The organism is Paenarthrobacter aromaticivorans (assembly GCF_019038615.1).
Classification (GTDB): domain Bacteria; phylum Actinomycetota; class Actinomycetes; order Actinomycetales; family Micrococcaceae; genus Arthrobacter; species Arthrobacter aromaticivorans.
Genome location: NZ_JAHOPC010000008.1, coordinates 1 through 56,708, shown reverse-complemented (window position 1 = coordinate 56,708; position 56,708 = coordinate 1). Strand labels below are relative to the sequence as shown.

General features: G+C 61.1%; 54 protein-coding genes, 5 tRNA genes and 1 other RNA gene (1 of these 60 running past the window's edge). 24 read left to right on the top strand and 36 right to left on the bottom strand.

The genetic code is table 11. The annotated features are described in order from the left end of the window. Window positions 1–54, bottom strand: partial view of a bifunctional folylpolyglutamate synthase/dihydrofolate synthase gene (locus KSW38_RS13735; protein ID WP_216925483.1) — the start only. 1,308 nt of this gene lie to the left of the window's left edge; the window shows 54 of its 1,362 coding nt (coding positions 1–54); the start codon lies at window positions 52–54; the stop codon falls past the left edge of the window. A gap of 3 nt (window positions 55–57) precedes the next feature. Beyond that, a complete protein-coding gene (ileS, locus tag KSW38_RS13730) occupies window positions 58–3,366 on the bottom strand; it encodes an isoleucine--tRNA ligase (protein ID WP_216925482.1) in 3,309 nt (1,102 codons plus the stop codon). 354 nt (window positions 3,367–3,720) lie between these two features. On the opposite strand from ileS, the gene KSW38_RS13725 reads away from it, so the two are divergent. Further along, complete coding sequence (locus tag KSW38_RS13725; RefSeq protein WP_216925481.1) at window positions 3,721–4,779, top strand: endonuclease/exonuclease/phosphatase family protein; 1,059 nt, start codon at window positions 3,721–3,723, stop codon at window positions 4,777–4,779. Window positions 4,780–4,793: 14 nt separating this feature from the next. Here KSW38_RS13725 and KSW38_RS13720 read toward each other — a convergent pair whose 3' ends face one another. Then, the gene (locus tag KSW38_RS13720; RefSeq protein ID WP_216925480.1) at window positions 4,794–5,573 is read right to left on the bottom strand and encodes an SDR family oxidoreductase; all 780 of its coding nucleotides are present in this window, start codon (window positions 5,571–5,573) and stop codon (window positions 4,794–4,796) included. Between the two features lie 73 nt (window positions 5,574–5,646). Between KSW38_RS13720 and valS the strand changes: the two genes are divergently transcribed. Both valS and KSW38_RS13710 read left to right on the top strand, forming a co-directional pair. Next, window positions 5,647–8,268, top strand: a complete 2,622-nt coding sequence (gene valS, locus KSW38_RS13715; protein WP_216925479.1) for a valine--tRNA ligase — start codon at window positions 5,647–5,649, stop codon at window positions 8,266–8,268. 367 nt (window positions 8,269–8,635) lie between these two features. Continuing rightward, on the top strand, window positions 8,636–9,511 hold the full coding sequence (locus KSW38_RS13710; protein ID WP_216925478.1) for an Fpg/Nei family DNA glycosylase: 876 nt from the start codon (window positions 8,636–8,638) through the stop codon (window positions 9,509–9,511). Between the two features lie 37 nt (window positions 9,512–9,548). On the opposite strand, the gene KSW38_RS13705 is transcribed toward KSW38_RS13710, so the two are convergent. The 6 genes from KSW38_RS13705 to KSW38_RS13680 form a co-directional block, all read right to left on the bottom strand. Next, a complete protein-coding gene (locus KSW38_RS13705) occupies window positions 9,549–10,178 on the bottom strand; it encodes a mycothiol-dependent nitroreductase Rv2466c family protein (protein WP_428982387.1) in 630 nt (209 codons plus the stop codon). A gap of 81 nt (window positions 10,179–10,259) precedes the next feature. Continuing rightward, window positions 10,260–11,549 carry an ATP-dependent Clp protease ATP-binding subunit ClpX gene (gene clpX, locus KSW38_RS13700; RefSeq protein ID WP_216925477.1) on the bottom strand — a complete coding sequence of 430 codons (1,290 nt, stop codon included), beginning with the start codon at window positions 11,547–11,549 and terminating at the stop codon, window positions 10,260–10,262. A gap of 183 nt (window positions 11,550–11,732) precedes the next feature. Continuing rightward, the gene (locus KSW38_RS13695) at window positions 11,733–12,392 is read right to left on the bottom strand and encodes an ATP-dependent Clp protease proteolytic subunit (protein WP_216925476.1); all 660 of its coding nucleotides are present in this window, start codon (window positions 12,390–12,392) and stop codon (window positions 11,733–11,735) included. Between the two features lie 38 nt (window positions 12,393–12,430). Continuing rightward, a complete protein-coding gene (locus KSW38_RS13690) occupies window positions 12,431–13,054 on the bottom strand; it encodes an ATP-dependent Clp protease proteolytic subunit (protein WP_275964122.1) in 624 nt (207 codons plus the stop codon). 254 nt (window positions 13,055–13,308) lie between these two features. After that, window positions 13,309–14,691, bottom strand: coding sequence for a trigger factor (gene tig / locus KSW38_RS13685; protein WP_216925474.1), 1,383 nt, complete (start codon window positions 14,689–14,691; stop codon window positions 13,309–13,311). 70 nt (window positions 14,692–14,761) lie between these two features. Next, window positions 14,762–14,836, bottom strand: a tRNA-Pro gene (locus tag KSW38_RS13680). Between the two features lie 150 nt (window positions 14,837–14,986). Between KSW38_RS13680 and KSW38_RS13675 the strand changes: the two genes are divergently transcribed. After that, window positions 14,987–15,060: transfer RNA gene (locus tag KSW38_RS13675), tRNA-Gly, on the top strand. Between the two features lie 78 nt (window positions 15,061–15,138). On the opposite strand, the gene KSW38_RS13670 is transcribed toward KSW38_RS13675, so the two are convergent. The 3 genes from KSW38_RS13670 to KSW38_RS13660 form a co-directional block, all read right to left on the bottom strand. Beyond that, window positions 15,139–16,038 (bottom strand): Fpg/Nei family DNA glycosylase, encoded by a 900-nt coding sequence (locus tag KSW38_RS13670; protein WP_216925473.1) that lies wholly within the window; start codon window positions 16,036–16,038, stop codon window positions 15,139–15,141. After that, window positions 16,038–16,520 carry a ribose-5-phosphate isomerase gene (locus KSW38_RS13665; RefSeq protein ID WP_216925472.1) on the bottom strand — a complete coding sequence of 161 codons (483 nt, stop codon included), beginning with the start codon at window positions 16,518–16,520 and terminating at the stop codon, window positions 16,038–16,040. Before KSW38_RS13665 ends, KSW38_RS13670 begins: the two co-directional genes overlap by 1 nt. A 73-nt stretch (window positions 16,521–16,593) precedes the next feature. Continuing rightward, a complete protein-coding gene (locus KSW38_RS13660) occupies window positions 16,594–17,604 on the bottom strand; it encodes a hypothetical protein (RefSeq protein WP_216925471.1) in 1,011 nt (336 codons plus the stop codon). Window positions 17,605–17,739: 135 nt separating this feature from the next. Between KSW38_RS13660 and pepN the strand changes: the two genes are divergently transcribed. Together pepN and KSW38_RS13650 are read left to right on the top strand one after the other, a co-directional pair. Continuing rightward, window positions 17,740–20,307: an aminopeptidase N gene (pepN, locus tag KSW38_RS13655; protein ID WP_216925470.1), complete on the top strand. Its 2,568-nt coding sequence runs from the start codon at window positions 17,740–17,742 to the stop codon at window positions 20,305–20,307. Between the two features lie 54 nt (window positions 20,308–20,361). Then, window positions 20,362–20,841, top strand: coding sequence for an OsmC family protein (locus KSW38_RS13650; RefSeq protein ID WP_216925469.1), 480 nt, complete (start codon window positions 20,362–20,364; stop codon window positions 20,839–20,841). Between the two features lie 16 nt (window positions 20,842–20,857). Here the strand turns inward: KSW38_RS13650 and KSW38_RS13645 are convergent, their stop codons facing one another. Next, window positions 20,858–21,889: an NAD-dependent epimerase/dehydratase family protein gene (locus KSW38_RS13645; RefSeq protein ID WP_216925468.1), complete on the bottom strand. Its 1,032-nt coding sequence runs from the start codon at window positions 21,887–21,889 to the stop codon at window positions 20,858–20,860. 87 nt (window positions 21,890–21,976) lie between these two features. On the opposite strand from KSW38_RS13645, the gene KSW38_RS13640 reads away from it, so the two are divergent. Then, entirely contained in the window at window positions 21,977–22,639 is a 663-nt protein-coding gene (locus KSW38_RS13640; protein ID WP_216925467.1) for a mechanosensitive ion channel family protein, read from the top strand. A gap of 34 nt (window positions 22,640–22,673) precedes the next feature. After that, window positions 22,674–23,087, top strand: coding sequence for a globin (locus KSW38_RS13635; RefSeq protein ID WP_216925645.1), 414 nt, complete (start codon window positions 22,674–22,676; stop codon window positions 23,085–23,087). 30 nt (window positions 23,088–23,117) lie between these two features. On the opposite strand, the gene KSW38_RS13630 is transcribed toward KSW38_RS13635, so the two are convergent. After that, on the bottom strand, window positions 23,118–23,789 hold the full coding sequence (locus KSW38_RS13630; protein WP_216925466.1) for a DUF8185 domain-containing protein: 672 nt from the start codon (window positions 23,787–23,789) through the stop codon (window positions 23,118–23,120). Between the two features lie 63 nt (window positions 23,790–23,852). Between KSW38_RS13630 and KSW38_RS13625 the strand changes: the two genes are divergently transcribed. Beyond that, window positions 23,853–24,758 (top strand): acyl-CoA thioesterase, encoded by a 906-nt coding sequence (locus KSW38_RS13625; protein ID WP_216925465.1) that lies wholly within the window; start codon window positions 23,853–23,855, stop codon window positions 24,756–24,758. Window positions 24,759–24,812: 54 nt separating this feature from the next. On the opposite strand, the gene ettA is transcribed toward KSW38_RS13625, so the two are convergent. Beyond that, window positions 24,813–26,495 carry an energy-dependent translational throttle protein EttA gene (gene ettA / locus KSW38_RS13620; protein WP_216925464.1) on the bottom strand — a complete coding sequence of 561 codons (1,683 nt, stop codon included), beginning with the start codon at window positions 26,493–26,495 and terminating at the stop codon, window positions 24,813–24,815. An 82-nt stretch (window positions 26,496–26,577) separates the two neighbouring features. Further along, complete coding sequence (locus tag KSW38_RS23440; protein ID WP_223946258.1) at window positions 26,578–27,072, bottom strand: DUF6993 domain-containing protein; 495 nt, start codon at window positions 27,070–27,072, stop codon at window positions 26,578–26,580. 97 nt (window positions 27,073–27,169) lie between these two features. Between KSW38_RS23440 and KSW38_RS13610 the strand changes: the two genes are divergently transcribed. Then, window positions 27,170–27,598: an SRPBCC family protein gene (locus KSW38_RS13610; RefSeq protein ID WP_216925463.1), complete on the top strand. Its 429-nt coding sequence runs from the start codon at window positions 27,170–27,172 to the stop codon at window positions 27,596–27,598. A 69-nt stretch (window positions 27,599–27,667) separates the two neighbouring features. Here the strand turns inward: KSW38_RS13610 and KSW38_RS13605 are convergent. After that, window positions 27,668–27,740: transfer RNA gene (locus tag KSW38_RS13605), tRNA-Arg, on the bottom strand. A gap of 220 nt (window positions 27,741–27,960) precedes the next feature. On the opposite strand from KSW38_RS13605, the gene KSW38_RS13600 reads away from it, so the two are divergent. The 3 genes from KSW38_RS13600 (at window position 27,961) to KSW38_RS13590 (ending at window position 29,990) form a co-directional block, all read left to right on the top strand. Beyond that, entirely contained in the window at window positions 27,961–28,518 is a 558-nt protein-coding gene (locus KSW38_RS13600) for a single-stranded DNA-binding protein (protein WP_216925462.1), read from the top strand. A gap of 78 nt (window positions 28,519–28,596) precedes the next feature. Beyond that, window positions 28,597–29,196: a GNAT family N-acetyltransferase gene (locus tag KSW38_RS13595; protein WP_216925461.1), complete on the top strand. Its 600-nt coding sequence runs from the start codon at window positions 28,597–28,599 to the stop codon at window positions 29,194–29,196. Between the two features lie 107 nt (window positions 29,197–29,303). After that, entirely contained in the window at window positions 29,304–29,990 is a 687-nt protein-coding gene (locus tag KSW38_RS13590; protein ID WP_216925460.1) for a DNA alkylation repair protein, read from the top strand. Window positions 29,991–30,028: 38 nt separating this feature from the next. On the opposite strand, the gene mptB is transcribed toward KSW38_RS13590, so the two are convergent. Then, window positions 30,029–31,585 (bottom strand): polyprenol phosphomannose-dependent alpha 1,6 mannosyltransferase MptB, encoded by a 1,557-nt coding sequence (gene mptB / locus KSW38_RS13585; RefSeq protein WP_216925459.1) that lies wholly within the window; start codon window positions 31,583–31,585, stop codon window positions 30,029–30,031. Window positions 31,586–31,733: 148 nt separating this feature from the next. Between mptB and orn the strand changes: the two genes are divergently transcribed. From orn to KSW38_RS13565, 4 genes are all read left to right on the top strand, one after another. Then, window positions 31,734–32,369: an oligoribonuclease gene (gene orn / locus KSW38_RS13580; protein ID WP_216925458.1), complete on the top strand. Its 636-nt coding sequence runs from the start codon at window positions 31,734–31,736 to the stop codon at window positions 32,367–32,369. Between the two features lie 132 nt (window positions 32,370–32,501). Further along, window positions 32,502–32,574 (top strand) — tRNA-His (locus KSW38_RS13575). Between the two features lie 97 nt (window positions 32,575–32,671). Beyond that, complete coding sequence (def, locus tag KSW38_RS13570; RefSeq protein ID WP_216925457.1) at window positions 32,672–33,244, top strand: peptide deformylase; 573 nt, start codon at window positions 32,672–32,674, stop codon at window positions 33,242–33,244. Between the two features lie 5 nt (window positions 33,245–33,249). Next, window positions 33,250–34,104, top strand: a complete 855-nt coding sequence (locus KSW38_RS13565; RefSeq protein WP_216925456.1) for an acyltransferase domain-containing protein — start codon at window positions 33,250–33,252, stop codon at window positions 34,102–34,104. On the opposite strand, the gene KSW38_RS13560 is transcribed toward KSW38_RS13565, so the two are convergent. From KSW38_RS13560 to rnpB, 4 genes are all read right to left on the bottom strand, one after another. Continuing rightward, window positions 34,089–34,889: an HNH endonuclease family protein gene (locus KSW38_RS13560; protein ID WP_216925455.1), complete on the bottom strand. Its 801-nt coding sequence runs from the start codon at window positions 34,887–34,889 to the stop codon at window positions 34,089–34,091. The two genes, KSW38_RS13565 and KSW38_RS13560, sit on opposite strands and share 16 nt — an antisense overlap. A gap of 121 nt (window positions 34,890–35,010) precedes the next feature. After that, window positions 35,011–35,220, bottom strand: coding sequence for a hypothetical protein (locus KSW38_RS13555; RefSeq protein WP_216925454.1), 210 nt, complete (start codon window positions 35,218–35,220; stop codon window positions 35,011–35,013). A 70-nt stretch (window positions 35,221–35,290) separates the two neighbouring features. After that, window positions 35,291–36,778 carry a glyceraldehyde-3-phosphate dehydrogenase gene (locus KSW38_RS13550; RefSeq protein ID WP_216925453.1) on the bottom strand — a complete coding sequence of 496 codons (1,488 nt, stop codon included), beginning with the start codon at window positions 36,776–36,778 and terminating at the stop codon, window positions 35,291–35,293. A 285-nt stretch (window positions 36,779–37,063) separates the two neighbouring features. Then, an RNA gene (rnpB, locus tag KSW38_RS13545) (RNase P RNA component class A) lies at window positions 37,064–37,455 on the bottom strand. A 57-nt stretch (window positions 37,456–37,512) separates the two neighbouring features. Between rnpB and KSW38_RS13540 the strand changes: the two genes are divergently transcribed. Beyond that, entirely contained in the window at window positions 37,513–38,277 is a 765-nt protein-coding gene (locus KSW38_RS13540) for a YaaA family protein (RefSeq protein WP_216925452.1), read from the top strand. Window position 38,278: 1 nt separating this feature from the next. Here the strand turns inward: KSW38_RS13540 and KSW38_RS13535 are convergent, their stop codons facing one another. Continuing rightward, on the bottom strand, window positions 38,279–39,016 hold the full coding sequence (locus KSW38_RS13535) for a zinc ribbon domain-containing protein (protein ID WP_216925451.1): 738 nt from the start codon (window positions 39,014–39,016) through the stop codon (window positions 38,279–38,281). 90 nt (window positions 39,017–39,106) lie between these two features. Further along, on the bottom strand, window positions 39,107–40,018 hold the full coding sequence (locus KSW38_RS13530) for a Nif3-like dinuclear metal center hexameric protein (RefSeq protein WP_216925450.1): 912 nt from the start codon (window positions 40,016–40,018) through the stop codon (window positions 39,107–39,109). Between the two features lie 124 nt (window positions 40,019–40,142). On the opposite strand from KSW38_RS13530, the gene msrA reads away from it, so the two are divergent. The 3 genes from msrA (at window position 40,143) to epsC (ending at window position 42,295) form a co-directional block, all read left to right on the top strand. Beyond that, window positions 40,143–40,667 carry a peptide-methionine (S)-S-oxide reductase MsrA gene (msrA, locus tag KSW38_RS13525; RefSeq protein ID WP_216925449.1) on the top strand — a complete coding sequence of 175 codons (525 nt, stop codon included), beginning with the start codon at window positions 40,143–40,145 and terminating at the stop codon, window positions 40,665–40,667. A gap of 66 nt (window positions 40,668–40,733) precedes the next feature. Then, a complete protein-coding gene (gene cysK / locus KSW38_RS13520) occupies window positions 40,734–41,669 on the top strand; it encodes a cysteine synthase A (protein ID WP_216925448.1) in 936 nt (311 codons plus the stop codon). A 41-nt stretch (window positions 41,670–41,710) separates the two neighbouring features. Continuing rightward, window positions 41,711–42,295, top strand: coding sequence for a serine O-acetyltransferase EpsC (epsC, locus tag KSW38_RS13515; protein WP_216925447.1), 585 nt, complete (start codon window positions 41,711–41,713; stop codon window positions 42,293–42,295). Between the two features lie 5 nt (window positions 42,296–42,300). Here epsC and KSW38_RS13510 read toward each other — a convergent pair whose 3' ends face one another. Together KSW38_RS13510 and gndA are read right to left on the bottom strand one after the other, a co-directional pair. Then, window positions 42,301–43,134, bottom strand: coding sequence for an oxidoreductase (locus tag KSW38_RS13510; RefSeq protein ID WP_216925446.1), 834 nt, complete (start codon window positions 43,132–43,134; stop codon window positions 42,301–42,303). A gap of 113 nt (window positions 43,135–43,247) precedes the next feature. Next, entirely contained in the window at window positions 43,248–44,684 is a 1,437-nt protein-coding gene (gene gndA, locus KSW38_RS13505) for an NADP-dependent phosphogluconate dehydrogenase (RefSeq protein ID WP_216925445.1), read from the bottom strand. A 232-nt stretch (window positions 44,685–44,916) separates the two neighbouring features. On the opposite strand from gndA, the gene KSW38_RS13500 reads away from it, so the two are divergent. Further along, window positions 44,917–45,645 (top strand): FadR/GntR family transcriptional regulator, encoded by a 729-nt coding sequence (locus KSW38_RS13500; RefSeq protein ID WP_216925444.1) that lies wholly within the window; start codon window positions 44,917–44,919, stop codon window positions 45,643–45,645. Here KSW38_RS13500 and KSW38_RS13495 read toward each other — a convergent pair. From KSW38_RS13495 to KSW38_RS13485, 3 genes are read right to left on the bottom strand one after another with little or no spacing between them, the layout of a single operon-like run. Continuing rightward, complete coding sequence (locus KSW38_RS13495; RefSeq protein ID WP_216925443.1) at window positions 45,642–46,691, bottom strand: L-idonate 5-dehydrogenase; 1,050 nt, start codon at window positions 46,689–46,691, stop codon at window positions 45,642–45,644. The genes KSW38_RS13500 and KSW38_RS13495 overlap by 4 nt on opposite strands. After that, on the bottom strand, window positions 46,691–47,461 hold the full coding sequence (locus tag KSW38_RS13490) for an SDR family oxidoreductase (RefSeq protein ID WP_216925442.1): 771 nt from the start codon (window positions 47,459–47,461) through the stop codon (window positions 46,691–46,693). Before KSW38_RS13490 ends, KSW38_RS13495 begins: the two co-directional genes overlap by 1 nt. Before the next feature lie 53 nt (window positions 47,462–47,514). Continuing rightward, a complete protein-coding gene (locus KSW38_RS13485) occupies window positions 47,515–48,414 on the bottom strand; it encodes an NAD(P)-dependent oxidoreductase (RefSeq protein ID WP_216925441.1) in 900 nt (299 codons plus the stop codon). A 70-nt stretch (window positions 48,415–48,484) separates the two neighbouring features. Here KSW38_RS13485 and KSW38_RS13480 point away from each other — a divergent pair, with 70 nt between their 5' ends. After that, window positions 48,485–49,552 carry a D-2-hydroxyacid dehydrogenase gene (locus KSW38_RS13480; RefSeq protein ID WP_216925440.1) on the top strand — a complete coding sequence of 356 codons (1,068 nt, stop codon included), beginning with the start codon at window positions 48,485–48,487 and terminating at the stop codon, window positions 49,550–49,552. 85 nt (window positions 49,553–49,637) lie between these two features. Here the strand turns inward: KSW38_RS13480 and KSW38_RS13475 are convergent, their stop codons facing one another. From KSW38_RS13475 to KSW38_RS13445, 7 genes are all read right to left on the bottom strand, one after another. Beyond that, entirely contained in the window at window positions 49,638–50,996 is a 1,359-nt protein-coding gene (locus KSW38_RS13475; RefSeq protein WP_216925439.1) for an MFS transporter, read from the bottom strand. 158 nt (window positions 50,997–51,154) lie between these two features. Next, window positions 51,155–51,949: an IclR family transcriptional regulator gene (locus KSW38_RS13470; protein WP_216925438.1), complete on the bottom strand. Its 795-nt coding sequence runs from the start codon at window positions 51,947–51,949 to the stop codon at window positions 51,155–51,157. Window positions 51,950–52,198: 249 nt separating this feature from the next. Beyond that, a complete protein-coding gene (locus tag KSW38_RS13465; protein WP_216925437.1) occupies window positions 52,199–52,489 on the bottom strand; it encodes a tudor domain-containing protein in 291 nt (96 codons plus the stop codon). Between the two features lie 106 nt (window positions 52,490–52,595). Continuing rightward, window positions 52,596–52,671 (bottom strand) — tRNA-Val (locus KSW38_RS13460). A 55-nt stretch (window positions 52,672–52,726) separates the two neighbouring features. Beyond that, window positions 52,727–53,656, bottom strand: coding sequence for an NAD-dependent protein deacetylase (locus KSW38_RS13455; protein WP_254186486.1), 930 nt, complete (start codon window positions 53,654–53,656; stop codon window positions 52,727–52,729). Between the two features lie 23 nt (window positions 53,657–53,679). After that, window positions 53,680–54,183, bottom strand: a complete 504-nt coding sequence (locus KSW38_RS13450) for a peroxiredoxin (protein WP_216925435.1) — start codon at window positions 54,181–54,183, stop codon at window positions 53,680–53,682. After that, window positions 54,180–54,599 carry a DUF3052 domain-containing protein gene (locus tag KSW38_RS13445; protein ID WP_216925434.1) on the bottom strand — a complete coding sequence of 140 codons (420 nt, stop codon included), beginning with the start codon at window positions 54,597–54,599 and terminating at the stop codon, window positions 54,180–54,182. Before KSW38_RS13445 ends, KSW38_RS13450 begins: the two co-directional genes overlap by 4 nt. A 381-nt stretch (window positions 54,600–54,980) precedes the next feature. Between KSW38_RS13445 and aceE the strand changes: the two genes are divergently transcribed. Further along, window positions 54,981–56,708: pyruvate dehydrogenase (acetyl-transferring), homodimeric type (gene aceE / locus KSW38_RS13440; RefSeq protein WP_216925643.1), on the top strand; the 1,728-nt coding region annotated here is incomplete at its 3' end.

Genomic DNA, 56,708 nt, shown 5'->3' with positions numbered 1-56,708 from the left:
TGCCCGGCCAAGAAGTTCGGCGTAGACGCTTTCCACGGAGAATTCGTCAGTCATGGTTCAGGCCCCTGCCTTTGCTACGGTGACGCGCGGTTCCTCGGCGCTGGAGAGAAGGACTTCCAGTTCCAAGGACAGCGTCTCGGTCTTGACGAGCTCAGCGTTGGTTTCCAGCGCATCAATGACGTCCTGCTGCGCCTCGACAGATGTGCGGATGCGGTCGCTGACATTCAGTCCGGCATCCTTGCGTGCTTGCTGGATGGCACGAACCAGGTCGCGGGCCAGGCCTTCCGCAGCAAGCTCAGGAGTGACCTCGGTATTCAGGACGACGAATCCACCACCGGGGAGCACTGAGACGGCCTTCTGGGCGGCAGCACCGCCGTCGGACGTCTCTCCCACCACAGTCTCCAGGCTGTATTCATGCGGCTCAAGCTCGAGTCCCCCGGCCACCACCACTCCGGAATCGTTCACGGACCAGTCACCGGACTTGGACCCCTTGATGGCCTGCTGCACGTTTTTGCCAAGGCGCGGTCCAGCAGCCCGGGCGTTGACCACCAGTTTCTGCTCGATGCCGAATTCCTCCGGCGAAGCCGAAGCAGCGTCCAGCAAGCGGACGGAGCGAAGGTTCAGTTCATCAGCGACGACGGCGGCGAAGCCTTCCAGCGCATCTGCGCCAGGTGCCACAACCGTCAGTTCCTGGAGCGGCAGGCGGACCCGCAGATTAGCGGCCTTGCGCAGGCTTGAACCGGTGGAGCAGATCTGCTGAACGCGGTCCATGGCCTCCACGAGGTCGGCGTTGGCCGGGAACAGCGAAGCATCAGGCCAGTCAGCCAGGTGCACAGAGCGGCCACCGGTCAGGCCGCGCCAGATCTCCTCGGTCACCAGCGGCAGCAGGGACGCCGAGACCCGGCATACAGCTTCCAAGGCCGTGTACAGGGCATCGAACGCGTCTTCATTCTCGTCGAAGAAGCGCTGCCGGCTGCGGCGAACATACCAGTTGGTCAGCATGTCCAGGTAGCTGCGGAGTTCATCGCAGGCCCCGGAGATGTCGTAGGAATCCAGGCTTTCGGTCAGGCTGCGGACGAGGTCCCCGGTGTTGGCCATCAAATACTGGTCCAACGTGTCGGAGTAGCCGTCGTAGCGCAGCTTCGCTTCGTAACCTGAACCGGAGTTCGCGGCGTTCGTGTAGAGCGTGAAGAAGCTGTACACGTTCCACAGCGGCAGGATGACCTGGCGGACGCCGTCGCGGATGCCCTGCTCGGTAACCACCAGGTTGCCGCCTCGCAGGATGGGGCTGGACATCAGGAACCACCGCATGGCGTCGGAGCCGTCACGGTCCAGGACCTCGGAAACATCCGGGTAGTTGCGCAGGCTCTTGGACATCTTTTGTCCGTCCGAGCCCAGCACGATGCCGTGGCTGATGACGTTGCGGAAAGCCGGGCGGTCAAACAATGCGGTGCTCAGGATGTGGAGCATGTAGAACCAGCCGCGGGTCTGGCCGATGTACTCCACGATGAAGTCCGCAGGGTTGTGTGTGTCGAACCATTCCTCGTTCTGGAACGGGTAGTGCACCTGGCCATACGGCATCGAGCCCGAGTCGAACCAGACGTCCAGGACGTCCTCGACGCGACGCATGGTGGACTGGCCCTCCGCCGGAGAACGGGGGTCGTCCGGATTGGGTCGGGTCAATTCATCGATGAACGGACGGTGCAGGTCCACCTGGCCTTCGTTGTCGACCGGCAGGCGGCCGAAATCGGCTTCCAGGTCCGCCAGCGAACCGTACACATCCGTGCGCGGGTACTCGGGGTCGTCCGACTGCCATACCGGGATAGGTGAGCCCCAGTACCGGTTGCGGCTGATGGACCAGTCGCGGGCGTTGTCCAGCCATTTGCCGAACTGGCCGTCCTTGACGTTGCCCGGGATCCAGTTGATCTCCTGGTTCAGTTCGGACATGCGGTCCTTGAACTTGGTGACCTCCACGTACCACGAGGACACTGCACGGTAGATCAGCGGGTTCCGGCAACGCCAGCAGTGGGGGTAGCTGTGCTCGTAGCTGGCCTGGCGGACCAGGCGGCCGTCGGCGCGAAGCACCTGGGTGATGGGCTTGTTCGCATCAAAGACCTGCAGGCCCACGATGGCGGCCAGTTCTCCGTGCGCAAACAATGGAAGGAACTTCGCGCCCTCGTCCACGGACAGGACAACGGGGATTCCGGCGTCTTCACAGACCTTCTGGTCATCCTCACCATAGGCCGGAGCCTGGTGCACGATTCCCGTACCGTCTGTGGTGGTGACGTAGTCGGCCACCAGGAAGCGCCAGGCGTTTTGGGTGCCGTACTTCTCAGCATCGGCGAAGTCGTTCCACAGCGGCTCGTACTCAAGGCCCGCCAACTCGGCGCCTGTATGCGTTGACACGACAGCGGCAACTGCGGCAGCTGCGTCGTCGTACCCCAAATCCTTGGCGTAGGTCCCCACAAGGTCAGCGGCCAGAAGGAAGCTACCCGTGACCGGTGCTTCCGCCGACGCAGCCTTGACGCCATTCGGACCGGCGGGCAGGACTGCGTAAGCGATGTCAGGCCCGACGGCGAGCGCCAGGTTGGTGGGCAGCGTCCAGGGCGTCGTGGTCCAGGCAAGGGCCTGGACGCCTGCGAGCGCCTGTGAGAGTTCGGATGTGCCGGCCTTGATGGGGAAGGTCACCGTGACGGTTTGGTCCTGGCGGTTCTTGTAGACGTCGTCGTCCATGCGGAGTTCGTGGTTGGACAGAGGGGTCTCGTCCTTCCAGCAGTACGGCAGGACGCGGTAGCCGTTGTAGGTGAGGCCCTTTTCGTGCAACTGCTTGAAGGCCCACAGCACTGACTCCATGTACTCGACGTTGAGTGTCTTGTAATCGTTGTCGAAATCCACCCAGCGGGCCTGGCGGGTGACGTAGGCCTTCCATTCGTTGGCGTACTTCATCACCGAGGCGCGGCAAGCGTCGTTGAATTTATCGATGCCCATGGCTTCGATCTGGGTCTTGTCCGTCATGCCCAGCTGTTTCATGGCTTCCAGTTCGGCGGGGAGGCCGTGCGTGTCCCAGCCGAAGCGGCGTTCTACGCGCTTTCCGCGCTGCGTTTGGTAGCGCCCTACGAGGTCTTTGGCGTAGCCAGTGAGGAGGTGGCCGTAGTGCGGGAGGCCGTTGGCGAAGGGCGGGCCGTCGTAGAAGACGAATTCGTTGCTGCCGTCTTTGCCTGCATCGCGCTGGTCGATGCTTGCCTGGAAGGTGCCGTCTTCTTCCCAGTACTTGAGGATGCGCTCTTCGATTTCCGGGAACTTCACGGAAGCGGACACGCCTTGCGTGCCTGAAGGAGACGCTGAGGCCTTGGGGTAGTGGGTCATCTCATATCCTGTGATAGCTGGTTGACTGTCAGGATGCGAGGACGGCTTCAGCGTTTGCTGTTGCCGCGGTACCACCTCACTTACCGGAACCATGGCGCCCTGGGTGGGGCAACGGCCGGTTCCGGCCTCTCATTACTGCTGTGACGGGCTTACCCGTCCGGTTCTACTGGGCCCTGACCGCCGCTTGGATTTCGCCACGTGGGCGTTCAGGGATGTTCTTCCGGAAGCTCACCGGTGATGGCCGGGTCAACGCTTGTCTCCCAAGTCTAGCGGCAGGAGAGGCCCGCGCTCCACTCGCAGGATCATCCTTCGGGTGGACCAGCTGGAGGCGGTCGGGTGCATAGACTCGACCCCATGACCAACCCTGCCTCTGTCCTTCCGACCTCAGGCCCGGTCAGACGCTGGCTGGCTCACCAAGCATCCCCTGCGTGGTCGGTCCTGGCTCTACTCTTGGTGTTGCCTGTGGCAGGAATGTCCCTGTTCAGGGCGGTCCCCACGGAGTGGCCGCTGGTGGTGGTTCAACTGTTGTCGTTCACCCCGTGGATGGTCCTGCCCTCGGCGCTGGCGATGGTCCTTGCTTTGGTTGGGCGCCGGCTGTGGGTCTTCATCACGACGGCGGCCCTCTTGGCTCTCCAATTGTTCTGGCTGTTTCCGCTGGACACCGGAAGGCCAGAAGCAGTTCCTGCGGGAACCGCCACTGTTTCCGTGAAGGTGATGAGCCTCAACACTGAATACGGTGAGGCTGACGCAAGTGCCATCGTGAAGTTGGTCCGGGAGAACGGTGTTCAACTCTTGACGCTCCAGGAGCATACGCAAGGGCTGGAAGAACGCCTACGCTCCGAAGGCTTGGAGTCAGTACTGCCGAACCTCCTGAGTGAACCCAACGACGACGCTTCCGGTGGCGCCGTATATTCCGTTTTCCGTCTGCAGCCGGAGGGGCTCCTGCCCGATACGCCATTCCGGATGGACGTCACGCGGGTCTTCATCACGGATCCGGACAACGTTTCCAAGGCCACGTTGAACCTCACCAACGTTCATGCTCTGCCCCCGGTTGATGAGCGGATGCAGCAGTGGCGCAGCGACCTTGTCCAAGTTGCCCGTCAGGCCTCCCGTCCAGGGCATCACCTGCTGATGGGTGACTACAACTCCACCTACGATCACACCGAGTTCCGCGCCTTGCTTGACCCTGCCCTGGGCGGTGGACAGGACGGCAAAAAGCTCGTCGATGTTGGAACAGCCTCAGGCGGACGGATCTCCCCCACCTGGCCAATGGAGGGACCACCTCTTCCGGGAATCGTGATCGACCATATGGTTACTTCGCCCCGAATCAGCAGCAGTGGCTACGCGGTCCACCAGGTTTCCGGTTCTGACCATGCGGCCATTGTGGCAACGCTGGTCATCCCCGCCAGTTAGAGTGCGCCCGTGCTTCAGCTTTCCTTGCGGATGAGCTTGTGGTTGGCTGCCTGGGCCACCGGGCGGACAACGATCTGGTCCAGGTTGATGTGATGTGGCAGGGAGACTGCGTACTTGACGACGTCGGCCACGTCCTCTGCCGTGAGGGGCTTTTCGACTCCGGCGTAGACCTGGGCGGCGGCGTCCTTGTCGCCCAGCCGGTTAAGGGCAAATTCCTCCGTGTGGACCAGGCCCGGCGCTACCTCGATGACACGGATGTTGTGACCCACTTCTTCCAGCCTTAGGGCGTTGGTCATGGCGTGCTGGGCGAACTTTGCGGCGTTGTAACCGGCGCCGCCTTCGTAAGCGGCCAGTCCGGCGGTGGATGTCAGGTTGAGTACGGTTCCTTCCCCGTCCTCCCTCAGCATCGGAAGGAATGCCCGGGTGATCTTCATGGTGCCCAGGACGTTTACCTGGTACATCCACTCCCAATCCTCAGTATCGGCATTCGCGATCATGTCCGCGCCCCGGGCACCTCCGGCAATGTTGATGAGGGTATCGGCTCCCCCGGCTTTGGAAACTGCCTGCAAAAGGGCAGAGACGTCGTCGTCGCTGGTGATATCGGCCGCAAACGGAATGGCGCCGGTTTCGGCGCCCAGCGCACCCAGTCGTTCGGCCCTGCGGGCCACCGCAAAGACCTTCCAGCCTGTGGAGGCCAACGCCCGCACCGTGGCCTCGCCGATGCCCGTGCTGGCACCGGTAACTACTGCCGTTTTGTTCTGAACTGGATAAGCCGTCCGTGCTGCCAAAGTCATGGCACTACACTATCGGTGGTCGCCGGCACCGGCCGAAGCAGCCCGTAACGGCGGGCCATGGAACAATTGACCCATGGCTGAATCAACGCAGGGTACAGACACGCCCGCCACCGCCCCCATCAACGTTCCCGACAAGCCGGCCCTCGAAGGCCTGGAGGCCACGCTGACGCAGCGTTGGCTGGACGAAGGGACCTACAAGTTCAATCCGGACACCACCCGGGAGCAGGTCTACTCGATCGACACTCCCCCGCCAACCGCCTCGGGCTCCCTTCACGTGGGGCACATGTTCTCGTTCACCCAGACAGACGTCCAGGCCCGCTACATGCGCATGACCGGAAAGAACGTCTTCTACCCCATGGGTTGGGACGACAACGGCCTGCCTACCGAGCGTCGCGTCCAGAACTACTACGGTGTGCGTTGCGATCCCGCCATCCCGTACAACGCCGACTACCGTCCGCCTGCGCAGCCAGCCAAGAACCAGCGCGATTTCGACGTCGTTTCCCGCCAGAACTTCATCGAGCTGTGCGAGGAACTCGCTGTGGAGGACGAAAAAGTCTTCGAGAACCTCTTCCAGACCCTCGGTTTGTCCGTGGACTGGGACCTGACCTACCGCACCATCGATGACACCTCCCGTGCGGTATCCCAGCGTGCCTTCCTCGCCAACCTCTCTGCCGGTGACGCCTACATGGCCGAGGCTCCCACCCTCTGGGACGTTACCTTCCGCACCGCCGTGGCGCAGGCTGAGCTGGAGGACCGCGAGGTAGCCGGCGCGTATTACCGCTACCCCTTCTTCACCGAAGACGGCGAAAAGATCTTCATCGAAACCACGCGCCCGGAGCTTCTTGCCGCCTGCGCCGCGCTGGTGGCAAACCCCGACGACGAACGGTACAAGCCGCTCTTTGGCAAAACAGTGAAATCCCCGCTGTTTGATGTAGAGCTCGAAGTAAAGGCCCACCCTCTCGCCAAGGCGGACAAGGGTTCCGGCATCGCCATGGTGTGCACCTTCGGTGACCTGACCGACGTCACGTGGTGGCGTGAACTGCAGCTGCCCACCCGCGCCATCATGGGCCGCGACGGCCGCATCATCGCCGAGACCCCGGAGTGGATCACCACCGACGCCGGCAAGGAAGCCTACGCAGCGATCGCTGGCAAGACTGCTTTCTCCGCCAAGGAAGCCGTAGTGGAGCTTCTCACTGCAGCAGACCTGCTGGACGGCGAACCGAAGAAGATCACGCACCCCGTGAACTTCTTCGAAAAGGGTGACAAGCCCCTTGAGGTAGTGACCTCACGCCAGTGGTACATCCGCAACGGCGGGCGCGATGAAGAACGCCGCGAACGCCTGATCGGCCGTGGCCAGGAAATCAACTTCCACCCTTCCTTCATGCGCTCCCGCTACGAGAACTGGATTGCGGGCCTGAACGGCGACTGGCTGGTATCCCGCCAGCGCTTCTTCGGCGTGCCCATTCCCGTCTGGTATCCGCTGGATGCCCAGGGCAACCCGGACTACGACCACCCCATCCTGCCCTCGGATGACATGCTCCCCGTGGATCCCGCCGCGGATGCAGCCCCAGGCTTCGATGAAGCTCAGCGCGATCAGGCCAACGGCTTCACCGGTGACGCCGACGTCCTGGACACTTGGGCCACGTCCTCCCTTACCCCGCAGATCGTGGGTGGCTGGAGCCGTGACGAGGAACTGTTCTCCAAGGTCTACCCCTTCGACCTCCGCCCCCAGGGTCACGACATCATCCGCACGTGGCTGTTCTCCTCCGCTGTCCGCGCCGACGCCCTGCAGAAGAGCGCGCCTTGGAAGCATGCAGCTATCTCCGGGTGGATCCTTGACCCGGACCGCAAGAAGATGTCCAAGTCCAAGGGCAACGTGGTTGTTCCCACGGATGTCCTGAACGAGTTCGGCTCGGACGCTGTCCGCTACTGGGCAGCCTCGGCCAAGCTCGGCGCAGATACGGCCTACGAGATCGCGCAGATGAAGATCGGCCGCCGGTTGGCCATCAAGCTGCTCAACGCCTCCAAGTTCGTGTTGAACCTTGGGGCCACCGAAAACTCCGTCGTGTCCAGCGATCTCTCCGTACTGACCAATCCGCTGGACCGTGCACTGCTCGCGCAGTTGTCCGATGTGGTTGCCCAGTCCACCAAGGCGTTCGACAACTATGACTACGCGCGTGCCCTGCAGATCACAGAGTCCTTCTTCTGGCAGTTCACTGACGACTACGTCGAGCTCATCAAGGACCGCGCCTACGGTGCGGCCGGGGAGTCGGAACAGGCATCCGTGCTGGCAGCACTGGCCACCACCTTGGACTCCTTGCTGCGCCTTTTCGCGCCCTTCCTGCCCTTCGCGACCGAAGAGGTGTGGAGCTGGTGGCGCTCCGGCTCGGTTCACCGCGCCCAGTGGCCGGCCGCACTGGAAATCGCCGACGGCGACACCACAATGCTTGGCACTGTTGGGGTAGCACTCAGTGGCATCCGCAAGGCCAAGTCCGAGGCCAAGGTGAAGCAGCGCACCGCAGTACTCTCAGCATCCATCACCGCCAATGAGATGCTTGTTGCGCAGCTCAAGGCTGGACTCGGGGACCTGAAGGCAGCCGCGAACGCACAGGAGATTGCACTCCAGTCCGGCGAGGGTGAGCTCACGGTCAGCGATGTTGTCCTGGCACCGGCAGAGGAAACGCCCGCGTCGTAGCCCAGCCCGCGTCCTTGGCCCATTTTTGGGCAAAGGGGAAGCCCCATCAGCGTTTTGCCGTTGGTGGGGCTTCGACTTTTCGGCTGTCCGGTGACGGCTTGACAGTCTGGCGGAATCCTCGGAATTTCAGGTCTTACTACCTCGTCACTGGTAGCTTGCTTCCAACTTTGCCAAAGGCTGCGTTGGTTGCATATCACTGAATCTTTGGTTTCCGTGTCCCTCTTCTTTCGAAGTGGGTAAGAACCATTGTGGTCCCGTCGGAGACCATGCACAAGGCCTCCGGCAGAACTACAATCCTGTAGTTCTGCGGAGGCCTTTTTCGTGCAGCTTTCCTGCAGCCCGGGCAAAGCTATGGCAGAGTATGCTCATGCCGGAACTTCCCGAAGTGCACGGCCTGTGCACGTATCTGGACACCCAACTCCGTGGAGCCGTACTGTCCAACGTCCGCATTAACTCCATCGCAGCCCTGAAGACGGCTGATCCCCCTTACAGCTCACTTGAGGGCCGGACCATCCAGGGCACCCAGCGCTTCGGCAAATTCATCAGCCTCGACGCCGGGGGCCTGTTTTTCGTCTTCCACCTGGCCAAGGCAGGATGGGTTCGCTACACCGAGCATCCCTCGTCAGCAGGGCTCCGCATGGGCAAGAGCAACATCGCCGCCAGGCTATTGCTGCACCGGGCGGCCGATGACGCCCACATCGGTCTTGACCTGACGGAAGCCGGCACCAAGAAAAGCCTGGCCATCTACGTAGTAAGGGATCCCTTGGATGTTCCTGGAATCGCAACCCTTGGCCCGGAACCACTCAGCCCCGACTTCGACGAAAATGCCCTGGCAGCAATCCTTAAGTCAAGTTCCCAACAAATCAAGGGACTTCTCCGCAGCCAAAGTGTCATCGCCGGGATTGGCAATGCCTACAGCGACGAGATACTGCATGCTGCCAAAATCTCTCCCTTCGCCATCGCCAAGTCGCTCGACGGCGAAACAGTACAGCGGCTCTACGATGCCATGCAGGAAGTACTGGTGGGCGCCGTGAACGCGGCAGCCGGAAAGCCTTCCAGCGAGCTGAAGGACACCAAGCGAAGCAATTTCAGGGTGCATGCCAGGACCGGGCTACCCTGCCCTGTCTGTGGTGACACTGTGCGTGAGGTGTCCTTCGCGGACACCTCACTGCAGTACTGTGCCACCTGCCAAACCAACGGAAAGATCCTCGCGGACCGGCGCACGTCACGCTTCCTGAAGTAGCTCCAGGCAGCTCTGGTTCAGGTTGAACCGCGAAGCTCTAGTTAAACTCAGGGCTTTCCGTGCGGCTGCGCTTAATTTCGAAGAAGTGCGGGTACCCGGCAAGGGTTACCGTGGCGTCCCAAAGCTGTCCCGCCTCTTCGCCCCTCGGAATCCGGGTGAGGACCGGGCCGAAGAAGGCCGTACCGTTTACCGCGACCACGGGTGTTCCGACATCCTGGCCCACCAAAGAGATGCCAGCCTCATGACTGGCGCGCAATTGCGTGTCGTAGTCTTCGGAACCAGCGAACCGTGCCAGTTCAGCGGGAAGCCCAACCTCTGCCAGGGCCTTCTCAATCACGGAAGTACGGTCCTTGTTGCCCTCATGGTGGATCTGCTCCCCCATGGCGTCATACAACGGCTTGACGTAGCTGCTGCCGTGCAGTTCCTGGGCCGCGATGATCACACGCACCGGACCCCAGCTGTCGTCCATCATTGCCCGGTAGTCGCCGGGAAGGTCACGGCCCTCGTTGAGCACCGACAGGCTCATGACATGCCAATCCGTCTCAATACCCCGCACCTGCTCCACCTCGCCGATCCAGCGCGATGTGATCCATGCGAAGGGACAAACGGGATCGAACCAGAAATCGGCTTTGTTGACGGACTGCTCAGGCAAATTCTGTTCGGGCACAGGAAACTCCTCGACAAGAGTGGAAACGGGCGTGGAGCGACGCTGAATCAGTGAAACCGCCGCTACTAGGCCAACGGCTGGCTAGGCCGACTTATTCCGGCGCTTCGCTACGACGTCGTGGCCGATCATGGTCGGCTGGGCCTTGTTATCCACGACATCAGCGGTTATGACCACAGTTGCGATGTCATCCCTGCTCGGGAGATCAAACATGACTGGCAGCAACACTTCTTCCATGATGGCCCTCAGGCCACGTGCCCCTGTGCCGCGTTCAAGCGCTTGGTCAGCGATGGCGTCCAGCGCGTCGTCGTCGAATTGCAGCTCCACACCATCCAACTGGAACATCTTCTGGTATTGCTTCACCAAAGCGTTCTTGGGCGTGGAAAGGATCTGGATCAATGCAGGACGGTCGAGGTTCGAGACGGTGGTGATCACCGGCAGGCGACCGATGAACTCCGGAATGAGTCCAAACTTCAGCAGGTCTTCGGGCATGACTTCGCCGTAGGTGTCCACGTTGTCCCGGACCTCGTTGAGCGGCGCTCCGAAGCCGATGCCCTTGCGCCCGGACCGGGAACCGATGATGTCCTCGAGACCGGCAAATGCGCCTGCCACGATGAAGAGCACATTGGTGGTGTCGATCTGGATGAATTCCTGATGCGGATGCTTACGTCCGCCCTGTGGCGGCACGGAGGCAACGGTGCCTTCGAGGATCTTCAGCAGGGCCTGCTGGACTCCTTCGCCCGAGACATCCCGGGTAATCGAGGGGTTCTCGCTCTTGCGGGAGATTTTGTCGATCTCGTCAATGTAGATAATGCCTTGTTCGGCTTTCTTGACGTCGTAATCTGCCGCCTGGATGAGCTTGAGCAGGATGTTCTCCACATCCTCGCCAACGTAGCCTGCCTCCGTGAGCGCCGTGGCATCGGCTACAGCGAACGGCACATTCAGCCTGCGCGCCAGCGTTTGTGCCAAGTAGGTCTTGCCACAACCGGTTGGGCCAATCAGCAGGATGTTGGACTTGGCGATCTCCACATCCTCGTGATGTGGACCCTCACCAAGGCTGCCGGCTTTGGGAGCGTGACCAGCCTGGATGCGCTTGTAGTGGTTGTACACAGCAACCGCCAGCGACCGCTTGGCAGGTTCCTGGCCAATGACGTACTCCTGCAGGAAATCGAAGATCTCCCGGGGCTTGGGGAGTTCAAAACTGCCAAGGTCCGAAACTTCCGCAAGTTCTTCTTCGATGATCTCGTTGCAGAGCTCGATGCACTCATCGCAGATGTACACACCAGGCCCGGCAATCAGCTTCCGTACCTGCTTCTGGCTCTTTCCGCAGAAAGAACACTTCAGCAGGTCCGTGCTCTCGCCAATCCGAGCCATGTGTGAATCCCTTCGTTACATGCGGGTGATGCGGCTCCGCGCCGTACTCAAGTGTGCGGCCTGGCCGGGGTTGGCACCACCGTGACAACATCCACTCTAGGTCACAATGGGCTGCTTGGGCGGAAACAGAACGCCGGTGCGGTCCATATTTCGCGAACCGCACCGGCGTCGTTTTACTGTCTGCTACCTGGCGATTGCCTGGGGCTTGATCTTGCGGGAGTCCAGAACCTGGTCAATCAAGCCGTAACTCATGGCCTCGGCCGCGGTCAGGATCTTGTCGCGCTCGATGTCGTTATTGACCTGCTCGGACGTGCGGCCGGAGTGGTGTGCCAGCGTGTCCTCAAGCCATGTACGCATGCGCATGACTTCAGCAGCCTGGATCTCGAGGTCGGATGCCTGGCCGCCCTGGCCGCCGGACAACGCGGGCTGATGGATCAGCACGCGTGCGTTCGGCAGTGCCAGCCGCTTGCCCGGAGTTCCTGCTGCAAGCAGCACAGCAGCCGCGCTGGCTGCCTGGCCCAGGCATACCGTCTGGATCTCGGGACGAATGTACTGCATGGTGTCATAGATCGCCGTCATGGCGGTGAAGGATCCACCTGGCGAATTGATGTACAACGTGATGTCGCGGTCCGGATCCGTCGATTCAAGGACCAGCAGCTGAGCCATGATGTCATCGGCAGAAGCGTCGTCAACCTGGACGCCGAGGAAGATGATGCGGTCCTCGAACAGCTTGGTGTACGGATCCTGGCGCTTGAAGCCGTAAGGGGTACGCTCTTCAAACTGGGGCAGGACGTAGCGGCTGGTTGGGAGATTACCGGCAGACCATCCGAAGTTGTAGTTCATGTCATTACTCCTGGGTTTCAGTGGTTCTTTGGTGCCGGTTAGTTTTCGGAGCCTGGCTCGGAGTTCGACTGGTTGGCCGTTCCACCGCCACCAGCTACCGAGCCTGCGTGGGCCGAGATCTTGTCGAAGAAGCCGTACTCCAGGGCCTCGGTGGCCGTGAACCACTTGTCGCGGTCGTTGTCCTTGAGGATGGTCTCCACAGTCTGGCCCGTCTGTTCGGCAGTGAGTTCCGCCATGACCTTCTTCATGTGCAGGATCAGCTCGGCCTGGATTTTGATATCCGAAGCAGTGCCACCGATACCACCGGAAGGCTGGTGCATGAGAATACGGGCGTTGGGGGTCGCGTAGCGCTTACCCTTGGTTCCGGAGGAGAGCAGGAACTGACCCATGGAGGCAGCCAGGCCGGTGGCAACAGTGACAACATCGTTGGGGATGAACTGCATGGTGTCGTAGATGGCCATGCCGGCCGTCACGGAGCCACCGGGCGAGTTGATGTAAAGGTAGATGTCCTTCTCGGGGTCTTCAGCCGAGAGGAGGAGCAGCTGCGAGCAGATGGCGTTGGCGTTCTCGTCACGGACTTCAGAGCCAAGCCAGATGATGCGCTCTTTCAGCAGGCGGTTGTAGATGTAGTTGTCCTGGGCTGCGGGATCGACAGTTGCCATCCGGGGAGCCTCTGATTGCTGTGACATAAGTACTTACCTCTCGCTGGTGCCAGTGACCTCACTGAACTTCACTACTTGGACACTAACCGTTTTCAGGGACGATTTGTTCGCCGGAATCGCGCTGTTCGCTGACGGCGCACGATTGGAGCGGGCCCGCAGATCCAGCGCGCTTATTGTATGCGGACTTGTCCGTTCAGGGCTTAAAACAAACCGACCCCGGATCTGCTGATCCGGGGTCGGTTGATGCGTTTTGACTAGAACTTCACGGCTGCGGGGTCATCGCTGGCGACAGCATCCGCTTCCTCGCCGGCTTCGGCGACTGCAGACTCGTCGGCAGCAACCTCGCCTGCGGGGCGGACGAAGTCGCCGAGGTCGACCTTGTTGCCTTCAGAGTCGACAACCTCGGCCTGGCCCAGCACAACGGCCAGTGCCTTGCGGCGGCGTACCTCGGAAACCATCATGGGAACCTGGCCGCTCTGATCGATGATCTGGGCGAACTGGTTGGGGTCCATGCCGTACTGGCTTGCCGTGCTGACGATGTAGTCGATCAGCTCGTTCTGGCTGACCTCAACTTCTTCCTTGTCCGCAATGGCGTCAAGGATGACCTCGTTCTGGAAGGCGCGCTCGGTGTTGGCCTTGACCTCGGCGCGGTGTTCCTCGGTGTCGTGGTCACCTTCGCCGTGGGCGTTCTCCGGGTTGAAGTGAGCTTCAATCTGCTCTTCGACAACCGAAGCCGGAACAGGGACCTCGACGAGCTCTACAAGCTTGTCCAGAACCTTGTCGCGGGCCTCAACACCCTGTCCGACAACCTTGGAATCGGCAGCCTGCTTGGCGAGGTCCTCGCGGAGCTCAGCAAGGGTGTCGAATTCCGAGGCCAGCTGGGCGAAGTCGTCGTTGGCCTCAGGAAGCTCGCGCTCCTTGACGGCCTTGACAACAACCTTCACCTGGGCCGCCTCGCCGGCGTGGTCGCCACCAACGAGCGTGGTGTCGAAGATTGCCTCTTCGTCGGCGGACAGGCCGGTTACGGCCTCGTCCAGGCCCTCAAGCATGGTGCCGGCACCAACCTGGTAGGACAAGCCTGAGGCCGAGTCGATTTCTTCGCCATCGATCGTGGCGGTGATATCGATCGTGAGGAAGTCCTCGTTCTGTGCGGGACGCTCCACGGACTTCAGGGTGCCGAAGCGGCCACGAAGTTCATCCAGGGCCTTGTCGACGTCTTCAGAAGAGGATTCGGCCGCAGCAACCTCAACCTTGATGCCTGCGTAGTCCGGCAGCTCGATCTCGGGGCGTACGTCAATTTCCACCTGGAACTTGAGCTCGCCGTCGGTTGCGGACGGGTCCGGAACCTCGGTGATTTCAACCTCAGGACGGCTCAGGGGGCGAACACCCGTTTCCTGGACAGCGGCCTGGTACCAGCCGTTGAGGCCATCGTTGATGGCGGTTTCCAGGACATAGCCACGGCCAACGCGCTGGTCGATCAGCTTGGACGGAACCTTGCCCTTGCGGAATCCGGGGACCTGGATCTGCGAAGCAACAGTCTTGTAAGCGGCATCGATGCTCGGCTTCAGTTCCTCAAAGGGAACCTCAACGTTGAGCTTGACCCGCGTGGGGGTGAGGTTCTCGACAGCGCTCTTCACAGTCTAAGTACTCCTGAATTTGTGGGTATGGGGTTCTGCCGCATCCCTGAGGCGGATACGAAACACAGAGTCGGGGTGACAGGATTTGAACCTGCGACTTCCTGCTCCCAAAGCAGGCGCTCTAGCCAAGCTGAGCTACACCCCGAATGCACAGGACAGTCTACGGGCAAGCGGGCCCGGAATGCACATTTGACACCGCCGCCGGAATTAGGTTTAGTTGTACCCGGCTTCAACAGCCACCGGGAAGATGTCCTAAGCGAGAGATCCATACAAGGATCCAGCAGGAGATCCATCCGGGGACGTAGCTTAATGGTAAAGCCTCAGTCTTCCAAACTGATTACGCGGGTTCGATTCCCGTCGTCCCCTCCAGTAAAAAAGCCCCAATCTTCGGATTGGGGCTTTTTCGTTGTTAGGACCAGCAAGCGCTCTTACAAATGACAAGCGCTGCTACAACTGGCAGCCAGGGCACCAATACAGTTTGCGGGCGCCGATTTCTGCCATGCCTACCAGCGTGCCGCAAGCGCGGCAGGGCTGCCCTTCGCGCTTATAGACAAAGTGGGCATCGGCGTCGGGCGCTGAGGCGCCGTTACCGCTCCATAGCGCTGGCGGTGTGGTGACGATCCGACCGTCGCGCACGCCGTCGGACATGGCGAGGACGGCGTCATCCCACAACTTGCCCGCTGTCGCAGCATCAATCGTGTTTCCAGGAGTCCATGGATCCACAGCCTGACGGAAGAGGACCTCGGCACGGTATATATTTCCGACCCCTGCCAGCACCGATTGGTCCATCAACAGCAAGGCCACGGCGGTCTTGCGGCGTCGCAACCGGCGGATGAACTCGTCCCGGTCCCCCGGCCGGTTACGCAGCGGATCAGGGCCCAGCCGGCCCAGCACAGCTTCTGCTTCGTGGGACGTAACAGCGGCGCAAGTAGTGGCTCCACGAAGATCGGCCCAGCCGTTGTCCGAGACCAAGCGGGCGCGGACTGCACCCACCGGGGAGGGAGGCCCGGCGTAGTCCCCCTCAGCGCTGGACTCCACGCCAGAAGAGGCAGTCTCGCGCTCACCGATCCGGCGAGGCGCGCCAATGCTGGAGGCCCCCGTGAAGGAGCTATCGCCGCCAAAGCTCCAAGCACCATAGAGACCAAGGTGAACGTGGAGGAAAAGATCGTGGTCGAACCTCAGGAAAAGCTGCTTTCCGTGCGCAACAGCTTCAACCATCACATGACCGTCCAGAAGCTCCGCACCGGCTGTGAATCGTCCCTGCGGACTGGAAACCTCCAAACGCCGGCCGCCAAACACATCCTGGAATTGGCGGGCCAGCCTGTGGACGGAGTGCCCCTCAGGCACTACTCGACGATCTCGCCGGTGGTCTCGTAAGCCGCAATCTTGCCGATACGGCGGACGTGGCGTTCATCATTGCTGAAAGGTTCCTGCAGGAAGGCCTCGATGAGCTCGGTTGCTTCTTCCACCGTGTGCTGACGGCCGCCAACGGCGACTACGTTGGCGTCGTTGTGCTCGCGGGCAAGCTTGGCGGTAGAGAGGTTCCAGGCCAGCGCGGCACGCACACCCTTGACCTTGTTGGCAGCAATTTGTTCACCATTGCCCGAACCACCCAGAACGATGCCCAGCGCGTGAACGCCTGCTTGCTGGTCAGCCACCACTGCAACTCCTGCGTTGATGCAGAAAGACGGGTAGTCATCCAGGGCGTCATATTCCTTGGGTCCGTGGTCCACAACCTCGTAGCCCTTGGCAGTGAGGTGGTTGACCAAGTGAGCGCTGAGTTCCATGCCGGCGTGGTCTGTGGCGATGTGGACGCGGGGTGTAGTCACGGGTAGTCCATTCTTTCTGGCGCGCCGGTGTGGCACCTGGCCGGGCGCGGCGATGTGGGATGCGCTACCTAGGTTACCGCGCGCCGGGTTGCTGGGCTTGCCCACCGGGATGGGCCCGCTCGGCCGCCCGGTTCAGGATTCCGGCGAGTTTGTCCGCAGTGGCGGCAGTGCCGGCACTCAGCGCAACCCTGCGTCCGTTAAGTTTCCTTACGACGACGGCAGGACCGCTGCTGACCAGCATCGCGGTCGCGTCGTCATGGTGCCTCCACCCCCAGCCACCAAAGTCTGCAGCTTTTACTTCAGCGGGAGCAGCCGCCGCGATGTCGACGGCGGGAACGGTCAGGACGGGTACAACGCCACCTGCAAAGACCTGCAGCCCTCCCCTGTCCGCGCGGACGCGGGCGAACAGGAACCCGGCACCGACCAGCGCTGCAGCAGCCACCAAGGCCCCGAGCCACGGGACAGCAATGGCAATCAGCGCGGCTGGAAACAGTGCGGACACGATAATCATGACGAAGACTGAGCTGCGGGCATGGACCCACATGCGCAGAGTGTCCCGCGCGAGGTCCGGGTCCGTGATGTGGAGGCGTTCGGCTTCGAGGGCCTGATCATCCTCGCGCGTCCAGCGCGGATCCGGTTTGAAAGCGAACATGAGGACGACGCCGAGGGATACTGCCGCACCGCTACCCATTGCGAGGACGATCGGATCTACGTGGGAAGCGCGCGCCTCCCCTATTCCCGATTGCCCAACTAATCCGGCAGCGAGGACTGTGGTCACGAACAGGCTCACCATGAGGCCAAGGCCCATCATGACCCTTCGCATTACCACCGGCCGCGAAAGCGGAACGGCTTGGAGGAAGGCGACCCAACCGAAGAACGTGATCAGGGCTGCGCCGCCTGTTACGTAGGCGCCGAAGGGCGCAAAAGCGGTGCCGCCGTCGGCGTTCCACATCACTGCTACCGGATCCGGAAGATCGTTTCGAAGCATCTGGGCGCAAACGACGAAACCAATGGCCAGCAGCAACGGAAAGGCGAGTGCAAACCTGAGTGCGCGTATGTCAAGAGACTCCCGGAACGTTCCCATGATCCAACGCTACTCCCTGGCAGCGACACTGTGGTGGCACCTCCTTGCCATCGGCGCTTGGAGTGAAAGAATGGCTTCACACCATCGACCGGACCCCCGGCCCGGCCGGCCACCCCAAACTTCCGGAGGCACCACTTGCCAGGCCTTAACCTGACGCGCGTCGAAGCCGCGCAGCGCGCTGAAATCCTCAATGTCGAGTCCTACAACGTCACCCTTGACCTGACCAAGGGGGCCGCAGTCTTCGGATCCACCACGGTGGTGAAATTTTCGGCAAAGGCTGGAGCGTCAACGTTTATCGACGCCGTCACCGAGACCGTTTACAGCGTTACGCTGAACGGCACCGAACTCGATCCCGCCGAAGTATCAGACGGTATCCGCATCCAGCTTCCAAACCTTGACGAGGAGAATGAGCTCACCATCGTCGCTGACGCCCGCTACATGAACACCGGCGAGGGCCTCCACCGCTTCGTGGATCCGGTAGACGGGGAGGTCTACCTCTACACCCAGTTCGAGGTTCCGGATTCCCGGCGGATGTTCGCTGTCTTCGAGCAGCCCGACCTGAAGGCCAGCTTCACGTTCCACGTCACCGCGCCCTCACACTGGGACGTCGTCTCCAACTCCCCCACCCCGGTACCGGTTGAAACCGATGCAGGCGAGGACGGCGGTGCCAGGTCAGTGTGGGAATTCGCTCCTACGCCGCGTCTGTCCTCGTATGTCACCGCCCTCATCGCAGGACCGTACCAATCCGTCCGGTCGGAGGTCGCCAGTTCGGACGGCAGGGTCATTCCGCTGGGCGTCTTTGCTCGCAAATCGTTGATGCAGTACCTCGACGCCGACAACATCTTCGAACTTACCCGCCAGGGTTTCGAATTCTTCGAGGCACAGTTCGGCTGCCCATACCCGTTTGAAAAGTACGATCAGCTGTTCGTCCCCGAGTTCAATGCCGGTGCGATGGAAAACGCCGGTGCGGTGACAATCCTGGAGGGATACATCTTCCGTGGCAAGGTTGCCGGCGCACAGATCGAACGCCGTGCAATCACCGTCCTGCACGAGCTCGCACACATGTGGTTCGGGGACCTTGTGACCATGCGCTGGTGGAACGACCTCTGGCTCAACGAATCCTTCGCCGAATACATGTCCCACCTGGCCGCAGTGGAAAACACTGCCTTCGACCGGGCGTGGACCACTTTCGCATCAGTGGAGAAATCCTGGGCCTACCGCCAGGACCAACTACCCACCACACACCCGATCTTCGCCGAAATCAACAACCTTGAAGACGTGGAAGTCAACTTCGACGGGATCACCTATGCCAAGGGCGCCTCTGTCCTGCGGCAGTTGGTTGCCTGGGTTGGACCCGAACAGTTCATGTCAGGTGTTCGCACGTACTTCGCCAAGCACGCATGGAAAAACACCGAACTGGCAGATCTCATGGTGGAACTGGAAGCCGCAAGCGGCCGGGACCTTGACGTATGGGGCAAGCTTTGGCTGGAAACCGCTGGCGTGAACACCTTGGCTCCCGAGGTGGACGTGGAGCAAGACGGCACCATCACCTCGTTCAGCATCCTGCAGACAGCCATCGATGAACAGCCCACATTGCGCCCACACCGCTTGGCCGTGGGCTTCTACAACCTGTCCGGGGAAGGCAAGCTGGAGCGGACGCACCGCGAGGAGCTGGACGTCGAGGGCCCACGGACCGAAGTGCCCACCCTGGCTGGCCTCGCACGCCCGGACCTCATCCTGCTCAATGATGATGATCTCGCCTACGCCAAAGTACGCCTGGACGCCCACTCGCTTGCCACAGCGAAAGCGCATCTCAAGGATTTTGCCGCCAGCTTGCCCCGCACACTGGTGTGGGGCTCCGCATGGGATGCGGCACGGGACGGAGAAACTCCTGCACGCGGCTACGTCGAACTGATCCTGGCGAACATCGCAGAGGAAACAGACTCCTCGGTGATCCTCGTTCAACTGCGGCAGCTAGCCACGACGCTGACCTACTATGTGGCAGCTGAGCACAAGTTGGAGGCAACGATCGCTGCCGCCGACAAACTGTGGGACCTCGCGGCGGCGGTGGATGCTGGCTCGGATGCGCAGTTGCAGTTCGTGAAGTCTTACGCGCAGCTGGCACGGAGCACGGAGCAGCTGGACCGCATCCAGGCGCTGCTGGACGGGACCGACACCCTTGAAGGCCTTACCGTCGACCAGGACATGCGGTGGGAGCTGCTCACCGCCTTGGTGGCCGGCGGCAGGCAGGGCCAGGAGCGCATCGACCAGGAACTCGCCCGCGACAACACCTCCACCGGCCAAAATGCCGCGGCACAGGCCAAGGCCGCTATTCCCACAGCGGAGGCCAAAGCTGCCGCGTGGGATTCCATCGTGGTCAAGGGCGAGCTCTCCAACGCCCTGCAAGCCTCGGCAGTGGCCGGCTTCATGCGGGTGCCGGATACCACCTTGCTGGAACCCTACGCTGAGAAGTACTTCGAAGCGGTCCCCGGGATTGTCAAAGAACGCACGCACGCTTTGGCCCAGCAGATCGTCGTGGGCCTCTATCCGGCACAGCTCACAACCCAGGCCACTGTGGACCGGACGGACGAATTCCTCGCGGACCTGCCCGAGGAAAGTGCAGCGCTGCGCCGAATGATGCTGGAAAACCGGGACGCCGTGGCACGGGCGCTCCGAGCCCGGGCAGCGGACGTGGACGGCTAAGCCGTACGTTGGGGCCTGTGCTGGCGCTGTTTGGCAGATGGCTAAACTGTCCGCATGGGCCTCAACGAACACCACTATGCATTGACCGTCCGCTGGACTGGAAATCTGGGCGTCGGTACAGAGAGCTACAGAGGGTACTCGCGGGATCATGACGTAGAGATTCCCGGGCTGCCCATCCTCAGGGGTTCCGCAGATCCAACGTTCCACGGCGACCGCACGCGCTACAACCCCGAGCAACTCCTGCTTGCTGCCCTGTCGCAATGCCACATGCTCTCCTTCCTGCACGTGGCGGTAAAACATGGGGTTATCGTCACCGGCTACGAGGACAACGCCGAGGGCATCATGAAGCTAAACCGTGACGGCAGCGGCCAATTCGAGAGCGTAACCCTGAAGCCGCACGTCACCATTGCGGACCCGGCTCACTCGGCAATGATGGCGCAACTTCACCACGAAGCCAATCAGGTCTGTTTCATAGCCCGCAGTGTCAACTTCCCGGTGTTGCACGAGCCAATGACGACGTCGGCAGCGGCCTGAGTCTGCTAAACCCGCCTTAGGCCTGTTGCTCCCGCAGGAGTCCTACCAGCCTGCGTTCAGTTTCACGGCTTAAGCCTGCCTTGCGCTCCCTTTCCAGGCCCAGGCTTCGCTCATAGTCCAAGGCGTCCCGGAGAGTCTCCTGCCACGGGCGCAATGTCATACCGAGCGCCTTCGCCGCTTGATTGCTTCGCGATTGGAAGCCGTCGTGGTCCGGGGGCAGCCAGAGAGGAAGTGAGTCCGGCCCTGCCCAGTAATCGACGCCTTGCTCCACCAGCCAGTCTTCGTCGGCCCGGACAGTTGCGCCCAACGGTATCCTCGCGTCCGCGCCGGGCTGCTTCTCCTGGCCCAGCGCCGCGCGGCTGGATTCGGAAATGTACTCACTGAACGGAACTACGTCTCCCAACGCGTTGTACGTGCCGGTCAGGCCCATCTCCGCCCCTTGAATGATCCATCCGGCGAGGTCACGGACGTCGATGATCTGGGTGGCATCATCTGGAATGTTCGGCACTAGAACCGGCCCAGTATTGGCTGCGAAACGCGCAGGCCAATAACCGTAACGGTCAGAGCCGTCCCCTGGCCCTCCAATGAGACCTGCCCTCACAATGTGGGCTTTCTGCCCCACCAGCGTGAGGGTCAAGCTCTCGATCGCAGATTTTGATTCACCATAGGTTTCCGGAGTGCCGGCTTGTCCTTCAGGCAAAGGTTCAAGGAGCGCCGCGTTCTCGTCAGCACCAGGAACCGAATGATCCGCATACACCGAGCAACTGGACACGAACGTCCAATGGCGCGCACCCGATCCCAACGCTTCAAGGGCATCCCGCGCTTGAACAGGATCCCTGGAAACCTCGACAACCTCGTCCCAGCTACTGTTCACGTCCTCATAGGCTGCACTGCCCAAGGCGCGGTCGCCACGGACCCATTCCACGCCGTCGGGCGGGTTCGCCTGGCTGCCACGGGCCAGACACGTGACGTCGTGCCCCAAGGCAAGCGCCTGCTTGGCGATTTCAGCTGACAGGAAGGCAGTACCGCCAAGGACCAGGATGCGCATACCGTCACGCTACGGCGATAGGGTTGGAAGTGGACAGAGTGTTCCGCGCCCGGCGAACACGGGCCGACGACAAGGAGTTATTCCACCTTGACCTCCATCCCCTTGGCGGAAACCATCACCATTGAACCGGAGAAAATAGACTTCGTTTCGATCCTCATCACCTTAGGCGTAGGCCTGCTTGTCTGGATCGTGGCGCGGTTCATCATCCTGCGCATCACGCGGCGGGTATCCGCGGGCAGCTCCTTCTTCAAGAAGCCACACTTCAAATGGGTGCAGCCGGCAATCCGTGCACTGGATCACGAACGCCGGTCACAGCGCGCCGAAACAATCGGCACTTTGCTGACAAGCCTCGTGAGCGTGGTGGTGGTGGTGATCGTGATTATTTACGTCCTCAAGTTCATGAACGTGGACGTCGCGCCCCTGCTGACAAGCGTGGGAATACTGGGTGTCGCCATCGGCTTCGGCGCACAGCAGCTGATCCGCGACTTCCTCGCCGGTATCTTCATCACCATCGAAGACCAGTACGGAATAGGCGATGTGATCGTTACCAGCGAAGTGATTGGTACCGTTGAATCAGTGGGCCTGCGCATTACGCGGGTCCGCGCTGAGGACGGAGCCATCTGGTATCTGCGAAACGGCGAAATCCTGCGCGTAGGCAACCGCTCGCAGGGAGACTACGTTCCGTTGGAGTCGCCGGAACCCGACGACAATGATGCTGCCAAGAAGGCTGAGGAGAAGGCCAGTGAGTGACACGAACCCCCAGGCTGGTCCACGACGCCAGCTGATGCAGAATGATCCCTTCAGCCAACCTGCCTACACCGACAGCTTTTATGCAGCCGTGGGCGGTCACGACACTTTCGTGAAGCTGATTGACGTCTTCTACGACGGCGTTGCGCAGGATCGGCTACTGCGGCCCATGTACCCCGAAGAAGACTTGGGACCGGCCAAACGGCGCTTCCTCATGTTCCTGGAACAATATTGGGGTGGTCCTACTACTTACAGTGAGGAGCGCGGCCATCCACGCCTGCGGATGCGCCACATGCCATTCCGAGTCACGCCCGAAGCGAAGGATCGCTGGCTCTTCCACATGCGGACAGCAGTGGACTCGTTGGGGTTGTCGCCGCTTCACGAGGGAACCCTTTGGGACTACATGGAACGCGCTGCCCTGACCATGGTGAACAGCCCCTCGGCCGTCTGAATGCTGTCGTCTGGGCGTCGTCGTTTGGGTCTAGAAGCCCAGGCCTAAGCCTGCGCCCGTGCGAACCAGTACATGGCCACGAGGACCACTTAGGCGGAACCACCGTCCATTGCGGAACAGCTGCTGCTCGCCCGCGCCCAGGAATCCCAAGGCGAAGGCAGCGAAGGCTGCACCGGCAGGCAGGTCACTGAGTCCGGGGAGCTCTCGTCCCCACACGGCGGCCCGGGCCGTATTCACAACGGCAGCGCCGGCGGCAGTGGGCACCACGCCAGCCACCTCTGCAATGCCGGCTTCCGCTGCTGACTTCAGGTCGGCGTCGAGCACCGTCCCCAGGACTGCCCAACCGCTCCTGGGCGCGCCGACGCCAGCCCACGACTCCGAAACCGTCGACGGCGGAATGGGCAACTCGACGTCGTCGGCACCCGAGCGGGCAAGACGGTCCATGACGGAGGCGAGCGTCACCGTGACGTCGGCCTGCGCGGGTTCTGCAAGCGCCATGGTCCGCAACCCAAGGATAGTGGGAGTTGATTCGCCCAGGATGCGTGGCCTGAGCACACACACGTAGGCGGCCAATACCTGGCCTGCAGCCTGCAGGCGGATGGCGCCGTCATCGATGCTCTTGGCACGCGTGACAAAGGTCCGCAGGTCAACGAGGTCGCGGGGATCAGCAAAGCGGAAGGACTGGGTCAAGAGGTCTGTCACAGCATCGACTCTACCGGCATGTCCGCGGTTGAGAGGGGTCCGGGGGCCGTCTAGAGTCGAACCATGACTGACACGAACGCTGGCCTTAAGTTTGAGGCACCCTCAGAAGATCCGACGGAAGTCCTGATTGGCCTGTTGGACCTGGGTGACTTCGACGGAGCCCGGACCAATGAGGATATCTTCCTTGGACCTTCCCAAAAACAGCCCCGGCATCGTGTCTTCGGCGGCCAGGTTCTAGCCCAATCCATGATGGCTGGCATGCGAACCGTGGAACCAGACCGGGTGGCGCACTCCATGCACGGCTATTTCCTGCGGCCCGGCGACGCCAATAAGCCCATCACCTTCGGTGTGGAACGGTTGCGTGACGGTCGGTCCTTCTCGGCGCGGCGCGTTCATGCTTATCAGGACGGTGTCCCGATCCTCTCAATGATCGCCTCGTTCCAGGTTGAAGATGAAGGCCTTGATCATCAAGCGACAATGCCTGAAGGCATTCCGGACCCAGAATCCTTGCCCAGCACGGCTGAGTTGCTGGCTCAATTCGACCACCCGTTGGCACGGCATATGTCCTCGGAGCGGCCGTTCGACGTCCGTCACATCGACCCCGCACTTTACGTGTCACCGCCAAGCGAGCGCGTGGCCACCAATGCCGTCTGGATGAAGACGATGGGACCCTTGCCCGACGACCCCAAGCTGCACCTGGCCGCGTTGGCGTACGCAAGCGACTACACCTTGTTGGAGCCCATCCTCCGCAAACACGGCCTCGCCTGGATGACGCCGGGCATGAGCGTCGCAAGCCTCGATCACGCCATGTGGTGGCACCGGCCGGTCCGGGTGGACGAGTGGATGCTGTACGTCCAGGAGTCCCCCAGCGCGCAAGGGGCACGTGGTTTGGCTACCGGGCGGATATTCAACCGCGAAGGCCTGCACGTTGCGACCGTGGCACAGGAGGGGATGGTCAGAATTCCCTAGCAATGAGGCCGGTCCCTGTTGGGACCGGCCTCATTTTGTGCCTGTGGCGACCCGCTAGTCGCGGGTCAGGCGGCGGTGCGTCACGCGGTGCGGCTTTGCGGCATCAGCGCCGAGGCGCTCCACCTTGTTCTCCTCGTAGGAGTCGAAGTTACCTTCGAACCAGTACCACTTGGAGGGGTTCTCGTCGTCACCTTCGTAGGCGAGGATGTGGGTTGCTACCCTGTCCAGGAACCAACGGTCGTGGGAGACCACCACGGCGCAGCCGGGGAACTCGAGCAGGGCATTTTCCAGGCTGCTCAGGGTTTCGACGTCGAGGTCGTTGGTGGGCTCGTCGAGGAGCAGAAGATTGCCACCCTGCTTAAGGGTCAATGCAAGGTTGAGACGGTTACGCTCACCACCGGAGAGGACACCAGCCTTCTTCTGCTGGTCCGATCCCTTGAAGCCGAACGCCGAAACGTAGGCCCGCGAAGGCATTTCGACCTGCCCCACCTGGATGTAGTCGTGGCCTTCGGAAACAACTTCCCAGAGAGACTTATTGGGATCTATACCGCCGCGGGACTGGTCCACGTAGGAGATCTTTACGGACTCGCCGATCTTGAGCTCACCATCGTCCAGGGGCTCCATGCCGACGATGGTTTTGAACAAGGTGGACTTACCCACACCGTTCGGTCCAATAACGCCAACGATGCCGTTGCGGGGCAACGAGAAGGAGAGGTCTTCGATCAGGACGCGGTCGTCGAACCCCTTCTTCAGATTCTTGGCTTCGATGACCACGGAACCCAGGCGCGGACCCGGAGGAATCTGGATCTCTTCGAAGTCCAACTTGCGTGTGCGCTCGGCCTCTGCGGCCATTTCTTCATAGCGGGCCAAACGAGCCTTGGACTTGGTCTGGCGGCCCTTGGCGTTGGAGCGCACCCATTCAAGTTCTTCGCTGAGGCGCTTGGACAGCTTTGCGTCCTTCTTGCCCTGGACCTCAAGGCGGGCCTTCTTCTTCTCCAGGTAGGTGGAGTAGTTACCTTCGTACGGGTAAAGGTGGCCGCGGTCCACTTCTGCGATCCACTCAGCCACGTGATCCAGGAAGTAGCGGTCGTGAGTCACGGCAAGGACGGCACCGGGGTACTGGGAGAGGTGCTGCTCAAGCCACAGCACGCTTTCGGCGTCCAAGTGGTTGGTGGGCTCGTCAAGGAGCAGGAGGTCCGGCTTCTGGAGGAGAAGCTTGCACAGCGCTACGCGGCGGCGCTCACCACCGGAGAGGACCGTGACATCGGAATCAGCCGGCGGGCATCGCAGGGCGTCCATGGCCTGCTCGAGCTGGGAATCGATATCCCAGGCATCGGCAGCGTCAATCGCTTCCTGCAACTTGCCCATCTCATCCAGCAGAGTGTCGTAGTCTGCATCCGGGTTGGCCATCTCTTCGGAGATCTCGTTGAAACGCTGGATCTTGCCGTAGATCTCGCCAACGCCTTCCTGGACGTTGCCAAGGACGGTTTTTTCCTCATTCAGCGGCGGTTCCTGCAAGAGGATGCCCACGGTGTAACCGGGGCTCAGGCGGGCCTCGCCGTTTGAAGGAGTGTCCAGTCCTGCCATGATCTTCAGGATGGTGGACTTGCCAGCACCGTTCGGGCCTACGACGCCGATTTTCGCGCCGGGGTAGAACGACATGCTGACGTCGTCCAAAATAAGTTTGTCGCCAACGGCCTTGCGAGCCTTGGTCATCGTATAAATGAATTCCGCCATGCCCTTAAATCTAGTGGGTAGGCGGACAGATCTCACATTCGGTGCTATCGGGCCCTGTCAGCAGCTCCGTGGGGAAGTACTGCTAACGAACGCTGCCCACGAAGCATTTCCCGGTGGCAAGTACTGGCAGAACGCTCATCACGACGCCTCCATCCCGGATCTGGCCCATGACACAACTATCGCCTGCCAGCGCCGCGGCTTCCAACGCATCAACATCAAGACCTGTGGGCGTCCGGCTGACGGACACTTCCACGTTGGCTTGGGGAATGCCCGCTGATACCAGGGCTGCGCGAACGGATTCCGTATCCGGTTTGGGGTTGGCCGCCACGATCTTCTTCAGCGTTGCCTCCACAGCCGTGCTCGTGGCCACTATGGCGGGGTCCACGCTGGGTTCAGCACTGGCTTGGAGGGATGTGGGGCTCGAAGAAGTTGGGCCTGCCGTAGGTTGTGGTGACGATGCAGCGCATGCCGTCAGTGCAAGGGCAGCAACAAGGACCAGGAAGGCCCCGGCAGCCCTACCGTTCAGCTGAAAGTTGCTTTCACGACTCGACTGCTCCACCCTGGTTCCCCTGCTCATCACATAGCCATTCTGCCATTCCCATGGACGGCCCGCGGGCGTAGCGTGGGCCAAGTGGTGGCGCGCCTGAATCGGCGGCCGCGGGAAGGAGAAACCCATGGAAGGAAAAATCCCTGACGCCGAGGCGTCGATCACCGTTGCCGCCCCGCGCGAGCAGGTATGGAAGGCCCTGACCGATCCTGGCCTCATCAAGGAATACTTCCTCGGAACCAATGTCGAAACAACCTGGCGGGTAGGCGATCCCATCACTTACTCCGGCGAGTACAACGGCAAGGCATACGAGGACAAGGGCATCATCCTGGCCTTCGAACCCTTGCAGCTCTTGAAAACCACTCACTACAGTCCTTCATCGGGACTTCCCGATTCCCCCGGGAATTATCACACGGTGGAATACCGCCTGGCCGATGCGGACAAAGGAACATCCGTGACCATTACGCAGGGCAACAACAAGAGCGAAGAAGAAAAGGAGCATTCGGCCGCGACGTGGCACATGGTTCTTCAGAACCTCAAGGAATTTCTTGAGTGACAGCCCAAAGAGCCACGCAGTTTAAAGAATCAATCCCCCGGAACCCTGCAGGTTCCGGGGGATTTCTTGTGCCCCAGGAGGGAATCGAACCCCCGACCGGCGGATTAGAAGGCCGCTGCTCTATCCCCTGAGCTACTGGGGCGCACAGGCGCCAATACAAGCCTAAGCCGCTGGCGCCACAAAGAGTTTACAGTGCATTCGGACTGCAGCCTGCCAGCCCACGCCCACAGGCACTTCTCCTCCACAACAACCCTGCGAGCCGGAGTTATTCACATAGGGCAAGACCGCTCTCCCCAGCCTTGTTTGCATGCATGAGGCTAAGAGGGCCGGACGGGCACTTTCCTACATCGAGAAGGACCACCATGAACGACACCATTACTCTTCGGGGCTTTGTAGCCTCGGAAGTCAAGAGTTCGACCACCACACGCGGAACGTCCACTGCTTCATTTCGCCTCGGGACAACTGAACGGCGCTACGACCGGGCCAGCAATACATGGGTGGACGGCAACACCAACTGGTACACGGTGCAGTCCTTCCGCTACTTGGCCGGCCACGTTGGCTGCAGCGTGAAGAAGGGTCAACGCGTCATCGTCGTGGGAAAACTCCGTCTAAGGCAGTGGGAACACGAGGGCAAGATCTACCATGTGGCAGAAATCGACGCGGAATCAGTCGGGCACGATCTCATGTGGGGTTCTGCGAACTTCACCCGGATGAACGGGACGTCGGCTCCAGCCGACTCAAACCCCTCCGGCGAGGCAGCCGGGAAGCTTGGAGATCCGGGGATTGAGTGGGAGGCCGACGACAACGAACAAGCACCCCCGGAGGACGAGACAGAAACAGTGGACGTCGACGATCCGGACGGTGCCGGTCCGCTGGTGGTAAACACCACCACAGGTGAGTTGGTGGGTGCCGGGGCTTGAACCTTCGCGTCGGGGACCGCGATGAAACTGGTGGGACCAGCCCCGCAGTAGCCCCACAGTGGAGATTACTCTGGGTCCATGGCATACGACGCAGCAGTTCCCCGACTGGAGACAGCTCCGGCATCCTGGGAGGCCGTGGAGAAATTATTCGGGGTCAGGGGCGAGCCATTCCGGTGCTGGTGCCGCTGGTTCGCCCTCCCGGGCAAGGAATTCAGGTCCAAGGCACCAACCGAACTCAAGGAGCTCCTGCGGGCCCGCTTCGACGAGGATCCAGAGCCAGGGGTGCTGGCATTCCGGGGTGGTCAGGCGGTCGGCTGGTGCGCTGTGGAACCGCGGGCAAACTATCCCCGCATAGAACGGTCGCAGCTTCTTCGGGCAGCGGACCTGCCGCCCGTTGACGTTGGGACCCTTTGGTCGGTGAGCTGTTTTGTGGTTTCACCGAACCATCGGCGATCAGGAGTTGCCGCGACGTTACTCCGGGCAGCCGTCAACCATGCCTTCAATAACGGAGCCACCACCCTTGAGGCGTATCCCGTCGACACCAGCCTTCGTCCAAAGGCTGCTCCGTCCGACTTGTATCACGGCACGGTTTCGCTGTTCGTTGAAAGTGGGTTCTCAGTGGTATCAACTCCCATTCCCGGGCGCGCCATCGTTCGAGTCAACAGCAAGGCCGCATAAGACTGCTGGCCTCGCGGTCGCTTGTATGGGGCGGAGAACAAAGACGATTTCCGGGTTGGACACTTCCCAGGACGGCCAGTCATACTGCCCAGTCATACAGTTGAGGAATGGAGAACAAGGACCTGCTTGAGGACATCCGGTCAAAACTTCGATCTGCCGGGGATCCCGAGCGTGCCCGGGGAGCGCAGGCGTATATGAAGTCGGACATGCCCTCGTGGGGTATCCGGGTGCCAGAGGTGCGAAGAATCGCCAAGGCGGCGGCCAGGCAGTTTCCCATCTCTTCACCCGGCAGCCTTCGCGAGGCCGTTCATGATTTGTGGCGGAATGCCCAGGCGCGCGAAGAACGATATGCAGCCATTGAGTTGACAGGCCTGCCGATGGTCAAGGACGACCTTGCCATGCTGCCTGTCTATGAGGAAATAATCCGCACCGGCGCCTGGTGGGACCTCGTCGACGGAGTGGCCCACCGTCTGTGTGCCCTTCTCCTTGCCCATAGGTCCACCATGACGCCTCTTTTGCTGCAATGGTCCACGGACGAGGACATGTGGATCCGAAGGGCGTCCATTACTGCTCAATTGGCAGCCAAGACACTGACGGACCCTGGGCTGCTGGCGGCCGTTATCAAACCCAACCTTGCCGACAAGGAGTTCTTCATCCGCAAGGCCATCGGATGGGCCTTGCGGGAGTACAGCAAGACGAACCCCGAGTGGGTCAGGGCATTCGCCGCAGAGAATGCTCCAGCCCTCAGCCCGCTCTCCACACGTGAGGCAGTACGGCTTCTGTCCTCACATTAAGCAGTCGGCCAGGAGCCGTCGGGAGACTCAGGCAATCCTCAGATGATCGGGCGCAGGCCTGGTTCGTCGCGCTTGCGGAAAAGGCTTTTCGTCTTCGGATCCACGAAGATCAAGTAGACGGCAAACAGGAGCGCGATGATGGCTGCCGCGTTCCGCGCCAGGGTCAGGGCAAGGCCGAGATCCTCGCTCTGAAGATAGGGAAACACATCCAGTTGGTCCGAGATGGCGTAGACCATGAAGAACGACACCACGAAGTAGACAGCCTTCACCTGCCAGTCATTGCGTATGCCGGTAACCGCAAATAACGGAATCAACCACACGACGTACCACGACTGGATCATCGGGGCCAACAGGACGATCGCCGCAAAGGCCAGGGTGAGCCGGCGCATCAGGCGGTCGTGTTCTCCCCGGAAGACCTGCCAGGCGATGGCTCCCACCATCAGCACTTTGCCGGCGTCGTAAACCCACTTCGCCATGCCCCAGCCGTCAAGTCCAAATACATTGAAGATCGAGGCGACAACCAAGCCGATCAAACCGATGGGCGCATACCAAATCCAGACGCTCCCGGGGGCAGACAGGCCCTTCACCCATCCAAACCCAAACCCGTTGACCAGGCTCATGGCGTACAGGAGGCCAAAGGTCAGGGCTGCTGTCAGGAACCAGAAAAGGATCTTGCGCGGCCATGACGCACCCTTGCCCGCCCAAAGCAAGCCGATAAAGGGCAGGAAGACCACCGTAATTGGCTTGACCGAAATGGAGAGTGTCACCAGCACCAAGCCCAGGACCACCCGGCGGGTGGCGCAGTAGTACAGACCTGCCAAGGCCAGCCCGATCATGAGCGCGTCATTGTGGACACTGGCGATGAAATTGGTGAGAAAGAGGGGGTTGGCGGCCGTCAACCATAGTGCACGGTGCGGATTGACACCGTGGAGTTCTGCCAGCTTGGGCACGTAGATGATGCAGAGTATGACGCCGGCAACCGCCACAAGCCTGAACAGCATGATGCAAGCCTCTGGTTGGACATTGGTCACCCAAACAACGAATTGTTCGATCCAGAGGAAGAACTGGCCGTAGGGAACGGGAGCTTCCGTCCACATCTTGTCGGCGCCCAATTGGAAGTAGTTCGGGAGGGCGGAAATCCCATTCTCGTAGGGATTCATCCCCTCAACCATGAGTCTGCCTTGCCCGATGTAGGCGTAAACGTCCCTGCTGAACAGCGGGACAGTGAACATCATGGGCAGTCCCCAGGCCACCACAGCCTGCAACGTGGCCTTGCGGGCTTGGAGTCCCCAGACCCGGACACGCTGCCCCAGACGCAGCCAAGCCCGGACCAGCAGCATGCCTCCAACAGCAAGCAGGACGATGGACAGCGCGACGCCCACACCTTCGGTACGCATCCAGATGAAAAGCGGAAGCCGGCGAAGTTCAGACACCGGTGCGAGCCAGCCAACGCCCAGCGAGCCGAAGACAAGAAACATCGAGCCAATGAAACCGGCGATCAGCGGGGACCTGGCGTTATCCACTTCGTTGGCAGCAGCATCCGCGGGCGGCGCTTCTTTCCCTGCCTTCTGGGCGGCGGGTACAGGCACCGTCATGTGGTCTTCATCCAATCGTTTGCCCGTTGCGTTCCGGGACAGAAATCTGAATCTCTGGGGCTGTCCACGACAGGAAGAAAGGACACTGCCGTGCTCAAAAATCCTACCATCGGAGCACTTGGAACCGCCTGAAGGATAGGCTAGGCGCGTGCCTATTACTAATGAACGCATCGTCTGGATTGACTGCGAAATGACCGGCCTGGACCTCAAGAACGACGCCCTGATCGAGGTTGCGGCGCTCGTGACGGACTCGGAGCTCAACATACTGGGCGATGGCGTGGACGTCGTCATCAAGCCCGACGACGCAGCGCTGGAGCAAATGAACGACTTCGTTCGTGACATGCACACGCGCTCCAAACTCCTTGACGAACTCCCCCACGGCAAGACGATGGCCGAGGCCGAGGCGCAGGTGCTTGAGTACATCGAGAAGTGGGTTCCGGACCCACGCAAGGCCCCGTTGGGAGGCAACTCGGTGGGCACGGACAGGATGTTCCTGGCCAGGGACATGCCGAACATTGTGGAGCACCTCCACTATCGCGTGATCGATGTCAGTACCATCAAGGAACTCTCGCGCCGCTGGTTCCCGCGGGCCTACTTCCAGTCGCCCGCCAAGCATGGCGGACATCGCGCACTGGGCGACATCAAGGATTCCATCGACGAGCTCCGCTACTACAGGCAGGCCGTTTTTGTACCCGCCCCTGGTCCTGACACTGCTACCGCCCAGCGCATCTCCAAGGACATCACGGCCACTGCTGAGACTCTGAGTTCAACAGAGACTATGTGATCTGCGCCATTTTTGAAGGTTTTTTCGTCGAAACCGGCAAAAGTGGACTTTTCACCCCAAAACAGCAGGTAAGCTATTTGTCGTTGCCTTCACGGAATGCCGGTCATACGGACTTACCGAAAAAGGCACATGGTGGGCGTAGCTCAGTTGGCAGAGCGCCTGGTTGTGGTCCAGGAGGTCGCGGGTTCAACCCCCGTCGCTCACCCCGCCGAGATTGGCTTAGAAGCCGGTTTCCACAAAGGCCGCACCGGTTATCCGGTGCGGCCTTTGTTTTGTTTTGGCCCGACCAAGGAAGAGCTGACATGACCGTCCTCCCTGTGACCATTTGGGGCGAACCCGTTTTGCATCGTCGGGCAACTGAAGTCGAAGTATTCGATGACGATCTCCGAAAACTCATCGCGGACATGTTCGAAACCAATGAAGCCGCGAACGGAGTGGGTCTCGCCGCACCCCAGGTTGGAGTCGGGAAGCGCATCTTTGTGTATAAGTACACCAACGACGACGACGCCCCGGATCAAGGCGTTCTGGTCAATCCCGTGTTGACGCTCTCAAAGATCTCCGGAGCCCTCCCGGACCCGGAAGAGCACGTTGAAGGCTGCCTGTCCTTCCCCGGAGAGCACTACCCTCTGCAGCGCGCTGAATGGGCCCGCGTGCAAGGCTTTGACGGTGACGGGAAACCGGTGGATTTCGAGGCTACAGGCTGGTTCGCTCGAGTCATGCAACACGAGTACGACCATTTGGACGGCAAGCTTTACGTCAACCGCCTTGTGGACCGATATGCCCGGAAGGCAATGAAGCAGGCCAAGAAGAACGGTTGGGGCGTTCCCGGATTGACATGGATGCCTGGCGTCGACCCCGATCCTTTCGGACACTGATTTCGATGACCCAAGCGCCCCATGCAGAATTGTTCGAGCTCCTGGACATTACCGGCGAGGACGCCATGGAATGCGCCGCGCTCTTGGACGGAAACCCCAGTGGCAACGTCTTGGAAGCATTGGAGCTGCTGCAGCAACGGCTTGGCACTTTTCCGGCCGACAGTATTTCGGCCGACGCAGTTTCGCCCAGGCAGCCTGGGGAGAGTGTCTGGGTCGAGGCGCTGCTCCGCTTCGCACCCAGAGTCCACTCATACCATTTGGAACTGGGAATCAGCGCCGACGTGTCAGCAGCCACCCTCGCGGACGTGGGGCTCCAGCTCCGCATCAACCGCCGCGTTCATGGACGTTTCGGCCTGGACACCTGGGGCTGGCTGACGTTGCATATGGCAGGGAATCTGTTCCGGCTCGGCCGGTTGCAATTTCATTTGATCCGGAGCCCTCGTGACGACGGGCCTGAGGGCAACGTGGCGTACGCATCCGATTGGGTCTTGGGTATCCACATTCCCGAGGACGGAGGCCTCTCCCCCGCCCTGGTAGACGCCAGCTTTGACGAGGCACGTTCGTTCTTTCCGCACTATTTCCCGGACAAGCCAGCCACTGTGGCCACGTGCGAGTCCTGGATGCTGGATCCCTACCTGGTTAAAAGGCTTCCAAACAGCAACATCGCATCCTTCGCCCGCCGTTTCACACTGGACAGGTGCACCGATGCGCCCACTGATGCGGTTTATTTCACGTTTCGGCACCGGGGGCTTGAGGGCCTGGACCGGCTACCGCGGGAGACCTCCCTTCAGCGCGTTGTCCTGGAGAGAATCGACGACGGCGGTACCTGGCAACTGGGACACGGTCACCTGGCACTGTAAATGGTTTGCTGATCCGGACAGGAAGAGAGGACGCGCATCATGGCGTCCTTCTCCGCCTGGGTGACCCAGAGCTTGTAGGCTGCCTTGACGGAGATCTGCCGTGCTACGTAGTGACACCGGAAGTTCTTGTTCGGCGGCAGCCAAGTGGCGGCGTCGCCTGCGCCCTTCTTCACATTCTCGGCGCCATCAGCCGCAATCAGGTTCAACGGATCATTTGCCAGCCTTTGGCGTTGCTGCACCGTTAATTGCTTGGCACCCTTCTGCCATGCGTCGGCCAAAGCCACAATGTGGTCGATCTGAACATCAGCGCTGGTGTCCTGACCTCGGCGGAAGGTCACGTGCGCACCCGTGTAGGGTTCCTGGAACTCTCCAGTGGCAACCCTGCATGAGGAGCCGCTGGTGAACTCCACGGACGACAGGTCCCTGCGCAAGATGTCGTTCCTGGTGTCGCATCCGTTTCGATCGGCATCCAGCCATGCCTGGCCGAATGCGGTTCGCTCATAGTCTTCCTGGGATGCCCGTCCCTTAACTTCCAGCTGTGCGAGTGCCGCGCTTGCCTTCTCCGCGGGAACGGCCTCGATCCCGGCAATGGGTTTCATCCAAGCGGGATTAAAGACCGGCGCATCACTGGGACCGGAGACCCATGGCTCGGCTGCGTTGAACTGGCCTGTGGTGAAGAACCAAGACAGGCCTGCCGCGAGGGTTGCGGCTACTAATCCTAGAATGGCCCAAGCTTGGCGTGATCGTCTGCGCGCGCGTTTGTAGGCAGACCAGGTGATACTCAAGGGGCTCCGTCCAGTCGGGGTGGGTGGTGTCCTACGAGCGTAGGACACGGCACCGACAGTCAGAGCCGATATTCACAGTGTGTAGGAGAAGTCACACTGCAGTGTGGGGAACTTCCCCGGGTTACTGCTCGCGCATAACGCGTTGGAGGTCTTCAGCAGCCACCTCCAGCAGCGTGCGCAATTGCTGGACGCGCTCGTCGCTGACGTCCCCCGCGGCGTTTGCTGCAATGGCGTGGTCCAGCAGTTTCTGTGCCTGCTTGTGGTTGGCCCGTGCTACATCCAGCGCATGTTCCAGCGTTGTCTCGTGTTCCAAAGTTGATTCATTTTCCATGAACCCATTTTGGTCAGGTTTCCCGGCTGATACCAGTAACTCAGCCGGGAAACCCGTGAATACTTCCGGCTTAGGCGTTCGCTGCCTCAAGCACTGCAATAGGCGCCACGATGTCGCGGGCAGGGAAGGACGGCGGGTTTACGCCGGCCATTTCCTCCATGACACGGACTACCTGGCAGGAGTAGCCGAATTCGTTGTCGTACCAAACGTAGAGAACGAGGTTCTTGTCGTTGGAAATAGTGGCCAGGCCATCAACGATGCCTGCCCGGCGGGAACCGACGAAGTCGGTGGAGACAACGTCCGGAGAGTCGATGTAGTCGATCTGCTTGCGCAACTGCGAGTGCAGCGACATTTCGCGGAGGTAGTCGTTAACCTCATCGCGCGTGGTGCCCTTGGCAAGGTTGAGGTTGAGGATCGCCATGGACACATCCGGGGTAGGTACGCGGATCGCGTTGCCGGTGAGCTTGCCCTGGAGTTCCGGAAGCGCCTTGGCAACAGCCTTGGCTGCACCCGTCTCCGTGATAACCATGTTCAGGGCCGCCGAACGGCCGCGGCGATCGCCCTTGTGGAAGTTGTCGATCAGGTTTTGGTCGTTCGTGAACGAGTGCACCGTTTCAACGTGGCCGTGGATGATACCGAATTTGTCGTTGATGGCCTTCAGCACCGGCGTGATGGCGTTGGTTGTGCACGACGCAGCCGTGACGATCTTGTCGTCATCGGAGATGTCGGACTGGTTGATTCCGTGGACGATGTTCTTCAGATCGCCCTTGCCCGGCGCCGTCAGCAGGACGCGCGCAACACCCTTGCTTTGCAGGTGCTGGGACAGGCCCTCAGCATCGCGCCAACGCCCGGTGTTGTCCACTACCAGGGCATCCTCGATGCCATAGGCGGTGTAGTCCACGGTTGCGGGGTTGTCGGAGTAGATGACCTGGATCTGAACACCGTTGGCGGTGATGGTGTTGGCTTCTTCGTCCACGCGAATGGTTCCTTCAAAGGAACCGTGTACGGAGTCGCGGCGCAGGAGGCTGGCGCGCTTGACGAGGTCGTTCTCGGCGCCCTTGCGGACGACGATGGCACGCAGCCGCAGGCCATGCCCGCCACCGGCTTTTTCAATCAGGATGCGGGCCAGGAGGCGGCCGATGCGGCCGAAGCCGTACAGCACGACGTCGGTGCTGGTGCGGTCATCAGCGCCACGCTTTCCGACGATTTCGGCGAGCTCAGACCGCAGGAACTCATCCAAGGAGGTGCCGTGGCCCTCGACGCGGAACTTCTCCGTGAGACGGGCAATGTCGATCGCAGCCGCGCCGAGTTCCAGCTCAGCAAGCGCGTTCAACAGGGGTGCAGTTTCTTCGAGCAGGAGCTCGGTGTTGCTCATCCGGCGCGCAAAGCGGTGGGCCTTCAGGATGTTCATGGTCGACTTGTTGATCAGGCTCCGGCCGTGGATGCTCGTGACCACGTTGTTTTCCCGGTACAACCGGCCGATTACCGGAATCATGGCCTCGGCGAGAGCCTCCCGGCCCATCCACTTATCAAGACAAGAATCTGACGTCTGGCTCACAGAACTACCTTCCTTGGGTCAACCACATACGTCCTCGTATGCAGATGGCGGCCGCCCGGAGTAATCCTGCGGCACGAGCACTGGCCGGGCTTCGGTCCGCCCACAGCGCCTTGAACGATTGCAAAGAAAAGACCGCCGGCTGCGAACGCAGTCCCGGCGGCAGAACATCTACGTTCATAACAAGTCTAAGGCGGAAGGGTGCCCTCTTGGGCGCCGGGGAGCGTGAAATCACTCACATGGCAGTCACAATGTAGTCACATGCTTGGGACCTCAGTGGCAAATGTGTGGATGGGTTGACCGATACGCCGGGTTCTGTCATCCCTTGCCGTTGCCGGCAAAGGAGTGGCGGCCATCCATCTACGAACGCCGTTGCCGGCGCCCTCCAGCAGCCTACCCGGACACTCGGGCGAGCAGCCCTCAAACGTGTCCTGTCTGGCCTTGCTCCGGGTGGGGTTTACCTAGCCTCCCCGGTCACCCAGGGAGCTGGTGGTCTCTTACACCACCGTTTCACCCTTACCTGCCGTGTGCTGATGCAAGCATCACCACACGCAGGCGGTCTGTTTTCTGTGGCACTGGCCTGCGGGTTACCCCGAGTGGGCGTTACCCACCACCCTGCTCTGCGGAGCCCGGACGTTCCTCGAGCCACTTGCGTGACGCGCGACCGCCTGGTCAACCCATCCGCCGTACAGTCTACCGGCGTCGAGGGTTGCCTCCGTCCCCGGTAATATCGTCTGGTGCTGATTCTGCTGCCGCCTTCCGAAGGCAAGACCCCCGCCGTCAAAGGTCCCGCCGTCGAATGGGAGTCGCTCAGCTTTCCGGAGCTCAACCCGTACCGCGCCAAGGTCCTGGAATCGTTGGGCACGGTTAGCGCGCACGAGGACGCCCTGGCATTGCTTGGCGTCGGCGCCTCGCTGAAGGACGACGTCGAACGTAATACCCGGCTGCATGCGGAACCAGCGGCGCCGGCCCACCAGGTCTACTCCGGAGTCCTGTATGACGCGCTCGGCTTTAATTCCATGACGCCGGCCCAACGACGCAAGGCAACCGAATCGATTTTGGTGGTTTCGGCATTATGGGGTGCCATCGGTTTTGGTGACCATGTGCCGGCTTACCGGCTTTCCATGGGAACGGCACTGCCCGACGTCGGACGCCTCGCCTCGTTCTGGAAGCCGAACCTGAATGCGGCCCTCGCCGAACGGGCTGAAGGAGAATTGCTGGTTGATTGCCGCTCCAGCACGTATGCAGCTGCGTGGGCTCCACCAGCACCGCAAACCGTGACGGTGAATGTTTTCAACGAGGCAAACGGCAAGCGCACGGTGGTCAGCCACTTCGCCAAACACACGCGGGGTGAGTTTGCCAGGCATCTGCTGACCAGGCGTGGCAAGGCGCCCGCAACACCTGATCAACTGCTGAAAGCGGCCACGGAGGTCTGGATGGCGGAACTCGTTTCCGGCACGGCCCGCAAGCCACACGCCCTGAATATCATTCTGGGCAGCTAGGTCAGTTCCACTCCGCCGAACGGACCAGGATGCATCCGGAGTCCGGGCAGAAAACGATGTCGTCGTCAGCCGCAGCCTTGACTTCAGCGAGGTCGCCGGGGCTGAGCATCATGCCTGAACCTTCCGATTTACCGTGAAAGAGCCTGGCGGCGCCCACGCCGCGCTTGGCGATCGTCTTCTCATAGACTGCAAGCATTCCGGCGTCGAGGGCCTCCGCGAACGCGGCACGTTGCCCGCGGACCAGGGTTTCCTCGGCGGCGATTTCAGCAATCGCCTCATCCAATTCTGCGCGGATGCCGGCAAATGAACCCTGGATGTCATCCACGATGGTCTGTTGCGCGGCCTGGCGCTCCCGCAGGGTGTCTAAACGCTCCAGGATTTCAAGCTCAACGTCCTCAAGGTCCGAGCGGCGTTTGTTAAGGGATGCGATGTCACTCTGAAGCGCCACCAGGTCCTTGGAGAGACCGGTTCCGCTGTTGAGCCTGGCCTCGTCACGTTCGATGCGGGAGGTGACCTGCTCCACGTCCGCTTCGGAACGACGCAGTTCGGCTTCGGCGTCGTGCACCGCCATCTTGGCGGCGCCAAGTTCACCATTGGCTACATTCAGTGCATCCTGCAGGTCAGCTATCCGTGGATCTGTTTCCAGCACCTTCCGGCGGCCGGCCAACGATTTGAGCTTGGCGTCCAGTCCCTGCAGTTCAAGCAATTTCAGTTGTTCTGCCGGTGCTGCTTTCGCCACGCTTACCTCCGCTTGTGTCGCTTCCGGAGCTGGGAATCAGTTCCGGATGGACGGCCACTGTTGAGTGGGTTCGTCCGTGTCTTCTAGACTCTAGTCCCCGCCGGGAGTGAGTATGAAGTCCCAGGGATCGCTATTGGTGCTGCTCACGCGGATCTCGACGTCGTAGCCCTGATCTGTAAGTACATTGCCGAGCGCTTCAGCGGCTACGGGCAGCCACAGCCATTCACTGGCAAAATGCGAAACGTCAATGAGGTAGGGACGGCCGTTGACGGCGCCTTCCCGCGCTTCCGACGCCGGGTGGTGCCGCATGTCGGCCGTCACGTACACATCCGCATGGCTGGCCCTGACGGCATCGAACAAGCTGTCCCCAGCGCCACCACAGACGGCGACGCGCCGTAGCAGACCGTCCTTGTCACCGGCCACGCGGACCCCTCCGGCCACCGCGGGGAGCATCCCAAAGACGCGGGCAGCGAAATCGCCAAGAGTCATGAGCTCAGGAAGATCACCAACCCGGCCAATGCCTTCCTCGGGCAAGCCATTGGCGGCAGGAGTAAGCGGAGCAACGTTCTCCAGGCCAAAGGCGTCCGCCAATACGTCGGATACGCCGCCGACTGCGGAGTCACCGTTGGTGTGGACCGTCAGGAGTCCGGTGCCCGCTTCGATCAGCCGATGCACCGCCAAGCCCTTGGCCGAGGTAGCGGCGACGGAGTTCACGCCTTTGAGCAGCAGCGGATGATGGGTTATCAAGAGCCCGGCACCCCACTCAATGGCCTCGTCGATGACAGCAAGGGTGGGATCCACAGCAAACAGGATCTTGGTGACGGGTGTGTTGGGGCGTCCAACTACGAGGCCCACCTCGTCCCAATCCTCAGCCAAGGACTCCGGCCAGAGTTCCTCAACAGCAAGCAACACCTGGCCAAGGGTTGGGTCTCCGCTCGCTTCCACTGTCCCGGCGTCGTCGCCGGAATCCGCATCAGAAATGGCGGTGTCTACTGCTTCCATACTCTTATTCTTACCTACTGGGCCGGATGGGGCAGTCTTGGTTGCTGCCGTACCTGCCCAGCGGCGTTATTCTCCCGTAAGGTATTGCGGGAATCATCAGGCCCTCCAATCCATTGAAGAGATCATGAAAACTTTTGTACTTGGTGGTGGATGCTTCTGGTGCCTTGATGCCGTCTATCAGAAAACCCGCGGCGTCAGTTCCGTGGTCTCCGGCTATACGGGTGGCCATGTCCGAAACCCTGACTACTATGACGTTTGCTCGGGAACGACCGGCCATGCAGAGGTAGTTGCGGTGACATTCGACGAAACCGTGGTGCCGGAGGAAGTCATTCTTGACATGTTCTTCGCGCTGCACGACCCCACCACGCTGAACCGGCAGGGCTACGACACAGGTACCCAATACCGTTCGTCAATGTTCTACACCACGACGGAGGAAAAGATCCTCTTCGAAGAAGCCATCGAGCGCGCGCAAGCACTCTGGGCCAATCCGATTGTGACGGAAGTGAGCCGGCTACCCGAGTTCTATGAGGCAGAGGAAGTCCATCAGAACTACTACGCCAAATTCCCGTACCAGGGCTATTGCCAGGTCATCATCAATCCAAAACTGGCCAAAGCGCGGAAATATTACTCTGCATGGCTAACTGCTTAGCAGGGTTTCGATGCGGCTGGTTAGGCTGACCTCAGCATTCCCTCTTCAGAGATAGGCATAATCTTCATGGCAAGGATCTACGACGACGTCACCCAGCTGGTCGGCCGCACTCCGCTGGTCCGTTTGAACCGGCTGACCGAAGGCCTTGAGGCCACCGTTGCGGTCAAGCTTGAGTTCTACAACCCGGCCAACAGCGTGAAGGACCGCATCGGCGTGGCCATCATTGACGCCGCCGAAAAGTCCGGCGCCCTGAAGCCGGGCGGAACAATTGTGGAAGGCACCTCCGGTAACACCGGAATCGCGCTGGCCCTTGTTGGTGCCGCGCGAGGCTACAAGGTCATCCTGACCATGCCTGAGACCATGTCCACCGAACGTCGTGTCATGCTTCGCGCTTACGGTGCAGAGATCGTCCTGACTCCCGGTTCCGAAGGCATGCGCGGCGCCGTTGAAAAGGCCCAGGAAATTGTTGCCAACACGGAGAACTCCATCTGGGCTCAGCAGTTCGCCAACCCGGCCAACCCGGAGATCCACCGCAACACCACTGCCGAGGAAATCTGGGCGGACACCGACGGCGAAGTAGACATCTTTGTTGGCGGCATCGGAACCGGCGGTACCGTGACCGGCGTCGGGCAGGTCCTTAAGGAGCGCAAGCCCGAGGTCCAGATCATTGCCGTTGAGCCCAAGGACTCCCCCATTCTTAATGGCGGCAGCCCGGGTCCCCACAAGATCCAGGGCCTGGGCGCCAACTTCGTCCCGGAGGTCCTGGACACCAACGTCTACGACGAAGTTCTCGACGTTACCCTTGAGGACTCGGTTGCCACCGCTCGCGCCCTGGGTTCCAAGGAAGGCGTCCTCGCCGGCATCTCCGGCGGTGCCGCAGTATGGGGTGCGCTGGAAGTCGCCAAGCGCCCGGAGAACAAGGGCAAGCTCATCGTCGTGATCGTGCCGGACTTCGGAGAGCGTTACATCTCCACTGTCCTCTTTGACGATATCCGCGGCTAACACTTCGCCCACTAGCATTCATTTCCTGTAGAAAGGTCTTTGTGAGCTTCTTCGCAAGGCTTAAGGAAGACCTCGACGCCGCCCGGTCACATGACCCGGCGGCTCGAGGTTCTTTTGAGAACTTTTTCGCCTACTCCGGCCTGCACGCCATCTGGGCACACCGCGTGACCCACCGGCTCTGGCAAAACCCGGCCCTTCGTTTTCCCGCCCGCCTGATTTCCCAGTTGGCGAGGTTCCTGACGGGCATCGAAATCCATCCCGGCGCCACCATCGGCCGGCGTTTCTTCATCGACCACGGCATGGGCGTCGTTATCGGTGAAACTGCTGAAATCGGCGAGGACGTCATGATCTACCACGGCGTGACACTCGGCGGCCGCTCCCTGGCCAAGGTCAAGCGTCATCCCACCATCGGGGATCGTGTGACCATCGGCGCAGGCGCCAAGGTCCTGGGTCCCATCACGATCGGTGCAGACAGCGCAATCGGTGCGAACGCCGTAGTGGTCAAGAACGCTCCCCCGGAGTCGATCATCACGGGCATTCCGGCGACATGGCGGCACCGCGACGCGAAGTCCGAAACCAAGCCGGCGGTTGACCCGGCTGAGTACTACATCGAATACCGGATCTAGCTGAGCTAGCCAGTAAACCTCTTGTAGGAGTTCCACAGCACGGCGTCAAAGACGCGGTCAGGAAGAACCCTCCGTAAGGCCAGGACGCTCCAGGCTCCCCTACCCACCGGGTAGCGGGTCTTGGGGCGTTTTGCCGTTGACGCGCGAACTATTGCCTTGGCCACTACCCTCGGAGGCGTAGATATCAGCTGGCCGGATGTTGACGCCAAGGCTGCTGCCATGACGTGGGCCTGCCCTTTGTATGGACCTCTAGCGGACGCCGATAACAGGCCTTCCCCGGCAATGGTGCCCCATTCGGTGTCCGTTCCGGCGGGCTCGATGAGGACGACGTCGATGCCGTGCGGTTTCAACTCAAGCCGCAAGGAATCACTCATTCCCTCGACTGCGAATTTGGTCCCGTGGTACCAAGCGCCCAGGGGCTCATAAATCTTTCCGCCGATGGACGAGACGTTGATGATCCGGCCAGAACCCGCATCCCGCATCCTGGGAATGACGAGTTGCGTCATCCTCGCCAAACCCATCACGTTCACCTCGAACTGGCGCCTGCCTTCGGCCAAGGGAACCTCTTCCAGGGAGCCGTAGGAGCCGTACCCTGCGTTGTTCACCAGGACATCTATGTGCCCGTGTGCTGCTTCAACAAGCGCCACAGCTGAGGCCATGGAGTCCTCGATGGTGACATCCAAGTGCATGACGGTGATTCCCTGCGCCTTAAGTGGATGCATCTTCTCCACCCGACGCGCGCCGGCGTAGACAATGAAACCTGCGGACCTCAGGGCGCGCGCCGTCTCAAAACCAATGCCGGTAGACGCCCCCGTGACGAAAGCGATGCGTTCGGTCATGGCATTGGCTCCTTGGCTCGTGGCACCCGCGCGATGGCCCAGTACCCGTTCCGACACGGCAAAGGCCGGCTCCTCCCAGCGTATCTGGGAAGAACCGGCCTTGCTGAGGAACCTTAGTGGGTGTCGACTGCCGAGATTTCGGACTTGTCTTCGCCCCACAGCGTGTGGAACGTACCTTCGGCATCAACGCGGCCGTAGGTGTGCGCACCGAAGAGGTCGCGCTGTCCCTGGATCAGCGCAGCAGCAACGCGCTTGCGACGCAGGCCGTCGTAGTATGCCAGCGAGGAGGAGAACACCGGTACCGGAATGCCGAGCTGGACAGCGGTGGCTACAACGCGGCGCCAGGCCGGGAGGGCCTCAGCGATGGCCTTGGTGAAAGCCGGCGCGAACAGGAGGTTGGCAGGCTTCTCCTCGGAAGCGTAGGCCTTGGTGATGTCCTTGAGGAGTTCTGCGCGGATGATGCAACCTGCACGCCACAGCGAGGCGATCTCGTCCAGCTTGAGGTCCCAGCCGTATTCCTTGGCAGCGGAGGTCAGCATGTCCAGGCCCTGGGCGTAGGAAACCAACTTGGAGGCGTACAGCGCCTGGCGTACGTCCTCAACGAACGTCTCAGGGATCTCCACGGAGGCTTCTTCGCCAGCCAGCAGTTCCTGGCCAAGCTTGCGCTGCTCGGCCTGTGAGGACAGTGCGCGGGCGAAAACGGACTCTGCGATGCCGGAGACCGGGGAGCCGAGTTCCAGGGCGGAGATGACCGTCCAGCGTCCGGTTCCCTTCTGGCCTGCGGCATCCACGACGACGTCAACGAACGGCTTGCCGGTCTTGGCGTCAATATGGCCGAGGACCTCGGCGGAGATTTCGATCAGGAAGGAGGACAGATCGCCCTTGTTCCACTCAGCGAAAATCTTGGACTGCTCGGCGGGCTCAATGCCGGCGCCGGAGCGGAGGAGATCGAATGCTTCACCGATGACCTGCATGTCGGCGTATTCGATGCCGTTGTGGACCATCTTGACGAAGTGGCCGGCACCGTCGGTGCCGATCCAGGCGCAGCAAGGTTCGCCGTCGACCTTTGCGGCAATCTTCTCCAGCAGCGGGCCGAGGGCGTCATAGGACTCCCTGGAGCCACCGGGCATGATGGAGGGACCGTTCAAGGCGCCTTCTTCGCCACCGGAAACACCGACGCCGACGAAGTGCAGGTCCTTCTTGGCCAGCGCGGCTTCGCGGCGGCGGGTGTCCTCGTAGTGCGAGTTACCGGCATCGATGATGATGTCGCCGGCTTCGAGCAGCGGTTCGAGCTGCTCGATGACGTTGTCCACGGGAGCGCCCGCCTTGACCATGATCAGGACACGGCGGGGCTTTTCGAGGGAGTCGACGAGTTCCTGCAGCGTTTCCGTGCGGATGAAGTCGCCGTCCGTGCCGTGCTTTTCCAGCAGGGCGTCGGTCTTTTCCACGGAGCGGTTGTGGAGAGCCACAGTGAAGCCGTTGCGGGCCAGGTTGCGGGCCAGGTTGGCGCCCATCACCGCAAGGCCGGTGACACCGATGTGTGCTGACATCAAAACTCCAATTCGATCGTGTACAAACAGTCCTGCGGACACGCAGGAAGCGATTTCATAACCAGGGGCTGTAATAAACCATACGTATTTAAGCCATGAGCGGGAAAGCGGCGCCCACGTTTTGGAACGGCGCCGCGTCATAAACAGTCTATGATGTGCGGGACTTCCGCACGGCGCCAAGCGGCATCGGATGCTACACGCGGAACGTGTTCGCCCCACTATGCTTACCTCTATGTCAACCAGCCTCCACCACCGAGCCGTAGAGCATCTGGGAACCCGGATTGTGGGCGGCGCCCTTCCCACCGGCCACGTCATGCTGGCCGAACATTTGGAAGACGAGCTCAACGTTTCGCGCTCGGTGGTCCGTGAGGCCGTCCGCGTCCTGCAGTCGTTGGGCCTGGTGGAGACCATCAAGCGTGTGGGAATCCGCGTCCTCCCGGCCCATCGTTGGAATCCCTTTGATCCGTTGGTCATTCGCTGGCGCCTGGCTGGGGAAGGCCGTGGCGCCCAACTGAGGTCGCTCGCTGAGCTGCGTTCCGCCGTCGAGCCTGTTGCTGCGGAGCTCGCAGCTGGGAACGCTCCGGAAACCCTTCGCCGGGAACTCGTGGATATTTCGCTGGCCATGAAGGAAGCCGGCGACGCCGGAGACATGCCACGGTTCCTTGACCTCGACATCCGCTTCCATGCACTGGTGCTGTCCGGCTCTGGAAACGAGATGTTTGCCAATCTGATTGGCCAGGTTACAGAGACCCTGACCGGACGTACGGTGCACGGACTTATGCCGGAGCACCCCCAGAAGCAGGCGCTGCAGTGGCATATTGACGTCGCGCACGCCATCGACGCTGGCGATGGTCAGCAGGCCAGGGATGCGGCCGGAAAAATAATGCGCCAAACGATCGCGGAGCTGGCCCCCAGCTGGAACGACCAGCCCCGCGTCTTCGTACCGGTGGCGAAAAACTAATCCTGGAAGTTCAGCAGGACTTTGCCGGATTGGGCTGAGTTCCTGGCTACGTCGAATGCCTCAAGTCCATGGGCGAGGTCGTACTCGTGCGTTATCACGGGGTCCACGAACAGGGACCCGTCGGCCAGTGCTGCGATGACGTCGTCGATTTCGTTGTTGAAGCGGAAGGATCCCAAGAGTTCCAGTTCGCGGGTGATGGCCAGGGAGATAAAGACCGGTTGCGGGCCCGAGGGCAGCAGCCCCACCATGACCACTTTCCCGCCCCGGGTTGCGCCCTTGATCGCCGAAGCCAGACCGTAGTGGCTGCCTGAGGACTCGATAACGACGTCGGCCTCCACCGCCGCGATGGCCTCCGCGTCGTCGCCCTTCAGGACGGTGTCGGCACCCACGGCGCGTGCTATTTCCAGTGGCTTGTCATGCATATCGACCGCCACAATCCGGGAGGCGCCGGCGCGTTTGAGGACCGCGACCGCGAGGGCACCGATCGGGCCGCTGCCGATCACCAGGGCCGTCTTTCCGGCCACGTCACCGGCCCGGGCGACCGCGTGCCAGGCGACGCTGGCCGGTTCCACCAACGCCGCGGTCCGCAGATCCAGAGTCTCCGGCAGGGCCCGCAACATCCGCGAGGGCAGGTTTGCGTACCGGCTGAACGCCCCGTCCGTGTGCGGATAGCGGGCCGCGCTGCCCAGGTACGTGCAGCCGGGTGAAAGGTTGGGCCGGTCCGCCGGGTAGCGGGCGCCTCCCGGGGCCGGAGTGGCCGGGTGTACGGCCACCGAGGTGCCGGCCACCGGGCCGCTGCCGTCAGCTGCCTGCTGGAGAACGGTGCCAACAATTTCGTGGCCCAGGACCATCGGGGCCTTCAGGACCGATTCCCCCGCGGCGCCGTGCAACCAGTAGTGCAGGTCCGAGCCGCAGATCCCGCCGTAGGCGATCTCCACGATCGATTCATCCGGCGCCGGAGCCTTCAACGCAACGTCCTCGATCCGCAGGTCCCCCTTGCCGTGGGCAACCACCGCAGGACCGGAGCCGGGAAGATTGATGCCCATCAGACCACCACCGTCATTCCGCCATCAACGAAGATCGTCTGGCCATTGACGAAATTGGACGCCTCCGACGCCAGCCACACAGCAGGCCCGGCAAGGTCAGCGACCGTCCCCCACCGGTGGGCAGGGGTCCTGCCCAGGATCCAGGAATTGAACGCCTCATCATCGACCAGGTTCTGCGTCATTTCGGTATGGATATACCCCGGCGCGATCCCGTTGATCTGCAACCCCGACGCAGCCCACTCCGCAGTCATCGCCCGGGTCAGGTTACGCAGCCCGCCCTTTGCCGCCACATACGGGGCAATCGTCGGGCGTGCAAGGTCCGTCTGGACCGAACAGATGTTGATGATCTTCCCCCTGCCCCTGGGAATCATGTGACGGGCCGCTTCCCGGCCCACCAGGAAAGCGCTCGTCAAATCCGTGCTGATCACCCGGTCCCAGTCCCTGACGTCCAGATCAAGCATGGGAACCCGGTGCTGGACCCCGGCATTGTTCACCAGGATCTCCAACGGACCAACATTGGCCTCGATCCACGCCACCCCCTCGGCAGCCGACACCGCATCCGTCACATCAAACGCCCGGCTGTGCACCCTCCCTGCAGGGAAGCCAGCCGCCATAGCGTCCCGTGAAGCTTCCAAACGCTCGGGATTGATCCCGTTCAATACCACCGTCGCACCAGCATCAGCCAAACCCCGCGCCAACGCGTTACCAATCCCCCGGCTCGAACCCGTCACCAACGCAACACGGCCGCTCAGATCAAACAATCCACTCATGTTTCTTTTGCATTCCTTCTTGTCTGGACAGGTCCTTTAGTTGGGGCCGGTACTCAATTGGCAGCCGAAGACATGGCAAGATTGGCTATCGCCTGGCGGACGACGGCGAGGTCCTGATCGCCAAGTCCTTGGCGTTTGAGTTCGCCGTAGAGCTGGATTGCCGCAGAGGCAATGGGTACCGGGGAGCCCACACTTTCGGCGCTTTGGACCACGAACGCCAAATCCTTGTGCATGAACTTGGCCGGCCCGGTGGGCGTATAGTCCTTGGCCGCCAAGCGTGGCCCGACAATCTCCAGCACCCGGCTTGCTGCCAGGCCTCCAGCGAGGACTTCATACAGGGCGGCAACATCCATTCCGGAGCGTTCGGCAAGTTCAGCAGCCTCCGCGAGTGCCGCCGTCGTGGTTCCGACAATCAGCTGGTTACACGCCTTGGCGAGCGAGCCCGACCCCAGCAGCCCCATGCGGCGGACCGTTGTTCCCATAGTTTCAAAGAGCGGCTGAAGCCGTTCAAAGTCCGCTTCGGACGCCCCTGCCATGATGGCCAAGGATCCGTTTTCGGCGCCTGTGGTGCCGCCGCTGACCGGGGCGTCCACCACCACGGCGTTCCCGCCGCTGGCCTGATGGACTCTTTCGCCGAAGCGTTGCACTTCCGTTGGAGAAACACTGCTCATAACCACGACGACGGTGCCCGGCTTCGGCGGTTCACTCCGCCAGGCGTCGAGCAAGTCTGTTGCGGCCTCTTCGATGAGCGGTAGATCCGGAAGCATAAAAACGATGGTTGGTTCGTCCCGGAGTCCGGCAACACTGCCCACCCGGTTGATGCTGGCAAGGCCTTCGAAAGCAGAGTCGGAACGGTTCCATGCCCTGACAACCCATCCTGCTTTAGCGATGTTGGCAGCCATGGGAGCCCCCATGAGGCCCAAGCCTACGAAACCCACACGTTTGCTGGTCATGTCGTGAAGAACCTCACTTCTTTGTGTGCATCAAAACGCAATCTGTTCAATATCCTAGCCTCCATTCAGTATGATGAACACCATGACGACTGATGAACTTATCATCGCGATCGCTGTGCCGCTCGAAGTTGAGCATGTGGAGCGCATTCGCGCCGTAGATCCCTCCGTAACTGTCCTGTACGAACCAGACCTCCTTCCGCCCGAGCGATTCCCGGCCGACCACAGTGGGGACCCGGATTTCAAGCGGACGCCGGAGCAGGAAGAGCGCTACTGGGCCATGCTCAACCGGGCCCAGATTCTGTACGGCTTCCCTAACGAAAGCCCGTCCGGCCTTGCCCGGATTGCCCGGAGCAATCCCCATCTTCAATGGATTCACGCCATGGCCGCTGGGGCTGGCGGAGCCGTCAAGGCTTCGGGCCTCGATACTGAGACGCTCCGAAAATTCCGCGTCACTACCTCTGCCGGAGTCCACGCCTTGCCGCTCGCGGAATTCTCCGCCTTTGGCATCCTTAACGGCTTCAAGCGCAGCGCCGACATGGCCCAGGACCAAGCGGCCAAGGTTTGGCCCCAATTGCGGACACCCACCAAGTTGGTCAACGGATCCAAGGTGGTCATAGCCGGGCTTGGCGAGATCGGCATGGAAACCGCACGAATCGCCCGCGCCCTGGGCATGAAGGTAAGCGGCACCAAACGTAACGTCGAGGCCATTGAAGGCATCGACGAGGTCACCAACAATGACGGCCTTGCGGCTCTGGTTGCCGACGCTGACGCCGTAGTGAACACACTTCCCGGCACTCCGTACACAGAGAAGCTGTTCAGCACCGAGATCTTCTCCGCAATGAAGCCGGGTAGCGTGTTCGTCAACGTTGGCCGTGGCACAGTGGTGGACGAGGACGCCCTTCTTGAGGCCCTCAACACCGGTCAGGTTGGCTATGCCTGCTTGGACGTCTTTGCAATAGAGCCGCTCCCGCAGGATAGCCCTCTGTGGAACCACCCCAAGGTACTGGTATCGCCGCACACGTCCGCACTTAGCTCGGCCGAAAACCGCCTCATCGCAGAGCGTTTTTGCAGCAACCTCCGTACATTCCTGGACGGTGGCGACCTTCCCCACCTGGTGGATCCGGTTCACTTCTACTAGGCCCCAGCAAGTCCTGATGCAAAAGGCTCCGACCCCAAAGGGGTCGGAGCCTTTTTTGTGCCAAAGTTTGGCGGCTACCGGCGTGCTACCTGGCGTCCTCAAGTGCAAGCAGGTCCCGTCCTGCTGTTTCAGGCGTAAAGAATGTCGTGATGAAGGAAATCAGGGCCAACACGAGCGAGTAGACCGCGAGGACAACCCAGGAGTTATGCGTGGCCGCCAGGAGGATGGCGCCGAGCAGGGGCACAAGGCCGCCTGCCAGCACCGCAGAGATTTCCCGGCTGAGCGCAACTCCGGTGAAGCGGTACTGGGAACCAAACAGTTCAGGTAGCAACGGGCACTGCGGGCCCAGCATGGACTGGACACCCAGCGCGATACCAACCACCATGACTACCCATACGAGCGTCACGTTTCCGAGAGTCACCAGATAGAACGCGGGGATGGCGAATACAGCCTGGAACAAGGCGCCATAGCGGTAAACCCGCACGCGGCCAAAGCGGTCAGACAGTGCTCCGAACGTCACCACCATGACGGCAGCGAATCCAGCGGCAATCAGAAGTCCCACAGGGCCAATGAATTTGTCTCCAGGGAAGACACCTTCCTTGACCGACATGAAGGAGATCAGCAAGGCCGAATAGATGGAGGAATTGCCGTTCTCTCCCATACGGAGTCCTATACCAACCAGCACGTTCCTTCTGGAGTGCTTCCAAAGTTGGCCGACAGGGTTCTTGACCACATTCTTGTGCTTCTCCAATTCCTGGAATACCGGGGTTTCCTTCAACCTCAGGCGAATGAAGACGGCAACAATGATCAGGACGAAGCTGGCAAGGAATGGCACCCTCCAGAGCCATGCCTCGAAAGCATCCTTATCTGCCAACTGCAACAGTGCGAAGGTTCCGGCGCCCAAGAGGGTTCCGAGTTGAATGCCCACGAATGGGAGCGACGCGAAGTAGCCGCGACGCTTCGGCGGAGCGACTTCCGATATCAGGGTTGTGGCTCCAGCCTGTTCCGCCCCGGCACCCAAGCCCTGGATGATTCGCAAGGTCACCAGGAGTACAGCGCCGAGCATTCCGGCTTGCTCAAAGGTAGGGAGCAGGCCGATGGCAAAGCTTGCGAGGCCCATCATGCCAATTGTCAGCAAGAGGACCATTTTGCGGCCAAACCTGTCTCCGATGAATCCGAAGAAAATACCGCCGAACGGCCGGGCCGCAAATCCCACGCCATAGGTGGCAAAGGATGCGATCAAAGCCCCGCTCTCCCCCAAAGGTTTGAAGAACAAGGGGCCAAAGATCAAGGCCGAGGCCAGGCCATAGATGTAGAAATCGTAGTACTCCAGGGCAGAACCCACGGAGCTGGCCAGCGTCGCCCTGCGAAGCTGTTCCGGCTCAACCACTGAATCGTCAGCCTCAGCTGCGAGCTTTGCATTAGTACGAGTTGTCACAAGCACTCCCTCAAAATCACCCCAGGCCCCCGTTGGCCCGACGAGATAGTGATGGCATCACCGCCAAGATCACTATGATGAACAGCGTACAGCTTGATGAACACGCTGCCAAGATTGAAATCAGATTTATTCAAAACCCGACGAATGTGACGTGCAGCACGGCATTAACCCATCGGATTCCCCAAGGAACGGGCCAGGTCCTTGAGTTCCTTCACCATGAGCGCACCCTGCTCCTCTGAATAAGTAGCCTTCAATGCGGTAACAGAAAGTCCCAGGCTAGGACCATGTGCTCCGTGGGTGGGCACGGGAACGGCGAGGCAAACCACGCCGACCGTGGATTCTTCGTCCTCAAAGGCAAAACCTTGCTTGCGGATCGTGGCGATCTGCGCCTTCAGTTCCTCGGCCGTGCGAAGCGAATTCGGCGTCATGACCGGAAGTTCCATGCCATCCGGGAACATGGCGTCGATGTCGTGATCATGCAATTGCGCCAGGAGCGCCTTTCCTACGCTGCAGAGGGAGACGGGCATCTTGTCGCCTATGTTGGACGTCAGTCGAACTGCAGGATGACCCTCATAACGCGCCAGGTAAATGACGTGGTCCCCGTCCAGCATGGCGATGCGGACAGTTTCTCCGGACAGGGTGGGTGCTTGTTCACAGTATTTGTAGAACTCCTGCACTTCGTCCAAACGGCTCAAGTAGGCTGCACCCAGCTCCACGAGCTTTCGCCCCAAGCCAAAGTCCGCGCCCTGCCTGGTAATAAGCCGCGCTTCTTCCAGCGCCAGCAGCAGATTGGACGTGGAAGACTTAGGGATTCCCAACTCCCTAGACAGATCACTAAGGGTGAGGCGGCCCGACGGCGATTCTGCCAATGCTTCCAGAACGGCCGCTGCGCGGGTCACCGCAGGCGCTGGCGATGAGGCGCCCAGTCCTTCGGAGCGGGCAATGCGGGAATCGGCCATGATTCTCCTTCGTCATATCAAACCGGACGTCGCGTCGAACCGGCTGTTCAATCAGCTGAACACTACCCATCATAGTGTGACTGCCTGCTCTGCTGCCGGGAGGAATGGGGACTTTGCCGACACACAAGGCCTCAAGGCGGGCTTTACTTTCCAAACCGAAAAGTTCGCTGTATATTCATTTTCGAGCTCTCCACCGCGGCATCCCCCAATAGTCGTGGTGGAGAGCTCATCCATTTCCCGGCGCGAATCCTACGCAGCCGCCCGCTCGTCGCCACGCAGGTACCAGCCCCCACCGCTTCCGTCCCGCACGAGTTCCCAGGTTGCCAGGCTGGATCTGGCGTTGGTTCCCAGCCGCACTTGGACTTGCAGGACCTCAACATCCACGCGGCCCTGCCCCCGGGGCATTCTCTTGGAGCTCTCCCACCACGGCACCCTCTCGAACCATCGGAACGGCTCTTCGGCAATCTGCCATTCCCGGCCGCTCCGGACCACTGTAGTTGCCGTGCCGCCCCCTGTAGTGCGGATGTATACCTGTTCCATGAGCCAGACACTAGGGGCGGGCACTGACTTTTTGCGTCAGGTACTTTTCGGGAAAAGGAAAACCCCGCCATTCCGAACCGTTGCGGCCCAGGATGGCGGGGTTTCTTGGTGGGTCCTACCGGGATCGAACCGATGACATCCACGGTGTAAACGTGGCGCTCTACCAGCTGAGCTAAAGACCCAAAGTTCAGTTTCAGTGCCTTAGCGCTTCAACCAACGAACAATGACTCTACATGATCACTCGGGCGAAACACCAATCGAGTCCCCCTCTTCAGAAAGGTCGGGCAAATTCCGCGCGAGATAATCCAGGGCGCCGCTTACTCCCACTTCAAGTTTCAGGGCGGCAAATTCATCACCTCGCGTGGATCCCCTGTTGATGATGACCACCGGCTTGCTTGCCTTCGCCGCATGGCGCACGAACCTCAACCCACTCATCACAGTGAGCGAGGAGCCGGCAACCAAGAGAGCTTCTCCTGCGTCCACCATGGCATACGCCCGTTCGACGCGGGTTTTTGGAACATTTTCGCCAAAGTAGACGAAGTCAGGCTTCAGCGTGCCGCCGCAGACAGGACAAACTGCCACCACGAATGACTTTATAAGCTCTGGATCTTCCACGGTGGCATCGGCGTCTGGTGCCATCTCCACCACGCCCGCCTCAAGCGCTGCTGCTACGAACCCCGGATTCAGCTCCTCAAGGATGGCGGCGAGCAGCCTTCTGGAAAAAATGTGTCCGTTCTCAAGGCAAATCACCTGATCGAAGCGCCCATGCAGATCCACTACATTAGTGCTCCCGGCGTCCTCGTGGAGCCTGTCGACGTTTTGGGTGATGAGTCCGGTCAGCAGGCCCCGCCGTTCCATGAGGGCGACGGCGGCGTGGCCGGCATTTGGATCAGCATGCCGCAGGTGGGACCAGCCGATATGGTTCCGGGCCCAATACCGCCGTCGATTGGCAGCACTGCCGATGAATTCCTGATAGGTCATGGGGCTCCGTGGCGCTGAACCAGGCCCCCGATAGTCAGGAATTCCCGAATCGGTGCTCAGTCCGGCACCGGTGAGCATGGCCAGCCGCTTGCCGCCAAGGATGTCCACGGCCTCCTGCAACGCCGTCTCGGCTCCGGCCTCCAAAGTGGCACGGGTAGCCGGCTCCATGCTGGCGAAGCCGGTCATGCCAACACCGGGCCGCACTTGGTTCACCCCTGCTGCACTCTCAATTCAGAGAGCGCCTGGCGGTAGCCTGCGAGGTCCCTCGCCTGTCCCCGGGGATTGACCACCACATACCGGATCAATCCTTCGGCATCAATGATGAACGTTCCCCTAAGAGCCATCCCACTCTGGGTATCAAAGACACCGTAAGCCTGTGCCACAGCTCCATGTGGCCAGAAATCAGCCAAAAGATCGAACTCGTAGCGTTCTTGCTCCGCATACGCGCGCAAAGCAAATTTGCTGTCCACGGAGATCGCCAAGACCGTGGCGTTCGAGTCTTCGAAAGCGCCGATATTGTCGCGAATCTCACACAGTTCTCCAGTGCAGATGCCGGAGAACGCGAACGGATAGAACACCACCACAACGTTGCGACCCCTGAAATCCGATAAACGGACGGGCTCGCCATATTGATTCAGCAGTTCAAAGTCAGGCGCTACCTCTCCGACGCTGGGAACGAGTACGGGGGCCGGCGCTTGCTGGACTTCCGTCACTTGTTCTTCTTCGGCACCAAGCGGGTGGCGCTCCAGTCCTTGGATACCCCGGCAGAAGTGGTCAGGTGCAGCCCCGACGTGGGCGCCGCGTCCTGGATGTCCGCCGGAGAGACGTAGTTGTCGCGGCCGGATTTGGGGGTCAGAACCCACACCACGCCGCCCTCTTTCAAGGTGGTGAGCGAATCCATCAGAGCATCGACCAGGTCACCATCGCCGTCCCGCCACCAGCAAATAACAGCGTCTACGACGTCGTGATCATCTTCATCCAACAGCTCAGAGCCCGTGACATCTTCAATGTCGTCACGCAAGTCGAAATCGACGTCGTCGTCGTAGCCGCGTTCCTGAATCAGATCCCCGTCTTTGAAACCCAATCTTTCCGCCACATTTACCGATGTGGCGGCGTCGGCCTCGCTCACGTTTCCTCCTTTTGAAGTGACTTCCATTACTAACAGCCAACACCCTTTGGGCGTGTGCTTCAAGCCATTGTCCCTGCGATGACGCATATTCCGCACTACCTAGGGTGTTTCGAAGCTGTGACAATCGCGTGGCGTCCGTCACGGAGAGCGCCAAGGTGTGACATACAACGCCCCTGAAGCCCCACGGCTACGCATCCCAGCGCTGTCAAAGCTAGAGTGGCCATGAGCGCTTTGGCTGCAGGGCGATCGCCCCGAGGAATTCTACTGGGCAGCCATGCGCTCACAAGACCTGCCCGGCGCATCCGACCGGGCTGTTGAAACCGAGATGTCGCACACGACGCGTTCATGACGGGCAGTTACCCTGCCAGACCTGAGGCGCCGATGCATGCGCCTAAAGGAAGGTTGGACGTGGCTGCAGGAGAAGAGACCTCACACATCCTCAGCGGGTTGACTGCCCAGCTGCCTGATCGTGATCCGGAAGAGACCGCGGAGTGGATTGAGTCCCTTGATGCGTTGATCGCGGAGCAGGGCACGGAGCGTGCCCAGTACATTATGCGTTCGTTGTTGCAGCGTGCTGGTGCCCGGTCGGTGGGTGTGCCGATGGTGACGACCACTGATTATGTGAACACGATCCCGGTGGACCAGGAAGCGGAGTTCCCCGGGAACGAGGAGTTCGAGCGCCGGTACCGTGCGTACATGCGCTGGAACGCCGCGGTCATGGTCCACCGTGCGCAGCGGTCCGATATCGGGGTGGGTGGGCATATTTCCACCTACGCGGGCGCGGCGACCTTGTACGAGGTCGGGTTCAACCATTTCTTCCGCGGCAAGGACCACCCCTCGGGCGGGGACCAGGTGTTCTTCCAGGGACACGCGTCCCCGGGCATGTACGCCAGGGCGTTCATGGAAGGCCGCCTCTCGGAAGCGGACCTGGACGGGTTCCGCCAGGAAAAGTCCAAGGAAGGCCACGCCCTCTCCTCGTACCCGCACCCCAGGTTGATGCCGGACTTCTGGGAATTCCCGACCGTGTCCATGGGCATCGGGCCGATGAACGCGATCTACCAGGCCCAGTCCAACCGGTACCTGCAGGGCCGGGGCATCAAGGACACCTCCGACCAGCAGGTCTGGGCGTTTTTGGGCGACGGGGAAATGGACGAGCCCGAGTCCCGCGGGTTGCTGCAGCTGGCAGCGAACGAGAACCTGGACAACCTGAACTTCGTGATCAACTGCAACCTCCAGCGCCTGGACGGGCCTGTGCGGGGCAACGGGAAGATCATGCAGGAACTCGAAGCGTTCTTCCGCGGCGCGGGCTGGAACGTGATCAAGGTCGTCTGGGGCCGGGAATGGGACTCCCTGCTGGAAAAGGACACCGACGGGGCGTTGGTGAAAATCATGAACGAAACCCCCGATGGTGACTACCAGACCTACAAGGCCGAGTCCGGCGGGTTCGTCCGGGACCACTTCTTCGGCAAGAACCCCCGCACCAAGGACATGGTCGCGGACCTGAGCGATGAACAGATCTGGGGCCTCAAACGCGGCGGGCACGATTACCGCAAGGTCTACGCCGCGTACAAGGCAGCGGTGGAGTTCAAGGGCAAACCCACCGTGATCCTGGCCAAAACCGTCAAGGGCTACGGCCTGGGCCCGCACTTCGAAGGCCGCAACGCGACCCACCAGATGAAAAAGCTGACCATGGAAGACCTCAAGGCCTTCCGTGACCACCTGCGCATCCCCATCACCGATGACCAGCTCGACGCGGACCTCTACCGGCCCCCGTACTACCACCCCGGCATGGACGCCCCGGAAATCAAATACCTCATGGAACGCCGGGCCGAACTTGGCGGGTTCGTCCCCGAACGCCGCCGCACCCACACCCCCGTCACCCTGCCCGAGGCCAAGTCCTACGAAGTCGCCAAACGCGGATCGGGCAAACAACAAGCCGCGACCACCATGGCCTTCGTCCGGCTCCTGAAAGACCTCATGCGGGATAAGAACTTCGGTGCCCGGTTCGTGCCCGTCGTCCCGGATGAATCCCGCACCTTCGGCATGGACGCGTTCTTCCCCACCGCGAAAATCTACAACCCCAAGGGCCAGAACTACCTCTCCGTGGAC

Bases quoted from the DNA above. Each gene is read 5' to 3' on its own strand.
- ileS (WP_216925482.1), bottom strand. From the start codon at position 3,366: ATGACCCACTACCCCAAGGCCTCAGCGTCTCCTTCAGGCACGCAAGGC.
- KSW38_RS13725 (WP_216925481.1), top strand. From the start codon at position 3,721: ATGACCAACCCTGCCTCTGTCCTTCCGACCTCAGGCCCGGTCAGACGC.
- KSW38_RS13720 (WP_216925480.1), bottom strand. From the start codon at position 5,573: ATGACTTTGGCAGCACGGACGGCTTATCCAGTTCAGAACAAAACGGCA.
- valS (WP_216925479.1), top strand. From the start codon at position 5,647: ATGGCTGAATCAACGCAGGGTACAGACACGCCCGCCACCGCCCCCATC.
- KSW38_RS13710 (WP_216925478.1), top strand. From the start codon at position 8,636: ATGCCGGAACTTCCCGAAGTGCACGGCCTGTGCACGTATCTGGACACC.
- clpX (WP_216925477.1), bottom strand. From the start codon at position 11,549: ATGGCTCGGATTGGCGAGAGCACGGACCTGCTGAAGTGTTCTTTCTGC.
- KSW38_RS13695 (WP_216925476.1), bottom strand. From the start codon at position 12,392: ATGAACTACAACTTCGGATGGTCTGCCGGTAATCTCCCAACCAGCCGC.
- KSW38_RS13690 (WP_275964122.1), bottom strand. From the start codon at position 13,054: ATGGCAACTGTCGATCCCGCAGCCCAGGACAACTACATCTACAACCGC.
- KSW38_RS13660 (WP_216925471.1), bottom strand. From the start codon at position 17,604: ATGGGAACGTTCCGGGAGTCTCTTGACATACGCGCACTCAGGTTTGCA.
- KSW38_RS13650 (WP_216925469.1), top strand. From the start codon at position 20,362: ATGGGCCTCAACGAACACCACTATGCATTGACCGTCCGCTGGACTGGA.
- KSW38_RS13645 (WP_216925468.1), bottom strand. From the start codon at position 21,889: ATGCGCATCCTGGTCCTTGGCGGTACTGCCTTCCTGTCAGCTGAAATC.
- KSW38_RS13635 (WP_216925645.1), top strand. From the start codon at position 22,674: ATGCAGAATGATCCCTTCAGCCAACCTGCCTACACCGACAGCTTTTAT.
- KSW38_RS13625 (WP_216925465.1), top strand. From the start codon at position 23,853: ATGACTGACACGAACGCTGGCCTTAAGTTTGAGGCACCCTCAGAAGAT.
- ettA (WP_216925464.1), bottom strand. From the start codon at position 26,495: ATGGCGGAATTCATTTATACGATGACCAAGGCTCGCAAGGCCGTTGGC.
- KSW38_RS23440 (WP_223946258.1), bottom strand. From the start codon at position 27,072: ATGAGCAGGGGAACCAGGGTGGAGCAGTCGAGTCGTGAAAGCAACTTT.
- KSW38_RS13610 (WP_216925463.1), top strand. From the start codon at position 27,170: ATGGAAGGAAAAATCCCTGACGCCGAGGCGTCGATCACCGTTGCCGCC.
- KSW38_RS13600 (WP_216925462.1), top strand. From the start codon at position 27,961: ATGAACGACACCATTACTCTTCGGGGCTTTGTAGCCTCGGAAGTCAAG.
- KSW38_RS13595 (WP_216925461.1), top strand. From the start codon at position 28,597: ATGGCATACGACGCAGCAGTTCCCCGACTGGAGACAGCTCCGGCATCC.
- KSW38_RS13590 (WP_216925460.1), top strand. From the start codon at position 29,304: ATGGAGAACAAGGACCTGCTTGAGGACATCCGGTCAAAACTTCGATCT.
- mptB (WP_216925459.1), bottom strand. From the start codon at position 31,585: ATGACGGTGCCTGTACCCGCCGCCCAGAAGGCAGGGAAAGAAGCGCCG.
- def (WP_216925457.1), top strand. From the start codon at position 32,672: ATGACCGTCCTCCCTGTGACCATTTGGGGCGAACCCGTTTTGCATCGT.
- KSW38_RS13565 (WP_216925456.1), top strand. From the start codon at position 33,250: ATGACCCAAGCGCCCCATGCAGAATTGTTCGAGCTCCTGGACATTACC.
- KSW38_RS13555 (WP_216925454.1), bottom strand. From the start codon at position 35,220: ATGGAAAATGAATCAACTTTGGAACACGAGACAACGCTGGAACATGCG.
- KSW38_RS13530 (WP_216925450.1), bottom strand. From the start codon at position 40,018: ATGGAAGCAGTAGACACCGCCATTTCTGATGCGGATTCCGGCGACGAC.
- msrA (WP_216925449.1), top strand. From the start codon at position 40,143: ATGAAAACTTTTGTACTTGGTGGTGGATGCTTCTGGTGCCTTGATGCC.
- cysK (WP_216925448.1), top strand. From the start codon at position 40,734: ATGGCAAGGATCTACGACGACGTCACCCAGCTGGTCGGCCGCACTCCG.
- KSW38_RS13510 (WP_216925446.1), bottom strand. From the start codon at position 43,134: ATGACCGAACGCATCGCTTTCGTCACGGGGGCGTCTACCGGCATTGGT.
- gndA (WP_216925445.1), bottom strand. From the start codon at position 44,684: ATGTCAGCACACATCGGTGTCACCGGCCTTGCGGTGATGGGCGCCAAC.
- KSW38_RS13500 (WP_216925444.1), top strand. From the start codon at position 44,917: ATGTCAACCAGCCTCCACCACCGAGCCGTAGAGCATCTGGGAACCCGG.
- KSW38_RS13495 (WP_216925443.1), bottom strand. From the start codon at position 46,691: ATGGGCATCAATCTTCCCGGCTCCGGTCCTGCGGTGGTTGCCCACGGC.
- KSW38_RS13490 (WP_216925442.1), bottom strand. From the start codon at position 47,461: ATGAGTGGATTGTTTGATCTGAGCGGCCGTGTTGCGTTGGTGACGGGT.
- KSW38_RS13485 (WP_216925441.1), bottom strand. From the start codon at position 48,414: ATGACCAGCAAACGTGTGGGTTTCGTAGGCTTGGGCCTCATGGGGGCT.
- KSW38_RS13480 (WP_216925440.1), top strand. From the start codon at position 48,485: ATGATGAACACCATGACGACTGATGAACTTATCATCGCGATCGCTGTG.
- KSW38_RS13470 (WP_216925438.1), bottom strand. From the start codon at position 51,949: ATGGCCGATTCCCGCATTGCCCGCTCCGAAGGACTGGGCGCCTCATCG.
- KSW38_RS13465 (WP_216925437.1), bottom strand. From the start codon at position 52,489: ATGGAACAGGTATACATCCGCACTACAGGGGGCGGCACGGCAACTACA.
- KSW38_RS13455 (WP_254186486.1), bottom strand. From the start codon at position 53,656: ATGACCGGCTTCGCCAGCATGGAGCCGGCTACCCGTGCCACTTTGGAG.